48 protein-coding genes (2 of these 48 only partly in view) are annotated in these 57,203 nt (G+C 73.9%); 24 read left to right on the forward strand and 24 right to left on the reverse strand.

Annotated elements, in window-relative coordinates:
• The 4 genes in view from ACIGHB_RS23675 to ACIGHB_RS23690 are tightly spaced (each overlapping or abutting the next) and all read right to left on the reverse strand, a layout consistent with a single transcriptional unit that may run on beyond the window.
• A protein-coding gene (locus tag ACIGHB_RS23675) for a zinc-binding alcohol dehydrogenase (RefSeq protein ID WP_399915714.1) crosses the window boundary here: on the reverse strand, positions 1-309 show its start. The gene continues 759 nt to the left of window position 1, outside the view; the window shows 309 of its 1,068 coding nt (coding positions 1-309); it begins with the start codon at positions 307-309; its stop codon lies off the left edge, out of view.
• Positions 306-1,532 carry a Coenzyme F420 hydrogenase/dehydrogenase, beta subunit C-terminal domain gene (locus tag ACIGHB_RS23680; RefSeq protein ID WP_399915716.1) on the reverse strand — a complete coding sequence of 409 codons (1,227 nt, stop codon included), beginning with the start codon at positions 1,530-1,532 and terminating at the stop codon, positions 306-308. The genes ACIGHB_RS23675 and ACIGHB_RS23680 overlap by 4 nt, the downstream gene beginning before the upstream one ends.
• Entirely contained in the window at positions 1,529-2,797 is a 1,269-nt protein-coding gene (locus ACIGHB_RS23685) for an aspartate aminotransferase family protein (protein ID WP_399915718.1), read from the reverse strand. Before ACIGHB_RS23685 ends, ACIGHB_RS23680 begins: the two co-directional genes overlap by 4 nt.
• A complete protein-coding gene (locus ACIGHB_RS23690) occupies positions 2,794-4,227 on the reverse strand; it encodes a 3-phosphoshikimate 1-carboxyvinyltransferase (RefSeq protein WP_360317917.1) in 1,434 nt (477 codons plus the stop codon). Before ACIGHB_RS23690 ends, ACIGHB_RS23685 begins: the two co-directional genes overlap by 4 nt.
• 375 nt (positions 4,228-4,602) lie before the next feature.
• On the opposite strand from ACIGHB_RS23690, the gene ACIGHB_RS23695 reads away from it, so the two are divergent.
• On the forward strand, positions 4,603-5,175 hold the full coding sequence (locus tag ACIGHB_RS23695; RefSeq protein WP_399915720.1) for a GNAT family N-acetyltransferase: 573 nt from the start codon (positions 4,603-4,605) through the stop codon (positions 5,173-5,175).
• Between the two features lie 35 nt (positions 5,176-5,210).
• On the opposite strand, the gene ACIGHB_RS23700 is transcribed toward ACIGHB_RS23695, so the two are convergent.
• The gene (locus ACIGHB_RS23700) at positions 5,211-5,726 is read right to left on the reverse strand and encodes a GNAT family N-acetyltransferase (protein WP_399915722.1); all 516 of its coding nucleotides are present in this window, start codon (positions 5,724-5,726) and stop codon (positions 5,211-5,213) included.
• Positions 5,727-5,927: 201 nt separating this feature from the next.
• Between ACIGHB_RS23700 and ACIGHB_RS23705 the strand changes: the two genes are divergently transcribed.
• From ACIGHB_RS23705 to ACIGHB_RS23730, 6 genes are all read left to right on the forward strand, one after another.
• A complete protein-coding gene (locus ACIGHB_RS23705) occupies positions 5,928-10,568 on the forward strand; it encodes an amino acid adenylation domain-containing protein (protein WP_399915724.1) in 4,641 nt (1,546 codons plus the stop codon).
• On the forward strand, positions 10,565-11,710 hold the full coding sequence (locus ACIGHB_RS23710; protein WP_399915726.1) for an acyl-CoA dehydrogenase: 1,146 nt from the start codon (positions 10,565-10,567) through the stop codon (positions 11,708-11,710). Before ACIGHB_RS23705 ends, ACIGHB_RS23710 begins: the two co-directional genes overlap by 4 nt.
• A gap of 82 nt (positions 11,711-11,792) precedes the next feature.
• Positions 11,793-13,745 (forward strand): carbamoyltransferase C-terminal domain-containing protein, encoded by a 1,953-nt coding sequence (locus ACIGHB_RS23715; RefSeq protein WP_360317774.1) that lies wholly within the window; start codon positions 11,793-11,795, stop codon positions 13,743-13,745.
• Between the two features lie 23 nt (positions 13,746-13,768).
• A complete protein-coding gene (locus tag ACIGHB_RS23720; protein WP_399915728.1) occupies positions 13,769-15,259 on the forward strand; it encodes a leucyl aminopeptidase family protein in 1,491 nt (496 codons plus the stop codon).
• Between the two features lie 31 nt (positions 15,260-15,290).
• Positions 15,291-15,995: an FMN-binding negative transcriptional regulator gene (locus ACIGHB_RS23725; protein WP_360317779.1), complete on the forward strand. Its 705-nt coding sequence runs from the start codon at positions 15,291-15,293 to the stop codon at positions 15,993-15,995.
• Positions 15,996-15,999: 4 nt separating this feature from the next.
• Positions 16,000-16,299, forward strand: a complete 300-nt coding sequence (locus ACIGHB_RS23730) for a phosphopantetheine-binding protein (RefSeq protein WP_360317781.1) — start codon at positions 16,000-16,002, stop codon at positions 16,297-16,299.
• A gap of 79 nt (positions 16,300-16,378) precedes the next feature.
• On the opposite strand, the gene argJ is transcribed toward ACIGHB_RS23730, so the two are convergent.
• Positions 16,379-17,533, reverse strand: a complete 1,155-nt coding sequence (argJ, locus tag ACIGHB_RS23735; RefSeq protein ID WP_399915732.1) for a bifunctional glutamate N-acetyltransferase/amino-acid acetyltransferase ArgJ — start codon at positions 17,531-17,533, stop codon at positions 16,379-16,381.
• 234 nt (positions 17,534-17,767) lie between these two features.
• Positions 17,768-18,778 (reverse strand): LuxR C-terminal-related transcriptional regulator, encoded by a 1,011-nt coding sequence (locus ACIGHB_RS23740; RefSeq protein ID WP_399915734.1) that lies wholly within the window; start codon positions 18,776-18,778, stop codon positions 17,768-17,770.
• Between the two features lie 406 nt (positions 18,779-19,184).
• Between ACIGHB_RS23740 and ACIGHB_RS23745 the strand changes: the two genes are divergently transcribed.
• Both ACIGHB_RS23745 and ACIGHB_RS23750 read left to right on the forward strand, forming a co-directional pair.
• Positions 19,185-19,391: a hypothetical protein gene (locus ACIGHB_RS23745; RefSeq protein ID WP_360317789.1), complete on the forward strand. Its 207-nt coding sequence runs from the start codon at positions 19,185-19,187 to the stop codon at positions 19,389-19,391.
• 94 nt (positions 19,392-19,485) lie between these two features.
• Entirely contained in the window at positions 19,486-20,265 is a 780-nt protein-coding gene (locus ACIGHB_RS23750; protein ID WP_360317791.1) for an enoyl-CoA hydratase/isomerase family protein, read from the forward strand.
• 306 nt (positions 20,266-20,571) lie between these two features.
• Here ACIGHB_RS23750 and ACIGHB_RS23755 read toward each other — a convergent pair whose 3' ends face one another.
• From ACIGHB_RS23755 to argH, 5 genes are all read right to left on the reverse strand, one after another.
• The gene (locus ACIGHB_RS23755; RefSeq protein WP_399915737.1) at positions 20,572-20,979 is read right to left on the reverse strand and encodes a hypothetical protein; all 408 of its coding nucleotides are present in this window, start codon (positions 20,977-20,979) and stop codon (positions 20,572-20,574) included.
• 145 nt (positions 20,980-21,124) lie between these two features.
• Entirely contained in the window at positions 21,125-21,973 is an 849-nt protein-coding gene (locus ACIGHB_RS23760; RefSeq protein WP_360317795.1) for an EamA family transporter, read from the reverse strand.
• Positions 21,974-22,046: 73 nt separating this feature from the next.
• Complete coding sequence (locus ACIGHB_RS23765) at positions 22,047-22,994, reverse strand: methionyl-tRNA formyltransferase (protein WP_399915739.1); 948 nt, start codon at positions 22,992-22,994, stop codon at positions 22,047-22,049.
• A gap of 17 nt (positions 22,995-23,011) precedes the next feature.
• Positions 23,012-24,184, reverse strand: coding sequence for an argininosuccinate synthase (locus ACIGHB_RS23770; protein ID WP_360317799.1), 1,173 nt, complete (start codon positions 24,182-24,184; stop codon positions 23,012-23,014).
• A gap of 46 nt (positions 24,185-24,230) precedes the next feature.
• On the reverse strand, positions 24,231-25,772 hold the full coding sequence (gene argH, locus ACIGHB_RS23775; protein ID WP_399915741.1) for an argininosuccinate lyase: 1,542 nt from the start codon (positions 25,770-25,772) through the stop codon (positions 24,231-24,233).
• Between the two features lie 532 nt (positions 25,773-26,304).
• Here argH and ACIGHB_RS23780 point away from each other — a divergent pair.
• The 12 genes from ACIGHB_RS23780 (at position 26,305) to ACIGHB_RS23835 (ending at position 42,650) form a co-directional block, all read left to right on the forward strand.
• Positions 26,305-27,849, forward strand: a complete 1,545-nt coding sequence (locus tag ACIGHB_RS23780) for a class I adenylate-forming enzyme family protein (RefSeq protein ID WP_399915743.1) — start codon at positions 26,305-26,307, stop codon at positions 27,847-27,849.
• A complete protein-coding gene (locus ACIGHB_RS23785; protein ID WP_360317805.1) occupies positions 27,846-28,991 on the forward strand; it encodes an acyl-CoA dehydrogenase family protein in 1,146 nt (381 codons plus the stop codon). The genes ACIGHB_RS23780 and ACIGHB_RS23785 overlap by 4 nt, the downstream gene beginning before the upstream one ends.
• Positions 28,992-28,993: 2 nt before the next feature.
• Positions 28,994-29,668, forward strand: a complete 675-nt coding sequence (locus tag ACIGHB_RS23790; protein ID WP_360317807.1) for an FMN-binding negative transcriptional regulator — start codon at positions 28,994-28,996, stop codon at positions 29,666-29,668.
• Positions 29,665-32,730 carry an AMP-binding protein gene (locus ACIGHB_RS23795; protein WP_399915746.1) on the forward strand — a complete coding sequence of 1,022 codons (3,066 nt, stop codon included), beginning with the start codon at positions 29,665-29,667 and terminating at the stop codon, positions 32,728-32,730. The genes ACIGHB_RS23790 and ACIGHB_RS23795 overlap by 4 nt, the downstream gene beginning before the upstream one ends.
• On the forward strand, positions 32,720-33,931 hold the full coding sequence (locus ACIGHB_RS23800) for an alanine racemase (RefSeq protein WP_399915748.1): 1,212 nt from the start codon (positions 32,720-32,722) through the stop codon (positions 33,929-33,931). The genes ACIGHB_RS23795 and ACIGHB_RS23800 overlap by 11 nt, the downstream gene beginning before the upstream one ends.
• Position 33,932: 1 nt before the next feature.
• Entirely contained in the window at positions 33,933-37,931 is a 3,999-nt protein-coding gene (locus ACIGHB_RS23805; protein WP_399915750.1) for an amino acid adenylation domain-containing protein, read from the forward strand.
• Entirely contained in the window at positions 37,918-38,223 is a 306-nt protein-coding gene (locus ACIGHB_RS23810) for a phosphopantetheine-binding protein (RefSeq protein ID WP_391081797.1), read from the forward strand. The genes ACIGHB_RS23805 and ACIGHB_RS23810 overlap by 14 nt, the downstream gene beginning before the upstream one ends.
• Positions 38,207-39,040: a TauD/TfdA family dioxygenase gene (locus ACIGHB_RS23815; protein WP_399915753.1), complete on the forward strand. Its 834-nt coding sequence runs from the start codon at positions 38,207-38,209 to the stop codon at positions 39,038-39,040. Before ACIGHB_RS23810 ends, ACIGHB_RS23815 begins: the two co-directional genes overlap by 17 nt.
• Positions 39,040-39,744: a 4'-phosphopantetheinyl transferase gene (locus ACIGHB_RS23820; RefSeq protein ID WP_399916123.1), complete on the forward strand. Its 705-nt coding sequence runs from the start codon at positions 39,040-39,042 to the stop codon at positions 39,742-39,744. Before ACIGHB_RS23815 ends, ACIGHB_RS23820 begins: the two co-directional genes overlap by 1 nt.
• A 99-nt stretch (positions 39,745-39,843) precedes the next feature.
• Positions 39,844-40,356 carry a peroxiredoxin-like family protein gene (locus ACIGHB_RS23825; protein ID WP_360317818.1) on the forward strand — a complete coding sequence of 171 codons (513 nt, stop codon included), beginning with the start codon at positions 39,844-39,846 and terminating at the stop codon, positions 40,354-40,356.
• Between the two features lie 50 nt (positions 40,357-40,406).
• Entirely contained in the window at positions 40,407-41,813 is a 1,407-nt protein-coding gene (locus ACIGHB_RS23830) for an asparagine synthase-related protein (protein WP_399915755.1), read from the forward strand.
• A gap of 129 nt (positions 41,814-41,942) precedes the next feature.
• On the forward strand, positions 41,943-42,650 hold the full coding sequence (locus ACIGHB_RS23835; RefSeq protein ID WP_360317822.1) for a DUF5995 family protein: 708 nt from the start codon (positions 41,943-41,945) through the stop codon (positions 42,648-42,650).
• A gap of 57 nt (positions 42,651-42,707) precedes the next feature.
• On the opposite strand, the gene ACIGHB_RS23840 is transcribed toward ACIGHB_RS23835, so the two are convergent.
• Together ACIGHB_RS23840 and ACIGHB_RS23845 are read right to left on the reverse strand one after the other, a co-directional pair.
• Entirely contained in the window at positions 42,708-44,408 is a 1,701-nt protein-coding gene (locus ACIGHB_RS23840) for a flavin monoamine oxidase family protein (protein WP_399915758.1), read from the reverse strand.
• A 73-nt stretch (positions 44,409-44,481) separates the two neighbouring features.
• Positions 44,482-45,288, reverse strand: coding sequence for a carbon-nitrogen hydrolase family protein (locus tag ACIGHB_RS23845; protein ID WP_360317826.1), 807 nt, complete (start codon positions 45,286-45,288; stop codon positions 44,482-44,484).
• Positions 45,289-45,574: 286 nt separating this feature from the next.
• Here ACIGHB_RS23845 and ACIGHB_RS23850 point away from each other — a divergent pair, with 286 nt between their 5' ends.
• Positions 45,575-46,123, forward strand: coding sequence for a Repetin (locus ACIGHB_RS23850; RefSeq protein ID WP_399915760.1), 549 nt, complete (start codon positions 45,575-45,577; stop codon positions 46,121-46,123).
• Between the two features lie 2 nt (positions 46,124-46,125).
• Here the strand turns inward: ACIGHB_RS23850 and ACIGHB_RS23855 are convergent, their stop codons facing one another.
• Positions 46,126-46,581, reverse strand: a complete 456-nt coding sequence (locus ACIGHB_RS23855) for an Lrp/AsnC family transcriptional regulator (protein ID WP_015032260.1) — start codon at positions 46,579-46,581, stop codon at positions 46,126-46,128.
• A 10-nt stretch (positions 46,582-46,591) separates the two neighbouring features.
• Entirely contained in the window at positions 46,592-48,058 is a 1,467-nt protein-coding gene (locus ACIGHB_RS23860) for an amino acid permease (protein ID WP_360317830.1), read from the reverse strand.
• 343 nt (positions 48,059-48,401) lie between these two features.
• On the opposite strand from ACIGHB_RS23860, the gene ACIGHB_RS23865 reads away from it, so the two are divergent.
• Positions 48,402-49,397, forward strand: a complete 996-nt coding sequence (locus ACIGHB_RS23865; RefSeq protein ID WP_399915762.1) for a GDSL-type esterase/lipase family protein — start codon at positions 48,402-48,404, stop codon at positions 49,395-49,397.
• Between the two features lie 76 nt (positions 49,398-49,473).
• On the opposite strand, the gene ACIGHB_RS23870 is transcribed toward ACIGHB_RS23865, so the two are convergent.
• The 8 genes from ACIGHB_RS23870 to fmt form a co-directional block, all read right to left on the reverse strand.
• On the reverse strand, positions 49,474-50,916 hold the full coding sequence (locus ACIGHB_RS23870; protein ID WP_360317834.1) for a GuaB1 family IMP dehydrogenase-related protein: 1,443 nt from the start codon (positions 50,914-50,916) through the stop codon (positions 49,474-49,476).
• A gap of 65 nt (positions 50,917-50,981) precedes the next feature.
• A complete protein-coding gene (locus tag ACIGHB_RS23875; protein ID WP_399915764.1) occupies positions 50,982-51,350 on the reverse strand; it encodes a barstar family protein in 369 nt (122 codons plus the stop codon).
• On the reverse strand, positions 51,337-51,789 hold the full coding sequence (locus ACIGHB_RS23880) for a ribonuclease domain-containing protein (protein ID WP_399915766.1): 453 nt from the start codon (positions 51,787-51,789) through the stop codon (positions 51,337-51,339). The genes ACIGHB_RS23875 and ACIGHB_RS23880 overlap by 14 nt, the downstream gene beginning before the upstream one ends.
• A gap of 106 nt (positions 51,790-51,895) precedes the next feature.
• On the reverse strand, positions 51,896-52,954 hold the full coding sequence (locus ACIGHB_RS23885; RefSeq protein WP_360317840.1) for a sugar-binding domain-containing protein: 1,059 nt from the start codon (positions 52,952-52,954) through the stop codon (positions 51,896-51,898).
• A gap of 121 nt (positions 52,955-53,075) precedes the next feature.
• The gene (gene rpe / locus ACIGHB_RS23890) at positions 53,076-53,759 is read right to left on the reverse strand and encodes a ribulose-phosphate 3-epimerase (RefSeq protein WP_399915769.1); all 684 of its coding nucleotides are present in this window, start codon (positions 53,757-53,759) and stop codon (positions 53,076-53,078) included.
• Between the two features lie 96 nt (positions 53,760-53,855).
• Positions 53,856-55,268 carry a transcription antitermination factor NusB gene (locus ACIGHB_RS23895; RefSeq protein ID WP_391081772.1) on the reverse strand — a complete coding sequence of 471 codons (1,413 nt, stop codon included), beginning with the start codon at positions 55,266-55,268 and terminating at the stop codon, positions 53,856-53,858.
• A 59-nt stretch (positions 55,269-55,327) separates the two neighbouring features.
• Positions 55,328-55,666: a hypothetical protein gene (locus tag ACIGHB_RS23900; protein WP_399915770.1), complete on the reverse strand. Its 339-nt coding sequence runs from the start codon at positions 55,664-55,666 to the stop codon at positions 55,328-55,330.
• The gene (gene fmt / locus ACIGHB_RS23905; protein WP_399915772.1) at positions 55,663-56,595 is read right to left on the reverse strand and encodes a methionyl-tRNA formyltransferase; all 933 of its coding nucleotides are present in this window, start codon (positions 56,593-56,595) and stop codon (positions 55,663-55,665) included. The genes ACIGHB_RS23900 and fmt overlap by 4 nt, the downstream gene beginning before the upstream one ends.
• Before the next feature lie 225 nt (positions 56,596-56,820).
• On the opposite strand from fmt, the gene ACIGHB_RS23910 reads away from it, so the two are divergent.
• A protein-coding gene (locus ACIGHB_RS23910; protein WP_360320118.1) for a hypothetical protein crosses the window boundary here: on the forward strand, positions 56,821-57,203 show its 5' portion. The gene runs 133 nt beyond the window's last position; only the first 383 of its 516 coding nucleotides appear in the window; it begins with the start codon at positions 56,821-56,823; the stop codon falls past the right edge of the window.

Consider the following 57,203-nt stretch of genomic DNA (forward strand, 5'->3'; position numbering starts at 1 on the left):
GACGTCCGCGTGCACGGCCTCGCCCCAGCCCATGGCGATGACCTGGTCGCCCGGGGCGAATCCGGGGGTGCCGGGGCCGGTGGACTCGACCGTGCCGGCGGCGCAGTAGCCGAGGGTGAAGCGCTCGCCGGTGCGCGCCGAGCGGTCCAGGTAGTGGAGTTCGGTACCGGGGCTGATCATGGTCCAGCGGGTGCGGAGCCTGAGCTCGCCGGGGCCGGGCGCGGGCCTCGCCGCCTCCTGGACGACGGGGAGCGCCGCTCCGGCCGCGACGAGCTCCCGCGTGGTGAGGACGGCGGGCGGCGGCGTCACGCGTGCTCCCCTTCGGCCGGGGCGGCGATCAGTTGTTCGTCGGGGATGATGTCGAGCTCCTCGCGGTAGTGCGGCAGGGGTCCGAGCGGGACGGGCTTGCCCGACTCCTCGTAGGAGGCCCTGCGGTTGCGTTTGCGTTCGAGGCCGAGGTTGAGGCCGGCCAGGTCGACCGGACGGTGGGTGAGCAGACCGCGCGCGAAGCCTTCGGCCATCGCCTTGCGGCCCGTCTCGGTCCGGATGAAGACCCGCCCGTGCTTGTCCTGGTCGCCGCCCTGCACGCTGGCGGCGAAGATGTTCGGGTCGCCGTCGCTGACGCTCACGTCGGCCAGGCCCGACATCCAGTCGCCGCAGGAGAGGCAGCGGTGGGTCTTGTTGCCCGCGAAGTCCCTGACGGCCTGCCAGAACGCGACGCGGTGGTCCTGGCCGTCGGCCGTGCGGATGCCGATGTCACCGGGGTACTCGCCCTCGCGGTAGCGCAGGCGCACCACCGATTCCAGGGGGACCTCCGCGCGCTGGGTGATGACGGCGGCGGTGCCCTCGGGGCGGGTGCTGGAGGAGCAGGCGGGTTCGACGAGCAGGACCACGTGGTCGCGTGCCCAGCGGCCGGCCTCCGTGTCCATGGCCTGGAGCTTGCGCATGGCCTGGATGTGGCAGGCCACGCCGGACATCGCGACCTTGGCGTCGGGTTCGTGGAGCATGACGGGACGCAGCGCGCCGAGATAGGGGGCGAGCTGGTACGTGGACTGGGCCGTGCCGGCGAGCGCGGCCGGATCGCGGACGAGGGCGGGGGCCGCCCGCCAGGGTTCGTCCGCGTCCCTGCCCATCGACAGGACGACGGTCACGCCGAAGGCGGCCATGGCCGTCTGGAGGAGGGCGGTGAGGCTTCCGCCGCTGGCGGACGCCTCGAAGACGACGGGGTCGAGGGAGTGGCCCGCGACGACCTCGTCGAAGATCCCGGTCCACCGTTCGGCGGGGGTGCGGGTGCGGCGGAAGAGCCGCTCCTCGGTCGCGGGGGTGCCGGGGTCGGCGCCGGGGCAGACCGTGAGGCAGTCCGTGCACTCGCCGCAGTCCGCGGCGGTCCAGGAGTCGGCGGTGAGGACGGGGGTGAGCCCGTCGAAGCCGATCACCCCGGCGGGGCAGGCCAGTTGGCACGCCCCGCACACGGTGCACAGGTCGGGTCGGAGCACGTCCTGCTCGAGTTGCTGGAAGGTCATGGCGGTCATGCCTCCACGGCGGTATCGGCGGCGGACACGGCCGCGGCGAGTCCTTCGATCAGCTGCCGGTAGTCCGCTTCGTCCAGGAGCGCCGGCGGGACGATCTTCACGGTGGCGCCCTCGGGGCCGCCGCCGAAGAGGAGCAGCCGGCCGCGCAGGGCCTGCCCGGTCACGGCGCGGGCGCGGGCCGGGTCGGGGGCTCCGTCGCGTACGCAGTCGAAGGCGGCGAGGGCGCCGGCGGTGCGTACCGACGCCATCCAGGGATGGCGCGCGGCCAGTTCGGCGAGGTCGTGCGCGAGGCGTGCGCCGAGCTCCCGTGCACGGCGCGGGAGGTCCACGTCGGTGACGACGTCGAGCACCGCGGCCGCGGCCGCGCAGGAGACGGGGTGGCCGGAGAAGGTCGAGGTCTGCACGCCGGCGGGCAGCGCGTCGACGACGTGCCGCTCCCCCACGACGGCCCCGACCGGGAAGCCGTTGCCGAGGGTCTTGCCGAGCAGGGTGAGGTCGGGGCGCTCCGTCATGAGCTCGGCGGTGAACAGGCGACCCGCCCGGCCGAGGCCGGTGTAGATCTCGTCGAGGATCAGCAGCGCGCCGCGGGCGTGGGCCTGCCGGGCGATCTCGTCGAGGAGGGCCGGGGCGACGGGGAGGACGCCTTCGGTGACCTGGACGGGTTCCAGGACGACGGCGGCCGTGCCGCCGAGCCGGTCGGCCCGGTCGAGCGCCCGCGAGAGCCCGGCGGCGAACCGTTCGGCGTCGTCCTCGCGCGGTGTGCGCGGATCGGGCAGCTCGGCGGTCACGACGGAGGTGTCCGGCAGGTCGCTGTACGCCTTGAACTCCGGCCTCCAGGTCAGCGCGAGCGCGCCGGCGGTCTTGCCGTGGTAGCCGTGGCGGAAGGTGACGACGGCCCGGTGTCCGGTGGCGGCGCGGGCGATCTTCAGCGCGGACTCGACGGCCTCGCCGCCCGTGGCGGTGGGGAGCACCGCCGCGTCCCGGTAGGGGCTCAGGCGCGCGATCCTGTCGACCATGCGCGTGCGGGCGTCGGAGGAGAGTTTGCATCCGGTGTGGGTCAGCCGCCCCAGCTGGTCGGCGGCGGCGGCCGTGACGGCGGGGTGCTGGTGTCCGAGGGTGGCCGCGCCGCTGCCGGCGGTGCCGTCGAACCAGGGTGTCCCTTCGGCGGTGTACAGCCAGGGGCCCGATCCGGTGGCGAACTCGGGTCCGAGCACGGTCCCGGTGGAGCGCGCCTCGGCCGCCGGGGCGGTCTTCGCTTGGGTCATCGCTCTGCGTCCTCGTGGATCGTGGCGCCGACGGCACGCTGCACGCCGGCGAAGTCGGGGAAGGAGGTGCGGTGGCAGCCGCCGCCCAGGACCGTGGTCCGGCCGGGCAGGCTCATCGCGAGCGTGGCGGCGGCCATGGCCAGCCGGTGGTCCTCGAAGGCGGGGACCCGGCCGGCGGAGAGGGGGGCTCCGCCCGTGACGATCAGGCCGTCGTCGACGACGTCGACGCGTGCGCCGAAGGCGGCGCCCAGGCGGGCCGTGGTGGCGAGCCGGTCGGTCTCCTTGAAGCGGAGTTCCCCGGCGCAGCCGATCCGGGAGATGCCCGGCAGGGCGGCCGCGACCAGGGCGAGCAGGGGGACCTCGTCGATCAGGGCGTGGAGGAGGGCGGGTTCGTCCACGTGGAGGGCGGTGACGCCGTCGAGGCCGCCGCGGGCGACGAGGGTGCCGACGGGTTCGCCGCCGGAGGTGAGGCGGCGGTCCGCGTACACGATGTCGGCTCCGGCGGTGCGCAGGACGTCGAAGAAGCCCAGCCGGGTGGGGTTGAGGCCGACGTCCGGCAGGCGCAGTTCGCTGCCGTCGCCCCAGAGCAGGTGGGCGGCGAGGGGGTAGGCGGCGAGCGAGGGGTCGCCGGGGACGTCGATGACCGGCGGCACTGTGTAGCCGCCGCCGTCGCAGACGACGGCCCGCTCCTGTTCGGTCAGGCCCGCGCCGAAGGCGGCGAGCATGCGCTCGGTGTGGTCGCGGGAGCGGACCGGGTGCCGGACCGTCACCGGCAGGCGGGCGGCCACCGCGGCGAGCACCACGGCGGAACGGGCCTGCGCGCTGCCGACCACGAGGTCGACCGTGCCGGGCCGGTGGACGGGGCGCTCGACCAGGACCGGCAGGCGGCCGGGGTCGCCCAGGTAGCGGATGTCCGCGCCGAGCGCGACGAGGGGTTCGACGAGCCACTCCATGGGCCGGTGCCGCAGTACCTCGTCGCCGTCGACGACGGCTCGGGTGCCGGTGCCCGCGAGGAGGCCGACGAGCAGCCGGGCGGCCGCGCTCGACCCCTCCGTCTGGAGGTAGGGGACGTCCCCGGGCCACGCGGTGACGCCGTGGTGGGGGCGCCGGGGCTGAGGGACGGGAGCCGCCCCCCGCCGCACCGTGAGGGCGCTGCCGCCGGTGCCCGTGCCGTCGGTCTCGACGGACAGGCCCAGGGCCCGCATGGCGGGGAGGAGCGCGCGTACGGCACCGCCGAGGTTGGCGTTGCGGATCGTGACGGTGGCGGGGGCTCCGGGGAGCATCGCGGCGAGCAGCGCGCGATGGGTCACCGACTTGTCCCCGGGGACGCGCGCTTCGAGCGACGCGCCGCCCCGTACGACCCGGCCGCCGTCCACTTCGAGGTTCGCCGATGTCGTGGCCGGCATGGCGAACTCCTGGGTGTCTGGCACGGGCGACTCCTTGGCGGCCGGAGGGTTTCTGGGGGGCGGCGATCAAGCTGCCACGCCGGAACCGGTCCGCCACAGGGCAATCGGATGGCCGTCTGGTGCCGTGTCCCCTTACGGACAACCCCGACGGTCGTCTCACGATGCGATACGTGAATGTCTCAGGCGCCGGACCGTCCGCCCGGCACCCTGTCCGGCTCCGGCTATGGCCCCGGGCGGACAGCCCTCCGGCATGGACAGGGCGCGGGACGGCGCACTGGAATGGCCGTTCCCGGCCGCGGGACGGCGCCACTTCCGGAACGGTGCGCCCGTGACGGCCTTTCCCGGAACGACCACTCCCGGAACGACCTCTCCCGGTCTGCACGACGCCTTGGGGGCCTCATGACCATCGACTCCGTACCGCCGCCGGTCCGGCTTCCGGCCGTCGCGCCGCCGCTCACCGACGGCGTCGTCCACCTGCGGCCGATCCGGGTCACCGACGCCCCGGCCGTCGCCCGCGCGGGCGACGATCCGGAGGTGGCCCGCTGGACACCGTTCCCCTCCCCGTTCACGGAGCGGGACGCCGAGGAGTGGATCGGCTCACGCTCGGCCCGGGAGACGGTGGACTGGGTCGTGACGGACCGGGAGGACGGCACGGAGGTGCTGGGCTGGGTCGGGCTCCACGACCTCGACGCCGGGCAGCGGAGGGCCGAGCTCGGGATCTGGCTCGCCGCCGGAGCCCGCGGGTCGGGGACCGGGCGCCGGGCGATCGCCCTGCTCACCGAGTGGGGGTTCCGCGAGCTCGGCCTGCTGCGCATCGCGGCGCTCTGTCTCAGCGGCAACGCGAACGGCCGCCGCGCGATGGCGGCGGCCGGCTTCGTGCCCGAGGGGGTGCTGCGCGCGTACGAGGACGTCAAGGGCGTCAGGTACGACACCGCCGTCCTCGGCATGGTCCACCCGGACCTGCGGGACTGACGTACGGGCCCGCGCCGGGTGGCGTTCCGGATCCCTCAGAGGGCGCGGACGAACGAGACGCGGTCGAGGCCGGGCCCGTCGTAGTCGGGCTGGAGGGGGCGCCCGTCGAGTTCCTTCGGGCCCGGCTCCGCCGTGAAACCCATCCGCGTGTGGAACCCGTAGGAGCCGGAATTCGCCGCGGACGTGATCGCGCGCACCACGGAACTGCCCCGGTCACGGCTCAGTTCGAAGAATTTCCCGTAGAGATGCCGGCCCAATCCACGGCCCTGCCACTCGGGGGCGACCCCCACGAAATGGATGTAACTCTCGTCCGCCCTCGACTGGGAGTGGAATCCGATGAGGAATCCCACCATCTCCCCGTTCTCCTCCGCCACGAAACTGCTCGACGTGAAGTGCTGGAAGTAGAGCCGGGGCAGCAGGAGGGCGCGCTGCACACTCCCCGTACTCCCCTCGAACTCGCCCCACCAGCGGTCGAGAACCCGAAGGACCCGCGGGTGGTCCTCGGCGACCGGATGCCTCAACGTGATTCCGCTCAGCGTCATTTGGGACATGCCCGGAAGCTACCACAGGGAAGACGGACGCCTCCGGGACCGCATTCCGGTTGCGGACATGTCCACTGGCGGACAAGGAAGGCGCTGTACAGCCCCGACCCCTCACGGAAATATCGGGGCGGCCGGGGAACCACGACGCCCCCCTGTCCCCTGATCCCTTTCCCGCATTCATTCGCCCTCGACGGTCTCTGGAGATTCACTATGCCGGGCTCACCGCTGTCCGCGGCAGCCGAGATCCACGACAGACTGTGCGCCGCAGGGGTCGTCCTCAGCCTGGACGGCGGAGCGCTGCGCTACTCGGCTCCGCCCGGGGCGCTCACGGAGGACCTCCGCGCCGCGGCCCGGGGCTGCCGCGACGACCTCGTGGAGCTGCTGCGCTCCTGGGAGGACAGGCCGGAGAACGGGCCGCAGGAACGGGGCGGGCCGCAGGGCGGTCCGGAGGACGGGCCGGACGACGTCTGGCGGTTCACCGCCGATCCGGAGGCGGCCGGCGAACCCTTCCCCCTGACCGCCCTCCAGCAGGCGTACCTCGTCGGGGAACAGGACTTCTACGACCACCCGGCCCCCGCCGTCTTCGTCCACGAGTACGCCTTCCCCGCCGGATCCGCGCCCGACGCCGACACCCTCGACCGGGCACTCGACCTCCTGTCGCGGGCCCACGGCTCCCTACGGCTCGCCGTGTCCCCGGACGGGACCCAGCGCATCCTGCCCGCCCCGGACGGGCCCGCCGCCCCCGTCGTCGACCGCAGGGACCTGTCCGCCCTCTCCGCCGGGGCCGCCGAGAGCGAGCTGGCGGCCCTCCGCTCGCGGCTCGCCGCGGACCTGCCGGACCACCGGGCGGGCCGTCCGTTCCTGATCCGCCACGTGACGCTGCCCGACGGCACGGTCAGGCTCCAGGTCGCGCTGCGCCTCATCGCCTTCGACGGTGTGACGACCCAGCTCTTCTTCACCGAACTCGCCCGGTGCTGCGCCGACCCCGGCCACGTGCCGCGGGCCGTGGCGCTCTCGTTCCGGGACTACGTCAACGGCCTGGAGGAGCGGCGGACCGGGAAGGCCCATCGCGTGGCCCGGCGCTACTGGGAACACCGCTCCCGCGAGCTGCCGCCGGCTCCCGCGCTGCCCACCCGCCCGCACGGCGCCGGCCGGGCCGGGGACACCCGGGCCGGTGACACCGGGCCCGGGGGCGCCCCGCTCCGGCGGATCGCCACGCGGCTCGACGCGGCGGCCTGGGGTCGCTTCCGCGCCCACGCGACCGCCGCCGGGCTGCCCGCCGGGACCGCGCTCTTCTCGCTCTTCGCCGAGTCCCTCCACCGCTGGTCGGACGGGGCCGCCGGCACGCTCACCGTGCTCGCCTCGCACCGGCCGGGCAACGATCCCGGTCTCCAGCGGGTCTGGGGCAACGCCAGCACCACCGTGCTGGCCGGTTACGGCGCGGCGGAGCCCGGGACCTCGTTCGTCGAGCGCTGCCGGGGATCCCGGGGCGCCCTGTACGCCGACCTGGCCGCCCTGGAGGTCTCCGGGGTCGAGGTGGGCCGCGCCCTCGCCGGCGGTGCCGGGGGAGGGAGCCCCTTCCCGGTCGTGTTCACCAGCGGCCTCGACCTGGTCGACGGCGCCCCCGGCGGCTTCCTGCTGCCGCTGCCCGGGGCGCGCCTCGCGCACAGCTCCATCAGCACGCCGCAGGTGCTGCTCGACCACCAGGTGTACGAGGAGGCGGGCGAGCTGGTCTGCAACTTCGACTACGCCGAGCACGCGTACCCGCCCGGCATGATCGAGGAGCTGACCGCCTATCACCGCGCCCGTCTCCAGGCGCTCGCGGACACGGACGCGGCCTGGCACGCCACGGCGCCCGTACCGCTCCCCTCCGGGCAGCTGCGGGAGCGGCGGCTCGCCAACGCCACCTCCGCGGACCTGCCCGCGGGGACCCTCCACTCGTTCGTCCTGGAGCGCTGCCGCTCGACCCCGGACACCCCCGCCGTGCACGACGCGGAGGGGACGCTCAGCGGTGCCGGGCTCGACCTGGCGTCGGCGCGGCTCGCCCGCCGGCTGACCGCCGCCCGGGCCGCCGCCGGCCGGGCCGACGAGCCGGTGCTCGTGGGCGTCCGCGTGCCGCGCGGGCGGGCGCAGTCGATCGCCGTGCTTGCGGTGCTGCGGGCCGGGGGCGCGTACGTTCCGATCGACCCCTCCTGGCCGGCGGCGCGGGTCCGCACCGTACTGGGTCACAGCGGCGCGCGGGCGCTGATCACCGCCCCGTGGCCGGACACGGCGGAGGCCGTGCCGGAGGGGGTGGAGGTGGTCCCCTGGGACGGGACGGACCCCCTGGCCGACGAGCCGGCCGGGGACCCGGCGGACACACCCGCCAAGACGCTCCCGGAGGGCCCGGCGGACATCCCCGCCGACGCGCTGTCCGCAGGCGCGGCGGACGAGGACGCCGACCGCACCGGCGGCCCGCTCGACCGGACCGCCTACGTCATCTACACCTCGGGATCGACCGGAACCCCCAAGGGTGTCGTCATCCCGCACGCCGCCGCCGTCAACACGCTCCGCGACCTCACCGACCGGTTCGGCCTGACCGCGCGCGACAAGGTGCTGGCCGTCTCCTCGCTCGCGTTCGACCTCTCCGTCTTCGACCAGTTCGGGCTGCTCGGCTGCGGCGGCGCCGTCGTGTGTCCGCCGGAGAGCCCCGTCCCCGACCCGGAGGCATGGGCCGCGAGCGTGCGCCGGCACGGCGTGACCGTGTGGAACTCCGTTCCCGCCCTGATGGCGCTCACCCTGGAGTACCTCGGGGAGCGGGCGCGCGACCTGCTCGCGTCCCTGCGTCTGGTGATGCTCAGCGGGGACTGGGTGCCCCTCTCCCTCGTCGAGCGGCTGGCCGAGGTCTGCCCGGACGCCGAGGTGATCGCGATGGGCGGCGCCACCGAGGCGTCCATCTGGTCGAACTGGTTCCGGACCTCGGAGCAGCCCGAGGACTGGCAGAGCGTCCCCTACGGGACCCCCCTCGCCAACCAGACCATGCACGTCCTGGACGGCGAACTCGCGGACACGCCGACCTGGGTCCCCGGGGACCTCCACATCGGCGGCGCGGGCGTGGCCTCGGGCTACCGGCACGACCCCGAGCGCACCGCCGCGTCGTTCTTCCCGCACCCCGTCACGGGTGAGCCGCTCTACCGGACGGGCGACCGGGCCCGGTACCGCGCGGACGGCGTCCTGGAGTTCCTCGGGCGCGCCGACCATCAGGTCAAGATCAACGGATACCGCGTCGAACTCGGGGAGATCGAGACCCAGTTGGTGCGCGCTGCGGCGGTGGAGACCGCCGTCGCCCTGGTCGACACCTCGCGCGGCGAGCCGTTCCTCGCCGCCTTCGTCGTCCGGCCGGGAGCGGGGGCGGCGGGCCAGGGCGATCGCCCCGGCCCCGCCGTCGCCGTCGCCGCCGACCAGGCGGAACTGCGGGACCGGCTCGGCGAGGTCCTTCCCCCGTACATGGTCCCGGCCGCCGTGCTTGAGCTCCCCGAACTGCCGCTCAGCGGCAACGGGAAGGTGGACCGCAAGGCCCTCCTCGCCGTCCTCGACGAGAAGGTGTTCGACGAGAGGGCCCTCGCCGACGGGCCCGCGCCGGGCGCGGGCTCCCCGGCCCCGGCCGAGGCGCCGGCCACGCCGCTGGAGGAGCGGCTCCTCGCCCTGTGGCAGGAGCTGCTCGGACCGGCCGCCCGCGGGGTGGAGGACGACTTCTTCGCGCGCGGCGGCAACTCCCTGACGGCGGTGCGGCTGTTCCGCGCCGTCGAGGCCGCCTTCGGCCGCCGGCTGCCGCTGGCCTCCCTCTTCCGTCACCGGACGGTACGGGCGCAGGCGGCGCTGCTCGCGGACACGGCCTCCCGGGCCGGGGGGACCGGTCTGCTCACCGTGCTCGGCGGCACCGGCGCCTGCCAGGTCGTGTTCGTCCACCCGGTCGGCGGTGACGTGCTCTGCTACCAGCAGATCGTGGACGCGGTGACGGCCGGTGAGGGAGCCGGCCGCGCCACCCTGTACGGCCTGCGGGCCTCCGGGCTGCACCCGGGCGAGCCGCTCGCGGACAGCGTCGACGCCATGGCCGGGCAGTACGCGCGCACGCTCCTGGAGGAGCTGCCGGACGGCCCGCTGCATCTCGTGGGCTGGTCGATGGGCGGCACGATCGCCCTGCACATGGCCGGGCTGCTCGAACGGCAGGGCCGTGCCGTCGCCTCGCTGACCACGGTCGATTCGTTCACCGGACGCGGCGACGGCTCCGTTCCCGGCCTCACGGCCCGCCTCGGCGGCTTCTTCGGCGACCTGACCGGGCGCCCCGACCCGCTGCGACGGCTCGACCTCCCGGAGGGCGGGTCCGAGGCCCGGCGGCTCGCGGACGCCCATGACGCGCTGGTGACGGCGGGCCTCCTGCGACGCCCGCTGGAGAGCGAGGAGTTGTCGCGTCTCTTCGCGGTGTACCGCAACAACTCCGCACTCCTCGAACGGCACACGCCCGCCGTCTGGCCGCCCGCCGACGCGCCCCGCACGGGCACGTCCGCCCCCGGCGAGTCCGCCCCCGGCACGTCCTCCCCCGGCGAGTCCGACCCGGGCGCGAACGACCCCGCCCGGCCGGCCCCCGCCTGGCTGCTGATCCGCGCCGAGCGCACGCCGCACGACGCGTTCCCCTCGCTGCTTCCCCTGGACGGAGCACTGCCCGGCGCCGGGCGGCTCGCCGTCCTGCCGGAGGACCACTTCTCCGTCGTACGGGGAGCGGGGGCGGCGTACGTCGCCCGTCGTATCGCCGCGGTGACCGGGGCCGCCCACGGCCCGTCCGACCCGATTCCCGACCAGGACCACGCATGAGACTTCTCTCGACCGAGCGAGCACTGCTCGACCAGGTGCTGCCGGGCTTCGACGCGCGGCTCGCGGAGTGGGGCACGGCTGCCGCCGAGGACCCGCGCACGGGGGCGGTCGACGCCTTCCGGGCCGCCGGGGGCGGCAATCTGCTGATCCCCGCCGCCCTGGGAGGTGCCGGGCTCGGCTGCCGTGACGGCGTCCGCCTTCAGCGGGCCGTCGGCAGCAGGGCGCCCTCCCTCGCCGTCGCCTCGACGATGCACCACTACAAGGTGGCGTGGCTGGCCCGCTGCGGCGGCCCGGCGGCCGGGGCCGTCCTGCGGCGCATCGCGGCGGAGCGGCACCTCGTCGCCTCCTGCGGCGCGGAGGGCACCGTCGGCAAGAACGTGTTCACGCCCGGCATCGACGTGGTGGCGGCGCCGGGCGGGCTCCTGGTCTCCGGGACCAAGCAGCCCTGCTCCCTGACCCGTTCGCTGGGGCTGATGTCGCTGTCGGCCGCCGGCCCGGCCGGCGGCCCGTACGCGGGACAGCTGCTGATGCTGATGCTCCCCGTCACCGAGGGGGTCGAGCGGCGCCCCTTCTGGGGCAACCGCGTCCTGCGGGCCACGGAGACCGACGCCCTCGTCCTCGACCGGGCGTTCGTCCCCGAGGAGATGATCGTCCCGCTCGGCGATCCCGCCGCCTCCCCCTGGCTGTTCACCTCCAACCTGCTCTGGTTCCAGCTGCTGATCACCGCCGCCTACCTCGGCATCGCCACCGGGCACGTGGAGCGCCTCTTCACCGGGGAGCGCGGCGCACCGGGCGACCGCGTCGCGGCCCTGGCCCCGCTGGAGACGGTCGCGGCGGCCCTCGACGCGCTGGCCGCGGACCTCGACGCCGCCGGCGACGAGGGCGCGGCCCCCGCCGGAGACCCCGGCGGCGACGACGCGCTGGGCCGCGCGCTGCTGGTCCGGTACACGGCGCAGCGCGCGATCGCGGAGGCCACCGACCGGGCGCTGGAGATCGAGGGCGGCATGCCGTTCGTGTCGGGCGGGCCGGGGTCCGAACTGCTGCTGGCCAGCCGCGCGCTGACCTTCCATCCGCCGGCCGAGACGGCCGTGCGCGACCGTCTCGACCAGTGGCTCCGCGGCGGCGGTCTCACCCTCGTGTGACCGCCCGCCCGGACCCCCGCCCCTCCCCCTTTCCTTCCCGCCCCCGCGAGGCGCCTCGGCAGGCGCCGCATGAGGAGACCCGATGATCGTCCTCGGCCTTCACTTCGGCCACGACGCCGCCGTCAGCGTTCTGCGCGACGGGGCGATCGCCTCGTACGTGCTGCGCGAGCGGCACACCCGCGTCAAGCACGCGGCGACGCTCGACGTGGCCACGGTCCGCCGCGCCCTCGGCACCGCGGGAATCGGCGCCGCCGACGTGGACGCGGTGGCCGTCTGCTCCACCCAGGGCGTCGAGCTGATCGCCGACGACCCGGCGGCGCTGTCGGTGGAGTACGCGGCGACGGACCCGTTCGGCCGGCCCTGCACCCTCCTGGAGGAGGAGCCGGACGCCGCCGCCGGGCGCGGCGGCGGGGAGTTCCTCGACTTCCTGTACGACGCGGATCTGGCCGCGACCTGGCTGGGCCGCTCGTACGCCAAGCTGTTTCCCGAGCACACCGGCCTGGAGCGGTCCGCGATCCGCGCGACGCCGTGGATCGACGACTACGTCTCGGACCCGTCCTGGGCCGACGGCCGGGGCCTCGCCGAGATCGCGGCGGCGCCCTCCGCCCCGCAGGAGCGCCTGCGGTACGGCTTCCACCTGCCCGTGCGGGTGCGCCTCGACGGCGTCACCGTCCCCGGGTACGCCGTCCACCACCACCTGGCGCACGCCGGGTCCGTGTACTACGCCTCCGGTTTCCGGGAGGCCGCCGTCCTCACCCACGACGGCTACGCGGAGGGCGAGAGCTACCACAGCGGCATGTACTACCTGGGCCGGGACGAGGCCCTGTACCCGCTCGCCCCGCACCACCTGGGTCTGGGCGGTCTGTACGACCGGGTCGGCGCCGCGCTGGGCCTGGGGGTCGTCGGCCCGGCCGGCAAGCTCATGGGGCTCGCCGCCTACGGCCGTCCGCGGTTCTACTCCTCGCGCTTCCTCGGCAACCACCACGACCTGCGGGGACGGTTCCGCACGGACGTGGCCACGGCGTGGCTGCGCCACTGCCGCCGCGAGGCGGAGCGGCTCGGCTACGACCTGGCCCCGTACGGCGACCCCGGGCAGGCCACGGCGCCGGTCAACGCGGACATCGCCGCGAGCACCCAGAAGCTGTTCGAGGAGGTGCGGATGGAGGCCGTCCGCACCCTGCACGCCTCCCTCGGCGCGGCGGGCGTGACCGTCCCCGACCTGTGCATGTCCGGGGGCACGGCGCTCAACTGCCCGTCCAACAGCCAGGTGGCGCAGGAGGGGCCGTTCCGCCGCGTCTTCGTCGAGCCCGCCTGCGACGACGGCGGCATCGCCGTCGGCGCGGCCCTCGCCGTCCACCACTCGATCCTCGGCCGTCCGCGCGCGCAGGAGACGGGTCCGGGGCCGGAGTTCCCCTCGCCCTACCTGGGCGCGCCCGCGTCGCGGGACGAGGTGGCGGCGGCCGTGCGGGCGGTCGGGGACGCCGTCGTGGTGGAGCGGCTCGACGGGGCCGGGGAGGTCGCGGAGCGGGCGGCGGAGGATCTCGCCGCCAACCGGGTGGTGGCCTGGTTCGAGGGCGGCAGCGAGGCGGGGCCGCGCGCGCTGGGCCACCGTTCGATCATGGCCGACCCCCGGGACGCCGGGAACTGGGAGCGGGTGAACAGGATCAAGGACCGTGAGGCGTGGCGTCCGTTCGCGCCGGCCGTTCTGGCCGAGCACGCCGCCGACTGGTTCCGTGACGTGCCGCTGCCCTCCCCGTACATGCTCTTCAACGCGACCGTGCGGCGGGCGGAGATCCCCGCCGTCACGCACGTGGACGGCACGGCGCGCATCCAGACGGTCGACGCCTCCGCCGGGCTGTACCACGCGGTGATCACGGCCTTCCACGCCCGTACCGGGGTGCCGGTGGTGATGAACACCTCCTTCAACGGGCCGGGGGAGCCGATCGTCGAACTGCCGGAGGAGGCGCTCGCCCTCTTTCTCAAGACCGAGCTCGACGTCCTGTACCTGGACGGCCTGCGCGTCACCCGAGCCTGATCCGACGGGCCGAGAGGAAACCCATGGACATCACGGACTCCCCCACGACCGCCGCCGAGTGGAGCGGCGACGTCCTGGCGGTGGGCGTCTTCGCCGAGGACGCCCCCCTGCTCGACCGGCCGTGGCCGCGCGAGCTCGACGCGGCCCTCGGCGGGGCGCTGCGACGGCTGACCTCGTACGACTCCTTCGGCGGGGGCAGGGACGAGCTGGTCGTCGGGCCCGGTGCGCCGGGGCGGTGCGAGCGGCTCGTGCTGTTCGGCCTGGGACGCCCCGGGGAGGCGACGCCCCATACCGCGCGGCGGGCCGGCGCGGCCGTGGCCCGGACCCTGACGACCGGCCCCAACCGGCGGGTCGCCCTCGCGCTGCCGTCGTGGCGCTCCGGTGAGCTGGACGTGACCGAGCATCTGGCGGAGGGGCTGAGCCTCGCCGTGCACTGCGGCCGGTGGAACGTCCTCAAGGACCGGTTCCGCGCTGACTACGGCTCCGACCTGCCCCGGGAGCCGGAGACGGTCGAGCTGCTCGGCAGCGGGGTCACCGGTGCGGTGCTCCGCGCCTCGGACGCGTTCACCGACGCCGTCGTCCGGGCGCGCGAGTACGTCGCCGCGCCCGCCAACATCATCACCCCGGACCGGCTCGCGCGGGAGGCGTCGGAGCTGGCCGCGCACGAGGGCTTCGAGGTCGAGGTGTGGGACGCCGCCGAGGCGCACGCGCGGGGCCTGACCGGCTTCGCCGCCGCCGTCGCCGGCAGTGCCGACCCGGCCCGCCTCGTCCGGCTCACCTACCGGCCCGAGGCCCCCGAGCTGCCCCCGGTCGCCGTGATCGGCCTCGGGCTCACCCACGACGACCGGGGGGTGGCACGCTCCGGCGGCGCCGTCGAGGGCGCCAAGAAGTACATGGCGGGGGCCGGGGCCGTGCTCGGTGCCGCGGCGGCGCTCGCCTCGCTGGGCGGGCGCCGGGAGACGCACCTGATCCTGCCCGCCGCGGCCAAGGCGGAGGGGCCCGGGGCCCTGCGTACCGGGGATCTCGTCACGACGGCGTCCGGTGCGACGGTGGAGGTGAACCACGAGGACGGGCACGGACGGCTGATGCTGGCCGACGCCCTGTACCTGGCGGAGCGGCTGGGCGCCCGGTCCACGGTCAGCGTCTCCGCGCTCGGGCTGCCGGTCGCCGCCGCGCTCGGCCCGAAGGCGGCGGGGCTGTGGAGCACGGACGAGGCGCTCACCGCGCGGCTGACCGAGGCGGGCCGGACGGCGGGCGAGCTGCTGTGGCCGCTGCCCCTGGTGGAGGAGTACGGGGACGAGCTGTGGGCCCCGTTCGCCAACAGCAGGGTCGCGGGGCCGCGCAGCGGGGACGGCGCCACGGCCGCGGCCTTCCTCCACCGGTTCGCGCCCGCCTCCTGGGCGCACCTGGAGATCACCGAGCCCGCCTGGTCCCCGCGGATCGACGGCTACTACAACGCCGGCGCCACGGGTTTCGGCACCGGAACCCTCGCCCGCTGGCTGTGCGGGCGCTGACCGCCGCCCGTTCCCCTCGCAAGGAGCCCCCGTGTACGTACCCGATCTGTACCGCGCCCAGGAACTGGCGCTCCATCACGAGGTGATCGAGGCCCATCCGTTCGGGATGCTGGCGGCCGTGGTGGACGGCCGCATCCACGGCACGCACATCCCGTTCGTCCTCGACAAGGGGCCCGGGCACGGCCCGTACGGGACGCTGCGCGGCCACCTCTCCCGGGCGAACCCGGTGGTGCCGGTGCTCCACGCCGGCGAGGAGCTGATGGTCGCCTTCGTCGGCCCGCACTCCTACATCCGCCCGGACGACTACGCCTCCGAGCCGCACTTCCCCACCTGGAACTACGCGGCCGTGCACGCCTACGGCCGGCCGCGGGTGATGGAGGGGGCGGAGGAGCTGCGGCAGCTGGAGGACCTGATCGCCCACGAGGAGGCGCGGTTCCTGCCGAAGGAGCCGTGGACCCTGGACCGGGCTCCGGGGGAGCTCGTCGAGAGCTTCCGGAGCGGGATCGTCGCCTTCGAGCTGCCCCTGGACCGGCTGGACGGGATCGTCAAGTTCGGTCAGAACAAGCAGCCCGAGGACGTCCGGGCCCAGATTTCCTCGTTCCGTGCCCGCGCGGCCGAGGCGGCGGCCTCGGCGTCCGCCGTCGCGGACCGCATGGAATCCCACAACGCCGGAAGACTGGCGCCCCAGCCCCCGATTCAGGACACGACGCAGCCCCCGATCCGAAAGGCGCGGTGAAGCCATGCCCGGAGCAATTGATTCCGCTCTCTCCCCCTCCCCCGAGGACATCCAGGAGAGATTGTCGGCCATTTGGCGGGATCTTTTCGGAGAAAGCGATATGCGCATTCGTGAGGACGACGACTTCTTCGCGCTGGGCGCCTCTTCGCTGCTGGCCATGAGAATGGCCGTGGCCGCGTCCGAGGAGTTCCAGGTGGCGGTCGGCATCGTCGCCGTGGCCGAGAACCCCACCCTGTCCGGACTGGCCGGACACATCGCGGGCCTGGCCGGAGCGCGCGGTGAGCGTGAGGAAGGCGAGCTGTGAGCGGGTGAGCCTCGCCCGCGTCCGGCCCCTCCGCGGTGTCCCGGGAGGGGCCGGACGCGGTGGCCCGCGGCCCGATCCGTCAGGTGGTGTAGCCGGAGTTGAGCTCGACGTAGCCCTCGGTCAGGTCGCAGCCGTAGACGGTGAACTCGCCGTCGGCGATGCCGAGGTCGACCCGGATGACGACCTCGTCCCCCATGAGGTACGCGCGGGCGCGCTCCAGCATGGCGTCGTCCGGCTCCTCGGGGAACAGCTCCAGGTCGCCGTAGTGGATCCGTACCCGGGACGGCTCGATGTCGAGGTCGTCGTCGAGCTTGCCGATGGCCATCGCCACCCGCCCCCAGTTCGGGTCCGCGCCGTGCACGGAGGTCTTGACCAGCGGGGAGTTCACCACCGCCTTGCCCGCCCGCTTGGCCTGGGCGGTGTCCCGGGCGCCGGTGACCCGCACTTCGAGCAGCTTGCCGGCGCCCTCGCCGTCCGAGGCGATGTCCCGGACCAGCGTCAGCGCGGCCTGGTACAGCACCTCCTCGAACTCGGCCTCGTCCACCGGACCCGCCAGACCGTTGGCGAACACGGCCGCGGTGTCGCTGGTCGAGGTGTCGGTGTCGATGCTGAGCGCGTTGAACGTCCGGTCGGTCACCCGCCGGAAGACGGCGTCGAGCCGGTCCGCGTCGAGCTGCGCGTCGGTGAAGAAGAAGGTCAGCAGCGTCGCCATGTTGGGCTCGATCATGCCCACGCCCTTGGCGATGCCGACGACCACCGCGTCGCCGCAGCGCAGGTGGACGGACTTGGCACGGGTGTCGGTGGTCATGATCGCGGCGGCCGCGGCCTCGAAGTCGGCGGCGGGCAGGGGCGACGGCATCTTGGCGATGCCCTCCCGGATGCTCTCGATCGGGTACGGACGCCCGATCACGCCGGTCGAGCCGATCACCAGCTCCTCGGGCAGGACACCGGCCTTCTCGGCGGCGAGCCTGCGCACCTCCTCCGCGTGCGCGGCGCCGACCTTGCCGGTCGCCACATTGGCGTTGCGGGAGACGACGACCATGCCGCGGCTCCGGTGCCGGTCGGTGTCCTCGCGGCTGAGCACCACGCTGGGGCCGGCGAAGCGCGACTTGGTGAAGACCGCCGCGGACACGGCCGGCACCTCCGACACCACCACCGCGAAGTCGTGCGCGACGTCCTTCAGTCCCATGTTGGCGGTGTACGAGCGGAAGCCCTGCGGTACTGCCAGTTCCATGATCGATTGCCTTCTCTCATCTGTTCGACACGCGCCGACGGCCGCATCAACATTCTGGAAGCAGAATATTTACTTGCCCCAGGGTGCCATGGAACCACACGCGGAGCGTACGGATCCGCCGCCAAGTTCCTTACGGGGGCGCCGAGGAGGGTGGCGGCAGCACGCACGCTCCGCACGGCAGCGGAGGGAGGGCCGCCCCCGGTGCATAAAACCTATGCCTGTCCGCGCTCCGGCTCAGGGGTGGTCGAGCCAGCCGCGGGCCATGGCCCTGGCGCCCGCCTGGAAGCGGCTCTCGGCTTCGAGCCGCTCCATCACGTCGGTCATCAGCCGCCGCAGGGTGCGGGAGGACACGCCGAGGCAGCGCGCGATCGCCTCGTCCTTGTGTCCCTCGGCCAGCATCCGCACCAGGGCCCGCTCGCGCTCGTCGAGTTCGGCGCCGGCCTCCTCGGCACCCTCCCGGGACGCCCGGTTCACCGGTTCCCCGCGCGGCGGCACGACCGCCCCGTGCACCCAGCAGTGCTCGAAGATCCGGACGAGGACGTGGACGAGCTCCGGCCCCTTGAACTCCAGCGCGGCGAACCGGCCCTCGCGCGGCAGGGTCGAGGCGAATCCGAGCACGCCGTCCACCACGATCAGCCGGAGCGGCAGGACGGAGGCCACCCGCACCTCACCCCCCGCTTCCTGCAGGTTCATCAGATGCGCCCGCCCGTAGGGGATGCGCAGCATGCAGTCGAGGTGGATCGAGCGCATCACCACACCGCGCTCCAGGACCTGCTGGTTCCGCTCCATGCTGTCCGCCAGCATGGCGGCCGAGAGCGGAGTGCCCGGGTGCATGCTGAGGACCTCCTTGCGGGCCCGGGCGGCCGCGCCCTCCAGGGCGGACACCACCTCGGCCTCGTTCTCCAGGAGGGTCACGCCGAAGGCGCCCCGGTGGGTCGCCTGGATGGCCATCAGGTTCTCGCTCAGCGCCGCGAGCGCGACGCGTCCCTGGTGCAGCTCGTCCAGCCGCCGCCGGAGCGACACCTCCTCGCGTTCGAGCACCCGGGCGAGGGCGGCCTCGGGCGACGCCGGCGTCGGCTGTGCCGCGTTCGACCGGACCAGTCCGCTGTCGGCGAGGAAGTCCATCGCGGAGCTGAGCGCCTGCGGCTCCGCCCTGAGGTGCTCCTGGGCGTCCCTCAGGGTCGACCCGGGTGCGGTAACAAGAAATCGGAACAGTTCGTGAACAGCATCGGTCCCCACGTTCATCAGTCAACAACTCCCCCACGTACGCCGCGCCTGACAGAGGGATCCTGCGCGAGGCATAGATATGCACGCAAGCTCGCGTTTCACGATGCCTCGTTCACTCGGATCGAGGAGAATTCCGCATTCGCCCGCATACGGCGCGCCTCAGGCGATATGCGTTCCGAGGATCTTCGGCCGACGGCGCCCCCGCCTCCGATTCTTGAAGGGCTGAAGGCCGAATCCCGCCTGTTCCTTCAGCGTCTCGCCATCTGAGAAGAACGCGTCCATGTCCGCTTTCTGTCATGTCCTCAGACGGACACCGGGCGCCCCTGTACCGACGTCCGCCCCCTGACCATGCTGGGGGACGACGGCCGGACAGCACGAGGACGATCCGGCCGGATGTCATCCTTCCTGGGGAGATTCGATTCACGTGAGTGCACGTCATATGTCCGTGGGTGTCTGTTCGGGCTGGACCCGCATGTGCCGCGGCTCGGCCACGTTCGCCGCCGCGATCGTCGCCGCGGCAGGGCTGGCGGCGGCGGTGCCGACCGCGCTCCCGCCGGGCGAGGCCCGCCCCGCGCTGGGCCTCCAGAGCGGTGAACTCGGCGCGACGGAGCAGGACTTCGCCTGGGGCTGACCGGCGCCCGCCCGCTCCTCGGCGTGACGGTCCGCGTCACGCCGCCTCGCTGTCCGAGGCCACGACGTTCCGATCCGCCCGGGAGGGCTGCCGCGTGTCACCCACCAGCACGACGACGGCGAGCATGAAGTGCGAGGTGCTGCCCGCCGGGGTCGCCCTCGTCGAGTTCTCGCACGCACACGAACAGAACCCGTTCAGCAGGGCGCGGATGCGTGAACTCACGCAGCTCATGCTGGACCTGGACGCCGACGACGCCGTGGCCTGCGTGGTCCTGTACGGCGGTCGCGACCGCTCCTTCGGCGCCGGAGGCGACTTCCACGAGGTGTCGGAGTTCCACGGCGGCGACGAGGTCGACGCCTGGATCGACGACATCACCACGCTGTACAGCACCGTCGCCGGCATCTCCAAGCCCGTCGTGGCCGCCATCGACGGCTACGCGATCGGTGTCGGTCTGCAGATCGCCCTCTGCTGCGACCTGCGGATCGGCAGCCGCTCGGCGAAGCTCGTGATGCCCGAGTTCCGGGTCGGCATCGCCTGCAACTTCGGCGGCTACATGCTGGAGACGGTGGTCGGCCGCGGCGTCATGCAGGACATGCTCTACACCTGCGACGAGTGGCCGGCCGAGCGGGCGCTCGCCGACCGGCTGCTCCACGAGGTGACCGCTCCCGAGGATCTGCTGGACCGGGCGCTCGACCGGGCGCGCCGCATCGCCGGCTACACCACGGCCGCGGTCCAGTCGACCCGGTCCCGGGTGAACGGCCCCTTCGTACGGGGTCTGCAGCGGGTGCGCGAGGAGGGCAAGCGGTCCCACCGCACGGCCTTCTCCGCCGGCGAGGCGCAGCAGCGGATGCGGCGGATCATCGGAAAGTCCTGACCCCGCGCCCCGGGGTGGACTCTGTACCCGCCGCTCCCGGGGTCACGTCTGTGCCCGCCGCTCCCGAGGAGCGGCGGGCACAGGCGCGCGCGGCCGGACGTCACCCACCCGGTCCTGACGAGCCAGGGTGCCGTTCCCCCGCGCGGTCCCGGGTCATCGCCACACCGTCGGGACCCGGCAGATACGCGAGCCGGTCGCGCGCCCCGGTGACCCGGCGCCCCTCGCCGCCGGACCCCCGGCCCTCCCCCGCGGCCCGCCGGCGCCCCAGCCGTCCGAGGACGAACTCCTTCCACGCGCGCAGCCGGGTCACCGGGGACCTCCGGCGCGAACGGCGGCCGGGAGGAGCGGGGCGGTACCGGCGGCCAGACCGTTGCGGCGGCGCCAGTCCTCGCAGATGAGCTCGAAGTCCCCGAGGGTGAAGCCGGCGGCGGCCATCTCGCCGATGACGTCCTCGCCCAGGACCCGCCGCAGCAGCTCCGCCGTGTCCCCCGCCGCGGCGCTCCCGGCCAGGTCGACGGGGAGGGCCCGTACGGGAGGCAGCGTGAAGGCCACGCCCTTCAGTTCGTAGCGGACGCCGGGCGGGAGGGCGCGGGCACGACGGGCGGCGAGCACGTCGAGGGACACCGTCCCGGTGTCGCCGACGGTGTCGGCGGTGGATCCGCTCCTCCTGATCACTCCGTTCGTCGGGGGCAGGATGGGGTCGGTGGCGGGCACGGGGACCTCCGGTCGAGGGAGACGGGACGGACGAACGGACGGGGTACGGGCCGGCTCCGGGCGGCGGGCCGGTTCCCGCGCATCGGGCGGCGGCCGGTTCCGGCGCATCGGGCGGCGGGCCGGCTCCGGGCGGTCGGGGCGCGGGTCAGTTCCAGGCGAGGAGCACGACGCTGCCCACCGCCAGCGCGACGCCGACGTGCTGGATCCCCCGGATGCGCTCCTTGAGGACGAGCCGCGCCAGCAGCACGGTGCTGATCGGGTACAGCGACGACAGCAGCCCGATGACGGCGAGGCTGCCGTCCCGGACCGCGACGAGGAAGAGCGCGCTCGACCCCATGTCGAGCACGCCGGAGAGCAGGGCGAGCCGGGCGGGCCGGGCGGAAAGGGCCGGTGAGGTCCGCCGTACCAGGATGAACAGCAGGATCGCGGTGAGCGAGGCGCAGCGGGCCCACACCAGCGGCCACAGGCTGGTGTCGCTCGACGTGTGGGCCAGGAAGACGAAGAAGGCGCCGAATCCGGCACCGGCGAGCAGCGCCAGGGCCAGGCTGCGCAGCATCGCCCGCCGGTCGGCGGACTCCCCCGTACCGTCGCCGCTGAGGGAGACGAGGAGCACGGCGGCGAGGGCGCACACGACGCCGATGACGGCCAGGGCGGAGAGCCGGTCGCCCGTCAGGACGCCGGCGACGACGGGCAGCGCCGCGGCCGCGGCGGCGGTGGTCGGGGCGACCAGGCTCATGACGCCGCTGGCCAGGGCGCGGTAGAGCAGGACGGCGCCCGCGCTTCCGCACAGCCCGGCGAGCGCGCCCCAGAAGACCTCGTTCCAGCTGCTCCCCGAGCGGGAGAGCAGGCCGACGAGGGTGAGCGCGGTGGCGAGCCCGGCGGCGTTCGACCAGACGACCACGACGACGGCGCGGGCCTTCTTGGCCGCGAGCCCTCCGACGAAGTCGCCGGCGCCGAGCACCATCGCCGAGGCGAGCGCCAGGAACAGGTTCACCAGTTACTCCTTGTACGAAGAGAAGCCGGGGGCGGCCACGTGAGGGCCGCCCCCGGTGTGGTTCGGGGACGCGTTACGGACGGCTGGTCAGGTAGCCGCCCATGGTCCGGAAGAAGTCGACGCCGCGGTGCTCGACGCCGTCGTCCGTGCGCACCCGCTCCACGACCAGGCCGTACTCGGAGCCGCGGCGCGCGTCCGGGCCGCAGACGATGGCGACGCCCTCGCCGACCGGGCGGAACACCCGGCCGACGGTCCCGCCGAGCCGCATGGGCGAGACCGAGGCGGCCAGGATGCGGACGCGCTCGCCCTTGTAGTAGGCGAAGGCGTTGGGGTACGGGTCGACCTGGGCCCGGACCAGGTTGGCGAGGTCCTTGGCCGGCCAGTTCCAGTCGATCCTGCTGTCCTCGACGGACCGCTTGTGGAAGAAGGTCGCCTGCGCCGGGTCCTGCGGGATCCAGTCCGTGCGGCCGGATCCGATCAGCTCCAGCGACTCCAGCACGGCGGGCGCGAAGAGGTCGATGGTCTTGTGGAAGAGGTCGGTGACGGTGTCCTTGTCCTCGACCGCCACGCGCTTCTGGACCACGATGTCGCCGAGGTCGAAGTTCTCGTCCATGAAGTGCACGGTGACGCCGACCTCGGGCTCGCCGTTGATCAGCGCCCAGTTGAGCGGGGCGAAGCCGCCGTAGCGGGGCAGCAGGGCGTCGTGGATGTTGATGGCGCCGTGGGTGGCGAGGGCGTAGATCTCCGGGGCGACCCAGCTGCGCCAGTCGGAGGAGACCAGGAGGTCGGGCTCCAGCTCCCGCAGCCGCTCGGCCACTTCCTCGTCGTTGGCGTACTTGCGGGTGAGCACGGGGATGCCGTGGCGTTCCGCGAGCGCGGCGACGGAGTCGTTCCAGATGGTTTCGTAGGCGTGGTTGCTCGACGGGTGGGTGATGACGAGCGGAACCTCGTGCTCGGACTCCAGGAGTGCTTCCAGGACCCGGTGGCCCCAGGTCTGGTAGCCCATGAAGACGACGCGCATGGGTGTGGTCCTTCCGGTCACGGCCGCGTGAGCGGCAGCGACCATACGTAGGCGAAGCCGGCGCCCGCCTTGTGGTCGAAGGTGTCGCCGGCCTCGTACGTGGCGAGCGCACCGCTGTATCGCGAGTTCGGGGACTTCCTGCTGACCACCGTGCAGGAGCCCTTGTAGAGCTCCATGGTGATCTCGCCGTTCACCTGCGGCTGCAGCGTGGCGACGAAGCCGTCGAGGGCGCGGCGCAGGTCGGAGAACCAGTAGCCGTAGTAGGCGAGTTCGGCGTAGCGCAGGGCGAGGCCCTGCTTGTGGTGGAGCGTCTCGCGGTCCAGGACGATCGCCTCGAGCTCCTCGTGCGCGGCCATGAGGACGGTCGCGGCGGGCGCCTCGTAGATGCCCCGGGTCTTGAAGCCGACGACGCGGCTCTCGACGATGTCGACGCGGCCGACGCCGTGGCGGGCCGCGACCGTGTTCAGCCGGTCGACCAGCGCGGTGAGTTCCAGCTTCTCGCCGTCGAGGGTGACCGGCACGCCGGCGGCGAAGCCGATGGTGACCCGCTCGGCCTGCTCCGGCGCCGACTTCGGGTCGGCGGTGAGCTGCCAGGCGCGGGCCGGCGGGGGCTGCTCGACGTCGTCCAGTTCACCGCACTCGATGCTGGTGCCCCAGATGTTGGTGTCGATGCTGTACGGGTTCTCCTTGGTCACCGACACCTCGATGCCGTGCTCCCGGGCGTAGGCGAGCTCCGACTCGCGGGTGGTCAGCTCCCAGTCGATGACGGGGGCCAGCACCTTCAGCTTCGGGTCGAGCGCGGTGACGCTGGTGTGGAAGCGCACCTGGTCGTTGCCCTTGCCGGTGGCGCCGTGGGCGACCGCGTCGGCGCCCTCGGCGTGCGCGATCTCGACCATCCGCTGGGCGATCAGCGGCCGGGAGAGCGGCGCCGCCACCAGGTACTTGTTCTCGTAGCGGGCGTGCGCCTGGAGGGCCGGGAGGGCGAAGTCCTTCAGGAAGCGCTCGGAGAGCGGCTCCATGTAGACCTTCGACGCGCCGGTGCGCAGGGCCCGCTCCTTGACGACCTCCAGCGACTCCATCTGGCCGATGTCCGCGCAGAAGGCGATGACCTCGGCGTCGTACCGCTCCTTCAGCCAGTGCAGGGCGACGGAGGTGTCGAGTCCTCCGGAGTACGCGAGCACGATCTTCATGGGTTCTCCAGGGTTCTGTGGCGGACGGGGGACGGTGCCTTCGGGGTCACCGCGGCGCCGGGGCGGGCAGCTCGGCGAGCACGGCGTCGAGGGCCTCGGCGGTCTTCGCGCCGCCGGCGACCTCGCGGGCGGCCCGCAGGGTGGCCTCGTGCGCGGTCGTGAGCGTCCGCCGGGTCGCGTCGAGCCAGGCGGCGTGGCCCTCCACGGCGGCGCGAAGCTCGGCGCGGACGGCCTCGACGCTCTGCGGGGAGGTGCCGCCGGGGCTGGTGTAGCTGGTCACGGCGGTGCGCGGGGCGAAGATGTGCGCCAGCACCGACTCCTCGACGGGGTGGCCGAGTTCGGCGAGGATCCGGGCGCCGGCGGCGGTGTCGCGCAGCGTCGCGCCGCCCTTGATCAGGGTCGAGACGAGGGTGCCGGTGATGTGGTGGGCCTCGCGGAACGGGATGCCGTGGTCCGAGACCAGGTAGTTGGCGAGCTCGGTGGCGGTGGAGAAGTTGTCCCAGCACAGGTTCTCGCCGCGCTCGCTGTCGAAGCGCAGGCCCCGGGTCTGGCCGGCGACGATGCGCAGGGTCGACAGGTAGGTGTCGATGGCGTTCCACAGGTACGGCTTGTCGTCCTGGAGGTCGCAGCTGTAGCCGAGCGTCACGCCCTTGGCCATGGTGAGCAGCTGGACGAGGGTGCCGACGGTCCGGCCCGACCGGCCGCGGGTCAGCTCGGCGACGACCGGGTTCTTCTTCTGCGGCATGATCGAGCTGCCGGTGGCGTACGCGTCGGAGACCTCGACCAGGCTGTACTCGTGCCCGCTCCACATGACGATCTCCTCGGCCATGCGGGAGAGGTTGTTCCCTCCGAGCGCGAGGGCCGAGGCGGTCTCGATGAGGTAGTCGCGGGCGCTGGTGGCGTCGAGGGCGTGGCTCAGGACGCTGCCGAACCCCAGCAGACGGGCGGTGAGTTCGCGGTCCAGCGGGAAGGACGTGCCGGCCAGGGCGCAGGCGCCGAGGGGCGCCTCGTCGGTCCGCTCGAACGCGCCGCGCAGACGGCGGACGTCGCGCAGCAGCATGCTGGCGTGGGCGGTCTTCCAGAATCCGACGGAGACCGGCTGCGCGGCCTGGCTGTGCGTGTAGCCCGGGAGGATCGAGAGCAGGTCCTCCTCCGGGAAGGAGAGCAGCTCCTCGACCAGGGCGAGGTTGGCGGCGACGGCGTCGAGCTGGACGCGGCGCAGGTACATCCGGGCGTCCGTGGACACCTGGTCGTTGCGGGACCGCGCGGTGTGCATGTGGCCGCCGACCTCGCGGCCGAGGTCCTCGATGACCATCTGCTCGATGTTGAAGTGGACGTCCTCCAGCTCCGGACGCAGCGTCAGCTCGCCGCGCTCGTGCCGCTCCCACAGCTTCAGCAGGGAGCCGAGGATCGCGCTCGCGGTCTCCTCCGGGATGACGCCCTGCCGGCCGAGCATCAGCACATGCGCCATGTCCTGCCAGAGATCGGCGAAGACGAGACGGACGTCGACATCCGTCGTGAGCGTGTATTCGAGGACATCGGGCGTGATGTCCTCGTCGAAACGGCCGCCCCACAACTTATCGGTCATTGCACGTTCTTCCTTAGCTCCGGACCTGCTTCAGTCGCACTTCTCGTCCGCCGACGGCGAATTCGATCATCAGACGCGGCCCGAAGGGCTGTCCATGGGCATCCCCTGGCCGCGTCGGGTCGTGACCGGAAATGGACAGCCCACCCTGCGGGTACCGGCGGGCGAAAGAGCCCGGCCTACGGGCCGATTTCCGCCTTCCGCAAGGGTGTTGACCCCTCGTCACCTGCGCGTCTCGCCATGTGGAACAGCCTTGTCCGGCCGAGTTCTCTGTGATTTCGTCACATCGCCCGCCGATCCGGCACCGCGGTTCACGAGGGTCGGCCAGGACGGCGTCCGCGAATGACACCGCGCGTCCTCTCCTTCGCATTCCCTCCGCGCGATAAACCCCTTCTCCCGCGCCGAGTAATTTCCGCGGACCAGCGGACGATCCGTCATGTCCGTCCTTTCGCCGGAATGGCGGACCGGAGAGGAAGGCCCGCAGAGGAAAGCCCCGTACACGCGCCCCGCGCGTCCGATCCCGAAGGAAGCCACCGTGCCCCAGCGAGCCCCGGCCGCCGGCGTCGAGAACGCCCCGGAAGACCACGGCCCGCTGTACACCGCCTTCCTGGCGGCGGCGCTCGCCGCACCGGACGCGCCCGCCGTCGTCGGTCTCGACGGGGCGGTGTCGTCGTACGCGACCCTGCTCGACGCGGTGGAGAGCGCCGCCGGACGGCTGGCGGCGGAACTCGACGAGGGCGACGTCCTGGGCCTCGCCGTCGGCGACCCGGTCGCCTTCGTGGCGCTCTATCTCGCCGCGGCGAAGCTCCACGTCGTCACGGTGCTCCTCGACAGCCGGCTCTCCGAGCGGGAACGGGAGCGCGGCTGCGCCAGGTTCGACCTGACCGTGCTGGCCGTGGACGGCCCCGGACCGGACGGCGGACCCGGCGCCTTCCGCCTGGACCCCGTGCCCGGTGCCGCACGGCATCGCGAGCGGGCCGCGGAGGGCTACGTACCCGGGGACTTCGTCGTGCACTGCACCTCCGGCTCGACGGGCGAGCCGAAGGGCATCGTCATGAGCCAGGCGGCCGTCGCGGCCCGGGTCCGGCTGTGGAGCGGCGAGCTGGCGCTCACCGCCTCGGACGTGGTGCTGTGCGCGCTGCCGCTGTCGCACTGCCACGGCATCGACATCCTGGCGCTGCCGGGCCTCCTGAACGGTGCGACGGTGGTGTTCGCCCGCGGCGACCGGCTGACGGGGCGGGGGCTCGCCCGGCTCGTCGAGACACACGCCGTCACGGTGGTCAGCGGACTGCCCGTCATGTACCGGATGCTCACCTCGGCGCGCGGGGTGCCCGCGACGGCGCTCCGCACCCTCCGCCTCGCCGTCTCCGGCAGCGCGCCGCTCGGGACGAGCACCCAGGAGGCGTTCCTGGAGCGGTACGGCCTGCCGCTGCGGCAGGTGTACGGGCTCTCCGAGATCGGCGCCATCTGCTTCGACAAGGCGTACGTCGGCAGGAACTCCATCGGCACGCCCATCGCCGGGGTCGAACACCGGCTCCAGCCGGTGGACGGCGAGGACACCGAAGGCGCCGACAGCACCGACAGCACCGACAGCACCGACAGCGCGGACGTGCGCGAGCTCTGGGTGCGCGGTCCCGCGCTCGCCCGGGGCTACTACCGGGACCCCGCCCAGACCGCCGAGATGTTCGAGGACGGCTGGCTGCGGACCCACGACCTCGTCCGGGCCGACGAGGACGGCTGGTACGTCCTCGGCCGCCGGTCGGGCTTCGTCAACGTCGCCGGGCACAAGGTCGGCCCGCTGGAGATCGAGGCCGCGCTGCGCGAGTGCCCCGGGGTGCTGGAGAGCGCGGTCGTCGGCGTCCCGGACCCCCGGACCACCGAGCGGGTCGCGGCCCTGCTCGTCGTCGAGCGCGACGCCGACCTGGGCGCGGTGCGGCGGCGGCTCGCCGAGCGGCTGCTCCCCCACCAGCTGCCGCAGCGGTACGAACTGGCCGCCGCGCTGCCGCGCACACCGCTCGGCAAGACCGACTACGCCGCCGTGAGGGAACTCATGCGCACCGAGGAGAGGAACGCCGAATGACCACCGGCCTGATCGAGGACGACGTCCTCCCGGACGCGCGGGAACGGCTCGACGGTGTGGCGGACGGACTCCACGCCGCGCTCACGGCCGGCACACCGGAGGAGTACGAGCGGGACGCGGGCCCGGTGTTCGCGCTCCTCAAGCGGACCCGCGCCACGACGATGCTCGTCCCGGCGGAGTGCGGCGGCAAGGGGATGACGGCCGAGGCCGCGGTGCGCTTCCAGGTCGCGCTCGGCCGGTCGGCCCCCTCCGCGGCCATCGCGACGACCATGCACCACTACAAGATCGCCGCGCTCGGCCAGGTGGCGGCAGGCGGCGACGAGGGCGCCCGGACCATCCTGCGGGGCATCGCCCGCGACGCCCGGCTCATCGCCTCCGGAGGCGCCGAGTCGACACCCGGCCGGGACCTGCGGAACCTCGGCAGCCAGGCGGTGCGCGACGCCTCCGGCTACCGCGTCAGCGGTCTCAAGCGGCCCTGCTCCCTGTCCGGCAGCATGGACGTGCTGTCGCTGATGGTCGAGCTGCGCGCGCCGGACGGCTCGCCCGAGGGCTTCGCCCAGGCGTTCGTGGACGCCGCCGCCGAGGGAGTGGAGCGCGAGCCGTTCTGGCGCAGCCCCCTGTTCCTCGCCGCGGAGAGCCACGCGGTCCGCCTCTCGGACGTCCGCGTGCCGCCGGACCAGGTCTTCCCCCTGCGGGGCGAGACGGGCCGGCTCTTCGCCTCCGACTGCTACAGCTGGTTCCAGCTGCTGATCAGCGCCTCCTACCTCGGGGTCGCCCACTGTCTGGCCGAGGCCACGCCCCCGGGGCGGCGGCTCGGCTCGCGCGGCTGGACCGGCGCCACGGCGGGGCTCCGCGCCCTGGAGGCCGGTCTCCTCGAAGCGGCCCGCGCCACCGACGCCGGCGCCCCCGCCGGGGACCGGCTCAACCTGGCGGTGGCGGCCCGGGACCGGGTCGAGGATGCGATCGGCGGCATCGGCGCCCGGCTGCTGCGGGCCGCGGGCGGCGCCGCCTTCGCCCGCACCTCCTTCCACACCCTCCTCGCCGGCGGCCTGAACGCCCTCGCGTTCCACCCGCCGCAGCGGGGCGCCCGTGACGGCATCGGCCTGGAGTCCCTGCACCCCGACGTGAAGGACCGCGACTGATCGTGTACACCAAAGAGCAGTTCAGCCTGCCCCTGCCGGCCATGCGCGACTTCGTCCGGGCCAAGTCGTTCGGAGTGCTGGCCACCCACCACGCCGGAGAGGTCTTCACCTCGCCGCTCCCCATCGACCTGCGCGAGACCGCGGACGGCGAACTCTTCGTCGCGGGGCACGTGGCCCGCGCCAACGGCATGTCGGCCGTCTTCGAGACCGGGGCCCCCGCCACGATCACCGTGCTCGGCCCCGACACGTACGTCCCCGCCGAGTGGTTCGGCACCCGCAGCCGCATCCCCACCTGGCTCTACTGCGCGGTGGAGATCTCCGGCCGGCTCGAACTCAGCGACGACACCCGCAAGCGCGCCGACGTCGAGGTGCTGATCGACCGGCTCCAGGGGGACGCCGTCCCCGGGTCCACCTGGACCCTGGACGAGATCCCCGCGCACCTCTCCGAGGAGTATCTGAAGCACATCGTCGGCTACCGCCTGCTCGACCTGCGCCTCACCTCGTGCTTCCGGCTGAACCAGGGCAAGGACGGCATGGAGAGCCTGGCCGACGCCCTGCGGTCCGCCGGCGACAGCGCCCGCCGCGAGCTGGCGGACCTCACCCTCGCCCCGCCCACCGCGGATGCGGACCCCACTCCCGCCCCGCCCACCGCGGGTCCGGACCGCTCCGCCTCATGAGCGTGGAGGACCGGCTCGGCCGGCTGCTCGCCCTCCCGCCGAGCGACCGGATCGCCGTCGAATGGTGCGGGGAGCGGCTGACGTACGCCGGACTCGCCTCCGCCGTCGACACGCTGGCGCGCGCCCTCGGGGAGCGCGGCGCGGCGGGCACCCACGTGCTCGTGCTCGGCCCGCTGAGCCCGGCCTACGTCGTCGGGCTCCTGGCGGCGCTGCGCAGCGGCGCCGTCCCCGTCCCGGTCGACTCCGGCATGGAGGCCGGCCAGTACGCGTGGGCCGAGCGGATCGCCGCCCCCTCGGCCGTCCTGAGCAGCGACGTGTCCCCGGCGGCCCACTACCGGGGCGTCGGCGCCCCGGACGAGTGGGTGCTGGAGTCCTCCACCGGCCGTGTCCTCCTCGACCTCCCCGCCCGGCACCGCACCCGGCCCGTCCGGCGCCACGCGGCCCCCGACGCCGGCTATCTCATCCCCACGTCCGGTTCGACGGGCGTCCCGAAGGCGGTGGTGGGCAGCCGCGCCGGGCTCGGCGCGTTCCTGTCGTGGTTCGTCACCGAGTTCGGCCTCCGGAGCACGGACGTCTGCGCCGCCGTCACCCGGGTCAACTTCGACCCCTCGCTGCGCGAACTCCTGGCCGTCCTGGCCGTGGGCGGCCGGCTCGCGCTGCCCGAGGTCGACGCCCAGCTGGACCTGAGGGCCCTCGCGGACCATCTGGTGCGCAGCGGGGCGACCCTCGCCTTCCTCGTCCCCTCGCTCGCGCGGCGGGTCGCCGGCGTCCTGGGCGCGGAGTCGGCCCGCCTCGACCACCTGCGCCTGGGCTTCTTCGCCGGCGAGGTCCTTCCGGCACGGGTGGCCGAGGAGTGGCGCGCGCTCGCGCCCGGCGCCGAGTTCGTGAACCTGTACGGGATGACCGAGGGCACCCTCGCGCAGCTGTTCCGGCGGGGTGTCCGGGGCACCGGGGACGCTCCCGAGGAGGGCGTGCCCGTCGGCTCCGCCCGTCCGGGCGTCCGCGTCACCATCGACCGGCCCGACGCCGAGGGACGCGGCGAGGTGCTCATCACCTCGACCGCGCCGGCGCTCGGCACCCTGGCCGAGGGCGACGGCGAGGAACCGGGGACGTTCCGCGTCGCTCCCATGGAGCCCGTGCTGCGCACCGGCGACAGCGGATACCTCACCACCCGGGGCGAGCTGGTGGTGACCGGCCGCCTCGGGAACGACCTGAAGGTCTCCGGCCGGCGGGTCTCGTACCACCGTTTCGTCGACGAGGTCGAGGAACTGCCCGGCGTCCGGCAGTGCGTCGTCGTCGACCGGCAGGGCCCGCACGTCTTCCTGGCCGTGGACGACCCCACCGGCGCCGGGACGGAGCCGCTGCGCGCCCTGGTGGAGGAGACGGCCCGACGGCTGCGGCTGCCCCGGCCCGCCGTTCATCTGCGCGGCGCGTTCCCGCTGCTGCGCAGCGGAAAGGTCGACCGGATGGCGCTGGCCGCGTCGGCCCCGGACGCGTCGCCCCGCGAGTCTCAGGGCGCCGGCAGCGCCATGGACGTCGCCGGGACACTGCGCGGACTCCTCGGCCTCGCCGCCGCCCCCGCTTCCCCGGTCTCCTTCGTCGACGCGGGGCTGACCTCGCTGGACATGATGGAGTTCGTTCTGGAGGTGAACCGGCGGTACGGCGTGGACCTCTCGGTGCGGGACTGCTTCGCCCACCGGGACGTCGACGCCCTGAGCCGGGCGATCGAGCGTGCCCGCGGCCCCGTCGCGTCCGCCGTCGCGGCCCCCGAGCCCCGCCCGGGCACCTCCGACGGCTCCGGCGTCCTTCCCCTGTCGGCCCGTCAGCGGGCGTACATGGCCCTCTGCATGGCGGACGGGAACGCCGACTGGTGCAACATCTCCCGCGAGATCCGGGTCGCGGCGACCGTGTCCCGAGCCGACGTGGAGAAGGCGGTCGACGCCCTCGTCGCCCGCCACGACGTCCTCAGGCTCTCCCTGACGGCGGACCGGCGCCACCAGCTCCACCGCGAGGCCGCCGAAGTGCGCTGCCCGGTCGCGGTCCACGAGCGCACCGGCGCCGGCGACCCGGCGGGGGGCGGGCACCGCGCACGGGTCCAGGAGGCCCGCGTCCGGGCGGTGTCGGAGCTGATCGACCCCACCGACCCTCCTCCGCTCAGGGTGGTCGTCGTCCCCGGTGACGACACGACCTCCGTCCTCGTCGTCGCCCACCACCTGTTCGTCGACGGGCTGAGCCTGGACCTGATCACCGGCGAGCTCCGGTCCCTGCTGGCGGCGAAGCCCGTCGGCCCCGCCCCGCCGCCGCACGGCTTCCGGGACTACTGCCGGGCGACCGCGCGGGTCGCGGACGGGCGGGGTCCGGAGGCCGCGTACTGGCGGGAACTCCTCCAGGGCGCCGGCCAGATCGAGCTGCCGGAGGCCGCCGGCGAGGAGGCGCGCGCCGGCGAGCTGGTCTCGCGCCCCTTCGGCGTCACCGGCACCCGGGCCGCCCACCGGATCGCGGGGGCACACGGGGTCTCGGTCTTCGCCGTGGTGCTGGCCGCCTTCGAGCGGGCCGTCGCCCGGACCTTCGGGCTCGGCCCGCTGACCCTCGTCGTTCCCGTCCAGGTGCGGGAGGGCGTGCGGCCCGGCACCGCCGGCATGTTCACGAGCCAGCTCGTCGTCCGCGCCCGGGACGCGGGGGACCTCACCGAGCGCGCGGGCGAGTTCGCCCGGCAGCTGGAGGCCGGCGCGGACCACAGCGCCTGGGAGTTCGACCAGCGGGCCGAGGACCTGGGCCTCGCCGGCGCGGAGTGCTTCCCCCTGTCGACGGTGCTCTTCAACCAGCACCCGGGACCGCGCGGCCTGCGCGCCCGCGACCTCGGGTCCTGGCGGCCCCGGTCGCTCGGCAGGTCGCTGCGCTACCAGCTCCAGGGCGAACTCCAGATGTCGGCGGGCGAGCTGGCGCTGACCTACTACTACCGGCGGGGGATCGCCGTGGCCCGGCCCGATGTGATCGACCGGGTCCACGCGGCCGTCCTCGCGGCACTGTGCGACGCAGGGGGAGATCCGCATGAACGATGAGACGACGGCCGTACCCACCGACGCCGAGGCACGGCTCCTCGTCCACCGGGCGGGCCGGACACCGGTGTACGCCTACAGCCGGTCGGCGCTGGGCGACGCCGTGGCGCGGGTCCGCGCGGCCTCGCCCCGGGGGGCCGGCCTCTACTACTCGCTGAAGGCCAATCCGTACCCCGGGGTCGTCAACGCGCTGGCGCCGCTGGTGGACGGCTTCGACGTCTGCTCGCTCGCCGAGATGGAGACGGCGCTGAACGCCGGGACGCCGCCGGACAGGGTGCTGTTCACCGGTCCGGCGAAGTCCCGGACGGAGGCGGCGGCGGCCCTGGCCGCCGGCGTCGCGGTGACGGTCGAATCGCCGCGCCAGGCCGACCTGTTCGCCGAGACGGCCCGCGAACTCGGGGTGGCCGGGCACGGCGTGATCCGGCTCAACGTCCCCTACCCGGGCCGGACTCCGGACGCCGACCCCTCGCCGAACCAGTTCGGGGTGGCCGAGGAGGATCTGGCCGAGGTGGTCGGCACGCTGCGCGCCTCGCCCGTGACGATCCGGGGCCTCCAGCTGTTCTGGGGCTCCCAGTACAGCGACCCCGAGGTCGTCCTCGCCGCCCGGAAGGCGGTGACGGAGCGCGCGCGGGCGGTCGTCGAACGGTTCGGCCTCACCCTCGACCTCGTCTCCATCGGCGGCGGCATCGCGATGCGGTGGCGCGACCGCGACCCCGCCGTCGACTGGTCCCGGCTGTCGGAGACGGAGGACGCCCACCGGACTCCGGAGACGGAGGACGCCCACCGGGCTCCGGAGGCGGACGGCGGACGGCTGCCGCTCGTCTGCGAGTACGGGCGGTCCCTCGCGGGCCCGGCCGGCAGCCTGCTGACCACCGTCCTCGACACCAAGACGATCGGCGACCGCAGGTACGTCCTCGTCGACGCCGGGATGAACGACCTCCTCCTCGCGAGCCGCCTGCTGTCCGGCGGCGACCGGGGCGAGCTCCGCGTCCGCGTGGTGGGCGGGGAGGGGCGGCCGACGGTCCGCCACGTCCATGTGACGGGCCCGCTCTGCTCCCAGCTCGACGTGCTGGCCGAGGACATCGAGCTGCCCGAGGTGGAGCCCGGCGACCTGCTCCTGTTCCCCGGCGTGGGCGCGTACGGACCGAGCTTCAGCCCCGGCGGATTCCTGAGCCGCGACAAGGTGAGAGAGATCGTCTTCTGACATGAGTGACACCACTCCGCGGGGAACCGGCGGCGCCCGCGCGCGGGAGCGGCTGAGCCCGATCCAGCGCGCCTACCTGGTCGGCGGCCAGGACGGCCTCGAACTCAGCGGGCCGGCCCGCTACTACCTGAGCTGCGACCTCGACCCGGACAAGGCGGCCGGGATCGGGGACCGGCTGCGCCGGCTCGTCCGGGACAACACCGTCCTGCGTCTGCGCAAGGCCGCCGACCTCTCCCTCACGGAGCTGGCCGAGGACGTCGCACGGGACGTCGACGCCCGCCTCCGCTGGGTCGACGACGCCGACTTCGACGCGGCCGACGACAAGGTCCGCCGGGCCTGTACCTCCGACGCGTTCGCCTTCGGCGACTGGCCGCAGTTCGAGGTGTCCGTCGTACGCTCGGCCCACCGGGCCAGGCTCCATCTGGTGTACGCCCTGTGGCTGATGGACGCGGCGTCGCTCGGCGTGTTCCTCACGGAGCTGGTGACGGCCGGGGACGAACCGGGCGACCGGGCCTCCACGGACGCCGCCCCGATCACCGTACCGGCCTCCATGGACCCCGCTCCGATCACCGTACCGGCCTCCCCGCACGCCGCCCCGAGCGCCGTACCGGCCTCCGGCCACCCCACCCCGAGCACCATACCGACCTCCCCGCACCCCGCCCCCGCCGGCGGCGTGCGGCCCGCGCCCCGCCGTGACCGTTCCGCACGCGACGAGCGGTTCTGGCGCGCGCGGGCGGCGGAACTCCCCGACGCCGCCGAGCTGCCGCTGCGGCCCGCGTGGCGTTCCGCGGGGCCGGCGGTCTCCCATCGCGTGATCACCCTCGCCCCGGCCACGGCGGCGCGGATCGACGCGCTCGCCGGCCACCACGCGCTCACCCCCTCCATGGTCTACCTCGCGGCCTACGGCGCCGTCCTCGGCAGGCTCGGCGGCGGGTCGCCCCACACCGTCACCGTCCTGCACTCGCGTCACACGGGCCCCGTGGTCGCCTCCTCCCTCGGGAACCGGGGCAGCACGATGCCGCTGGAGATACCCGGGACGACCGGGCAGAGCTTCCTGGACCTCGCCAGGACCGTCCAGAGCCGGTATCTCGGCCAGGCCATGCACGGCTCGCTGAGCGGCGCCGAGATCGCCCGGCTCGCGGACCCCGCCGCCGATCTGCGACGGCTCGCCCACCCCTTCGCGTTCACGGCGCTCGACGTCGACAGCGCGCGCGAGGCCGCCCTCGGTCTGCGCCGCCGCTGGGACGACGTCCAGCTGCGGGTGCCCCAGGTACTGATCGACCACCAGGTCGTCAGGGAGTCCGACGGCACCGTACGGCTGGGCTTCGACTGGCGGACGGACTGCTTCGACGACGGCTTCGCCGAGGACTTCGTGGCGCGGTGCGAGGAGTTCGTCCACGAGCTCGCCGCGTCCGGCGAGCACTGGACGCGGCTCCCGGCCCGCTCCCCGGAGCCCCGGTCACAGCGGACGCCCACCAAGGCCGCGCCCCCCGCCGACACCCTCCACCAGCGCGTCCTGCGGTGTGCGGCCGACCGGCCCGACGCGCCCGCCGTCCACGACGAGCGGGGCACCCTCAGCTACGCCGAGCTGACCGGACAGGCCCACGCGCTCGCCCAGTCGCTCCTGGACGCCGGGGCGCGCCCCGGCGACCGGGTCGCCGTCCACCTGCCCCGGGGACGCGGCCAGGTCGTCGCGATGCTCGGCAGCCTGCTCGCCGGCTGTACGTACGTCCCGCTGGACCACGCCACGCCCGACGGGCGCCTCGACGGCATCGCCCGCCGCGGAGCCGTACGCTTCGCCGTCACCGCCGGCGGCCCCGCGGAGGACGCGCGCTGGGCGGAGCGCGGGGTGCGCCCGCTGGCGCTCCCCGCGCGCGGGACCGCGTCGGGCACCCCGCGACCGGCCGCCGCGCCCCACCCCACCGCCTACGTCATCTTCACGTCGGGCTCGACGGGCGAGCCCAAGGGCGTGGTGATCTCCCACACGGCGGTCCTGAACACCATCGACGCGGTGAACGCGGAGTTCGGCGTCACCGAGGCGGACCGGGTGCTCTCCGTCTCCTCGGCCGGCTTCGACCTCTCCGTGTACGACGTCTTCGGCCCCCTGGTGCGCGGCGGCTCCGTGGTGATGCTCTCGGAGGAGAGCGCCAAGAACCCCGCGCGGTGGGCGGGGCTGATCGAGCGCCACGGGGTGACCCTGTGGAACTCCGCCCCCGCGCTGGCGTCCCTGCTGGCGGAGGAGCGGGCCGCCGTCCCGACCGTGCGGGCCTTCCTGCTGAGCGGCGACTGGATTCCCCTGACGCTGCCGGCGGCGCTGCGGCGCCTGGCGCCGGAGGCCGAGGTCTGCTCCCTCGGCGGTGCGACCGAGGGCTCCATCTGGTCCGTCTTCCACCGCGTCGAGGAGGCGGACGCCGACGGGCGGTCGATCCCCTATGGCAGGGCCCTGCCGGGCCAGGAGATCCTCGTCCTCGACGCCGAGCGCGGTGAGTGCCCGGACTGGCAGATCGGCGAGATCCACATCGCCGGAGCGGGCGTGGCCGACGGCTACGCGAACGATCCCGTGAAGACCGCCGCCGCGTTCGGCGACGACCCGGTGTACGGGCGGCTCTACCGCACCGGGGACCGTGGCCGCCGTCACCCGGGCGGCGTCGTGGAGTTCCTGGGGCGCACCGACAGCCAGGTGAAGCTGAACGGGCACCGGGTGGAGCTGGGCGAGATCGAGCACCTGATCGAGAAGGTGCCCGGGGTCGGCCGGTGCGCCGTCGCCGTCCGGGACGGCGGCCGGCGCAGGCGGCTCGTCGCCTGCGTCACCCTCGACGGGGACGCGCCGGCCGGCTGGCGGCAGGACGTGCTCACGGCGCTCGGGAACGCCGTGCCCTCCTACATGATCCCCGAGGCGCTGCTCGCCCTGGACGAGCTGCCGCTGAACGGCAACGGGAAACTGGACCGTCGCCGGCTCGAAGAACTCCCCTGGGACGACAGCGACACGGCCGAGGCGCCCGACACGGCCGGGACGACCGAGGCGCCCGTGGCGGAGCGGGACGTGCTGAGCCACGAGGTCGCGGCCTGCTGGCAGGAGGTGCTGGGCGAGGCCCCGCGCGGAGAGTCCTTCTTCGCCGCGGGCGGGAGCTCGTACGACGCGATCCGGCTCCTCTCGGTGCTGCGGAGCCGGTACGGGCACGACGTGCCGTTCGGCGCGTTCATGACCGCCCCGACGGTCGCGGGCCTGGCCGCCCTCTGCCGCCGGCCCCGCGCCTCGGGCGGCTCCGGGATCTGGACGTACCAGCCGCGCTCCAGTGCCGCTCCCCGTCTGCGGCTCGTCCTCTTCCCGCCGGTGGGCGGCGGGGTGTCCTGCTACGCGGGCCTGGTCGGGGAACTCGCCGACGACATCGACGTGCACCTGGTGGGCCTCGACGCGCCGCTGGCGGAGGGCACCGGCGGCGGGCTGTCCGGGCTCGCCCGGCGCTGCCTCGCGGAGCTGGCCGGCCGGGTGCCGTCCGACGCGGTGCCCCTGGTGTTCGCGGGGTGGTCGTTCGGCGGCGCGCTGGCCCACGAGGCCGCGCGGGTCTCCGAGGCGCCGGTGGCGCGCGTGGTCGTCATCGACACCCCCGTCTCCCCGGCGTCGCGCGGCGGCGGGACCGCCGCCGGGGGCGAGGAGTCGCTGCTCGCCGGGTTCCTCAGGGACATCCGGGAGACCGGCGGCGTACGGCTCGACGCCGGGGAGCTGTCCCGGGACCCGGTGCTCGCCACCCGGTTCGCCGTCTACCGCCAGAACATGACCCTGCTGCGCGACTGGACCCCGGCCGCCCTCACCGTCCCCCTGGTGGAGTTCCGCGCCGGGGACGGCCCCGCCGAGGGCGACCCCGGCGCCTGGGGCCGGTACGCCCGCCGCGAGGAGAGCCCGGTGCTGGCCGGCGGGCACTTCGCCGTCCTCACGGGCGCCAACACGGGGCGGGTCAGGGACGCGATCGAAGGAGTGAAGAGCGATGACCTTGCCTGACGTACGCGCGGCCGTGCTCGCGGAGCTGGACGCCCATGGATACCCCCCGCTCGCCGGTCCCGGCGCGGATCTGGTCGGCCACGGCGTCAATTCGGCCGCCCTGATCCAGATCCTGTCCGCGCTGGAGGACCGCTTCGACGTCGACCTGGACCTGGAGGCGCTGTTCGCGGCCCCGGTCACGGTGTCCCGCCTGGAGGCGGAGATCGTACGCGGCGCGGGAACCGCCGGCCCCACCGGCCGAGCGGACGACGCACCACCCACGGAAGGAACCGACGATGTCCGCGACCGATGAGTACCAGCGGCTGACCCCCTCGGGAATGGGCGCGCTCGTCCCCTGGACCTCCGGCGACACCGTCGGGGACCTGGCCGCACGCGCCAAGGAGGCCGCGCTCGCGAGCGGCTGCGTCCTGGTCCGGGGCCTCGACCTCGACGAGGACGCCTTCAAGCTCCTCGTCCGCTCCCTCGGCGACACGGTCGACCACAAGTTCGGCGAGGGGCAGGCCGACCTCCTCAAGCTCGACGCCTCCCGCGACAAGGGGAAGGTCGTGACGGGCCGCGGCCCGCTGCCGCTGCACACCGACGGCCTCCTCGTCGGCGAGCAGGTCGACCTGATCGTCCTCTACGCGGCGGAGTTCTCGGACGCCCCCGGTTCCGGCGAGACGTACGTCAGCGACCAGCTGACGGCCTGGCGGGAGATGCCCGGGCACCTCCGCCGCGTCCTCGACGCGCACGAGTTCGAGTACCTGGTGAGGGAGCGGGGCTACTTCCCGACCGTCCCCGACGACTGGTACACGATCCCGACCACCCGTGACTACGGGCGGGTGAAGTCCCTGAACCTCACCACCGCCTTCCCCCAGGACGTGGACCAGCGGTCCTGGGAGATCCGGGTGAAGGGGATGGACCCCGCCGGCTCCGACCGGTTCTTCGCGGAGCTCGACGCCTTCCTGCGCTCCGAGCGCTACGCCTACACCCACCGCTGGCAGGTCGGCGACCTGCTGGTCATCGACAACCAGCGGACGCTGCACGGCCGTACCGCCATCGGGGAGGGAGGCACCCGGGTGCTCTTCCGCGGCCAGCTCACCCTGTCCGAGGCGGCCCCGGCACGGTGATGGAGGACCTGCTGCCCGCCCCGCACGTGGTCGCCGAGGTCTTCGGCGACCCGGCCGGCCCGGTGCCGCTCTTCGAGGAGGAGGAGCGGTACGTGGCCGGGGCCGTGCCCGGAAGGCGCCGCGAGTTCGCCACGACCCGCGCCTGCGCGCGGGCCGCCCTGGCACGGCTCGGCGAGGCTCCGGGACCGATTCCGCGCGGCCCCCGGGGCGCCCCGGTGTGGCCGGCGTCGACGGTCGGCAGCATGACGCACTGCGCCGGGTACCGGGCCGCCGTGGTGGCCCGGTCCGACGCGGTGCTGAGCGTCGGCCTGGACGCGGAGCCGAACCAGCCGATCGGCGGCGGGCCGCTGGAAAGGGTGACGAGCCGCCAGGAACGCCTGCATCTCGCCGAGTTGATGGATACCGAGCCCGACGTGTGCTGGGACCGGCTGGTGTTCAGCGCGAAGGAGAGCGTCTACAAGGCATGGCATCCGCTCACCGGCGGCTGGCTCGGTTTCGAGGACGTGACGGTGACCTTCGACGGGCCCGCCCGGTCCTTCACGGCGGCCCTGAACCGGCCCGCTGCCCCGGCGGGCCCTCCCTCGCCGACCCTCTTCCGGGGGGTGTGGGCCGTGCGGCGCGGCCTGCTGCTCACGGCCGTCTCGGTGCCGGCGGACTCCCCCGCCGCCTCCCGGACCCGGCCCCCGGGCCCGACCGCGCCCTGACCCGGCCTCCCCCACCGGTGCGCGCTCCCGCGCGACGCGCCGGATCCCCCTTCCCCCACTTCCCGCCCCGCCCCGTCCCGTCCCGTACAGGAGTCCACGATGCTCAAGCCCCGACAGCCCGCGCCCGCCCTCGACGTCCCCCTGGTCGGCGGCGGCCGCTGGGTCCTCGCCGACCAGCGGCCCGAGAGCTTCACCCTCGTGGTCTTCTACCGGGGCGTGCACTGCCCCCTGTGCCGCGCCCACATCACGGAACTCGACGCCCTCGTGCCCGCGCTGGCCGAGGTCGGGGTGACCTCGGTCGTCGCGGTGAGCGGCGACGGGATCGACCGCGCCGAGCGGGCCGTCGCGGAGTGGGACCTCACCCGCGTGCCCCTCGGGTACGGGCTGAGCGCGGAGGCCATGCGGGAGTGGGGCCTGTACCGGTCGAAGGCGATCAACGAGGGCAATCCGGACGAGTTCAGTGAGCCGGGCCTGTTCCTGGTCCGTCCCGACGGCACCCTGTACGCGGCGGTGCGGACGTCGATGCCCTTCCTGCGCCCTCACCTGGACGAGGTCGTCGAGACCGTCCGGTGGATCAACGAGAACGACTACCCGGCCCGGGGCGAGGTGTGAGCACCTCCGCCGCTTCCCCGTCCGCGCCACCTCACCCCGAAGGCCAGAACATGACTCCCGTCAGCAAGTGGTGCGTCGTCACCAACGTCTCCCTCCCCGACCTCGGACACCTCGCGCAGACCGCCGACCTCGGCGACCTGACCGTGTACCACCGCGGTCCCGAGGGAGTACGCCTGCCCGAGAACCCGCCGTTCACCGTCGACGTCGCCACGCTGGACCCCGACTCCCGCGGCGCCGCCTCGACCCTGCGCGTCGAGCCGGACGCCGTCACCGTCCGCGTCTCGGCGCTCAACGAGAACCCCGTCTACTACGCGGCCAACCGTTCGAGGGGCCTCTTCGCCTACTTCACGGACCTGTTCCTCGCCCCGCTGGTGCTGCCCTCGCTCGGCCTGCCCGTCCGCTTCCTCGGCGCCGGCCCCGTCCACGAGAGCGGCACGCTGCTGGACGGCGTGCTCCGGCTGCGGCACGCCACCGTGCAGCGGACGCGCCGCACCGGCGGGCACTGGCTCACGGAGGCGGGCGACGAGCACGACGTCCTGGCGGACTTCCGCACCCCGCACCGGGACGACCCGCTGGCCGCGGGCGAGGCGCAGCTGGAGGCGCTGGCGGCGGAGATCGCGCGCGTCGACGCGGCCGCTCCGGAGGGCACCGGGTACGCCACGCTGCTGTCCGGGGGCATCGACTCCGGGACGGTGACCTATCTGGCGGCCCGCGCGGGGCTCCCCGTCACCCCGTACAGCGTGGCGAGCCCGTGGGGCGACGAGCTGGAGGACGCGGCCGAGCTGTGCGCGGAGCTCGGCATCGGTCTCGAACCCGTCCACCTGACCGAGGACCAGATCATCGCCTCGATACCGGAGACCGTCCGCTGGCTGGGACTGGCCGACGCCGAGGTGGTCGAGGTCGCGCTGACCGCCACGACGGTGCAGCGGCTCGGCGCGGTCCCGGCGGACAGGGTCCTGCTGACCGGCTACGGCAGCGACCTCGTCAACGCCGGCCTCTACCGCCCCTTCGACCATCGCGACGACCTGATCGAGCAGGTCCTGTCGGCGGTCGACCGCACCCGCCGCAGCAACGAGCTGTCCAACCGGATGCCGCTCGCGTACGGCACGACCACCCGGCATCCCTTCTGGGCGTGGCCGGTGATGCGGGTCGCGCTGGAGACCACCCCCGAGTGCAAGGTCCGTGAGGGCCGGGAGAAGTACCACCTGCGCACGGCGATGGGCCGCCGCGTCCCCGAGCCGATCGCGTGGCGCAAGAAGATCGCCGTCCACCACGGCGGCGGTCTCCAGGACGGTGTGGCGCGGCGCCTGGAGAAGGAGACCGGCACCCAGGACCGGCAGGCCGTCTACCTGGCCTGTTTCGCCGGGCTCCTGGACCGGGCGGCGCGGGGCGAGCTCGATCCCGCGGACCCCTGGGAGCTCTTCGAGGGCGCCCTCCGCGCGGTCCGCTCCCGCTGAGGGGGCAGACCACCGCTCGTACGAGAAGAGCCGCGGCGACACGGCGAAGAGCCGGGACCGTTCGCCCGTTCCGGCGAAGCCCGGCCCGGGAGACTCCCTCCCGGGCCCCGCGCCTGGAAGTCTGCCCCCATGGCGCAGACCCAGTGGACGGAAGAACGCATCGGGCAGTTCGTGGCGGTCGACCCCGTGGTGGACCGGATGCGGTCGCTGCGGGCGGCCTGGCACCCGGCCGACGGGGTCGCCGTCTTCAACCGGGTGTACCTGACCGTCACCGAGGAGATCGGCCACGCCATCGAGGCGGGCGCCTTCGAGGACCGGCGGGCGGCCGCCACCCTGGACGTGCGGTTCGCCGAGCGGTACCTCGCCGCCGTCGACGCCCACACCTCCGGCGTCCCGGGCCCGGCCTGCTGGCGGCCCCTCTTCCACTACCGCCGCCACCCCGGGGTGACCCCGCTCCAGTTCGCGCTCGCCGGGATCAACGCCCACATCGGGCACGACCTGGCCCTCGCCGTGGTCGACACCTGCGCCACCCTGGAGTGCGGTCCCGCCGACCTGGAGGACGAGTTCGACCGGGTCGGTGACGTCCTCGTCCTCCTTGAGGAGCGGATCCGCGAGGAACTGATGCCGGGCCCGGACCTCCTGGAGATCGCGGACCCGCTGACGCATCTGCTCGGCTGCTGGAGCCTGGACCGGGCCCGCGACGGGGCCTGGCTGGCCGCCCGCTCCCTGTGGCAGCTGCGGGCGCTGCCCGGTCTCGCGGGCGAGTTCACCGAGCGGCTCGACCGCTCGGTGGGCCTGGTGGGGCGGATGCTGCTCACGCCCCTGTCCAGGCCCTGAGCCCCGTACGGGCCCCCGGCCCGAACCCGTACGGATCCGGCCCCGGCCCGGACGGACTCAGTCCTCCGGCAGCTCGACCGGGGCGATCTCCTCGTAGACGTCGCCCGGGCCCGGGTTCGTGCCGTCGGTCGCGCCGCCGAAGTGGTGCATCACGCCCCACACCGCGTTGAGCGCCGTCTGGACCGCGCCCTCGGCCCAGCCGGCCGTCCACGAGATGTCGTCGCCGGCGAGGAAGATGCCCCGCTTGTCCTCGGGCAGGCGGTCCTGCATGAAGTGGGTGAAGAGGCGCCGCTGGTAGCGGTAGTGGCCCGGCAGGTTGGCCTTGAAGGCGCCCATGAAGTAGGGCTCGTTCTCCCAGGAGACCGTCACCGGGTTGCCGATGATGTGCTTCCGGATGTCGACCTTCGGGTAGATCTCGCCGAGCGACTTCAGCATGACCTCCATCCGCTCGTTGGCGGAGAGCGGCAGCCACTTGAGGCTGTCGTCGCACCACGTGTACGAGAGGCAGATGACGGCCGGCTTGTCCGGGCCGTCGTCCAGCAGGTACGTGCCGCGGGTCATCCGGTCGGTGAGCGTCATCGACATGACGTCCCGGCCCGTCTCCTCGTCCTTGTCCAGCCAGAACGGCCGGTCCACCGGCACGAAGAGCTTCGAGGACTCCATGTAGTGCGTGCGCTCGATCGCCGTCCAGTGGTCGATCGGGAAGAGCGAGTCGTCGCAGGCGATCTTGGACAGCAGCATCCACGACTGGGCGGTGAAGATCGCCGCCTGGTAGGTGCGGATGTCGCCGGAGGAGTCGGTGACGGTGATCCGGTTGCCGGCCGCGCGGGTCAGCCGGGTCACGGCCGGCTTCGGGAGCCCGCCGTCGTGCAGGGAGGCCAGCGAGGTGCCCTGCGCCCAGTGGACGATCTTCTCCGGCTCGCGCTCCCACAGGCGCAGCGGCAGCTGCTGCGAGCCGCCGACGATGCCGCGGTGGTGGTCGTCCGCCTCGGTGTAGACGACCCGGAGGATCTCCAGGATGGAGTTGGGGAAGTCGGTGTCCCAGCCGCCGGTGCCGAAGCCGACCTGGCCGAAGATCTCGCGGTGCCGGAAGGACTTGAACGCCTCGGAGTCGCAGAGGAAGCCGTAGAAGGTCTGGTTGTCGAGCTTCTCGACGAGCCGCGACCAGATCTCGCGGATCCGGGGGACGTCGCGCTCGCGCATCGCCCGGTTCATGTCGGAGAAGTCGGCGCCCTCGTCGAGGCACTTGTTCCAGGCGGCGGCGACGTCGCGGTAGACCTGCGGCAGGTCGTCGACGGTCTCGGCGTAGTGCGACTCGCCCTTGAGGTCGACCACGGTCGAGGGGGTGGCCTCGGCCAGCGGGTTCGGGAACGGCGAGGTCGTCAGGCCGACGAGGTCGATGTAGTGCTGGAGCGCGGTGGAGGAGGGCGGGAAGCGCATGGCGCCCATCTCCGCCGTCAGCCCCTCGGTCTCCGGGCCCTCGAAGCCCACCGTGCGGAGCCGGCCGCCGATCTGGTCGGCCTCGTAGACGACGGGCTTGAGGCCCATCTTCATCAGCTCGTACGCGGCGATGATGCCGGACAGGCCGCCGCCGACGACCGCGACCTCGGCGCCGTGCTCGGTCGCGGGTATCTGGCCGAGGCCGGCCGGGTGCGCCAGGAAGTCGTCGTACGCGTACGGGAAGTCCGGGCCGAACATGGTGATCGGCGGCTGCTGCTCGTCGGCGTGCTCGACGGCGTTGGGCACGGTGGACGTCATGGGGTACGGACTCCTAGCACGGGGGTGGGGCGGGAAGTGAAGGGGCGGGCCGGGGCGGGGCTGCGGGGACGGCTCACACGAGGGAGCCGTACAGGCCCGGCCTGCGGTCGCGGAGGTACGGGTTCTCCGCGCGGGAGGCCGCCAGGGCCTCGGGGTCGACGTCGCCGATGACGAGGTCCTCGCCCCGGCCCGCGCGGGTCCTCGCGGTGCCGTCGGGGCCCGCGAGCACCGAGAGGCCGACGAACTCGAAGTCGCCCTCGGCGCCGGCCCGGTTGGCGTACGCGATGTACAGCTGGTTCTCGAAGGCGCGCACCGGGACCACGGACAGCGGCACGATCTCGGCGGGGTGCATCAGCGCGGTCGGCACGAGGAGGAGGTCGGTGCCGGCCAGCGCCTGCGCCCGGACGTTCTCGGGGAACTCGACGTCGTAGCAGATCATCAGGCCTACGGTGAGGTCGCCGACGCGGGCCTGGACCAGCGGCTGGTCGCCTGGGGTGAACCACTTCAGCTCGAAGTCGCCGAAGAGGTGGGTCTTGCGGTAGTGCGCGAGCGGGGCGCCGTCGGCGCCGAAGAGGGCGGCCGCGTTGTAGATCACGCCGTGCCGCTCGGTGTCGCGCTCCGGGTAGCCGTAGCCGATGGCCAGGCCGTGGCGGGCGGCGATGGCGGCGACCTCGCGGGCGGAGGGGCCGTCGGCCGGCTCGGCCAGGCGGGCGATGTCGGCGCCGATCGCGTAGCCGGTGAGGAAGAGCTCGGGGGCGAGGAGCACGCCCGCCCCGGCGGCCGCGGCGCGGCCGGCCGCCTCGTCGAGGATCCGCAGGTTGGCGGTCACGTCACCGAGCCGGCCGGAGCTCTGGAGCAGGGCGGTGCGCAGCGCGGGCATGGTGAGTCCTCGTGGGGGCGGAGGGGAGGGAGGGGGGTCTCGGGGAGACGTTCAAAACGGTACGGTTCCGGGCGCGGCACGGACAAGACGGGACCGTTGCGGACCGACCGTCGAACCATTGCGCGATGTGCGACCTGAGCGGTGATTCGTTGCGCCGCGATCAGACCGGGGTCGTACGCGCCGCGCGACCGGCGGCGTACCCCCGGATCGTCCGCCGGCGCGACGACCGGACGGGGCCCGGGCGGAAGAGTGGGACGCGTCCGATCGACCTGCCGGAAGGACCGCCATGAACCGCCGTACGAAGATCGCCGCCGTCGCCTTCGCCCTGCTGATCGGGGCCGGGGCGGCGGGCGCCGCCACCGCCTCGTCGCCCGCGCCGGCGGCGGGTGTGCGGGAGGCCGCCGCGCTGACCGGGACGGCCAAGCTGTTCCGGCCCGCGCCGGCCGACGACGACATCACCTTCAGCTTCGACGCCCATCTGGCGAGCGAGGACCGCGCCGACCCGCAGGCCGCGACCGGCACGTTCCGCTGGAGCCACTACACGCGGGGGACCGGCGGCTACGCGGTGGCGAAGGTGGACTGCCTGGTCACCGGCGGGAAGGTGGCCGTGGTGACGGGGGTCGTCTTCGACACCGACGTGAAGGAGCTGCGGAAGAAGCGGGTCGGCATCACGGTGCACGACCTGGGCGGGCAGGACCGCCTGGGCTACAGCTGGGTCGGCCGGGACACGCGCGCGAAGGTCCCGCCGTGCCTGGGCTCGGCCCCGTTCGAGACGGTGAAGGCCGGCACGGGCGACTTCGACGTGGTGCCGTGGGAGCCCCCGTACCGCCAGTAGGGTCAGGCGGGTGAGCCCGAGGAGAAGCGCCGCAGCAGCGGCGAGAGCACCAGGACGGACTTGGTGCGCTCGACGAAGGGCTCGCCCGCGATCCGCTCCAGGACGCGCTCGAAGTGGCGCATGTCGGAGGCGAAGACCTGGACGACGGCGTCCGCGTCACCGGTGACGGTCGACGCGGACACCACCTCCGGATACCGCTCGAGACCTCGCCGGATGTCGTCCGGCGAGGTGTTGTGGCGGCAGTAGATCTCGACGAACCCCTCCGTCTCCCAGCCGAGCGCCGCCGGGTCCACCCGTACGGTGAAGCCGGTGATGGCGCCCTCGGCCCGGAGCCGGTCCACGCGCCGCTTCACGGCGGGCGCGGAGAGGCCGACCAGCGAGCCGATGTCGGCGTAGCTGCGGCGGGCGTCCTCCGCGAGGGCGTGGACGATGCGTTCGTCGAGGTCGTTGAGTCGCACTACGGGTGGATCACTTCTCTGCGTCGGTGGCCAGTCGGGAGCGGCGCATGCCGTACAGGAAGTAGAACACGAGGCCCGCGGCCATCCAGGCACCGAAGTACGCCCAGGTCTTCCCGCTGAGGCTGTACATGCTGTATCCGCAGCAGATGAAGCCGAGGACGGCGAAGACCGGGCCGAAGGGGACCTTGAAGGAGCGCTCCATGTCGGGGCGGCTGAAGCGGAGCACCACGACGGCGACGTTGACCAGGGCGAACGCGAAGAGCGTGCCGATGCTGGTGGCGTTGACCAGCTCGCCGAGCGGGACCACGGCCGCGAGGCCGCCGCAGAGCAGCGAGACGATGAGGGTGTTGGTGCGCGGGGTGCCGGTCTTCGCGTCGACCTTGCCGAAGACCTTGGGGACGAGGCCGTCGCGGGACATCGCGAAGAGGATGCGGGTCTGGCCGTAGAGGACGGTGAGGACCACGCTGGCGATGGAGATCACGGCGCCCGCGGCGAGCAGGGTGCCCCAGAAGTTCTGGCCGGTGACGTCGTTCATGATCGCGGCGAGGGTGGCGTCGGTGCCCGCGAACTTCTTCCAGTCCCAGGCGCCGACGGCGACGGCCGCGACGAGGACGTACAGCGCGGTCACGATGACGAGCGAGAGCATGATCGCCCGGGGCAGGTCGCGCTTGGGGTTCTTGGCCTCCTCGCCGGCCGTGGAGGCGGCGTCGAAGCCGATGTACGAGAAGAAGAGGATCGCCCCGGCGGCGCCGACGCTCCCGATGCCGAGCGGCATGAAGTCGGAGTAGTTGCCGGACTTGAAGCCCATGAAGCCGACGGCGCAGAAGAGCACCAGGGCGGCGATCTTCACCACGACCATGATCGTGTTGGCGCGGGCGGACTCCTTGGCGCCACCGAGCAGGAACAGCATCGCGAGGACGACGACTATCAGCGCCGGCAGGTTGAAGACACCGCCCTCACCGGGCGGCGCGGAGAGCGCGTCCGGGAGCGTGACGCCGATCGTGCCGTCGAGCAGTTCGTTCAGGTACTCGCCCCAGCCGACGGCCACGGCGGCCACCGAGACGCCGTACTCCAGCATCAGACACCAGCCGCACACCCAGGCGACGAGCTCGCCCATCGTTGCGTACGCATACGAGTAGGAGGAGCCGGCGACGGGGATCGTGCCCGCCAGCTCGGCGTACGAGAGGGCCGAGAAGAGCGCGGTGAGGCCGGCGAAGACGAAGGCGAGCGTCACGGCCGGGCCGGCCTCGGGGACGGCCTCGCCGAGGACGACGAAGATGCCGGTGCCGAGGGTGGCACCGATGCTGATCATGGTCAGCTGCCACATGGAGAGCGAGCGGCGGAGAGAGCCGCCCTCACCCTGTCCACCCTCCGCGACCAGGCGTTCCACCGGCTTGCGGCGGGTGAGGGAGGTGAGGACGGTGGTCTTGCGGGCGGTCGCGGACTCGACCGGTGGGGCTGCGCCGTGATCCAGCACTGCGGAGGCTCCTTATCGCTGCCTGTCGGTACGACGGGGATCGCGACGGCCGCGTGCCGGGTCCGCGGGCATGCCGAAGCAGCCCACGGGGGCAGGAAGTCCGCCGAGCAGGCGGTCCCCGCCACTCCTGGTACGAGGGATGAGCCTAGCGCCCAGATTCGCAACCGTGATGCAGTGTTGTTGCGCAGTGGCGGATGATCATTGCGCACTTGGGGCGCGGACGGGGAAACATTGCGCGCCCCCGCATGAATCGACACATCCGGGACGGGAAGGCTCCGGTGCGCGTGCCTTGACTCCTCGTCCCCCGTGGACCACCCTGCACGCGGCCGACCGGAGGTGCCGAGTGAGCTGGCTGGAACCCGAACCCTTTCTGCGCGGCACGGCCTGGCGGCAGGGCGACCGGCCGGTCCGGGCCGACCCCGCCGACCTGGAGCGGCTGCCGTGGGACATCGCGGAGCGGGCCGCGCTGCCGATCGGGGTGCGGGTGGAGTTCCGGGCCGCGCCGGGCACGACGGCGGTGGAGCTGCGCTACCGGGCGGCCGTCCCGCCGGCCGGCGACGACCTGCGGGCGCTGCGGCACGCGTTCGCGCTCTGGCACGACGGGAGCTGTGTGGCGGAGGTCTTCGCGGAGCCCGCCGCCCGGGCCACGGTACGGCTCCGGCTCCCGCCGGGCGGCGGGGACTTCACGGTCCACCTCCCGGAGGCCCAGGCGCCCGTCGTACAGGCCCTGCGCGCCGTGGACGGCACGCTCTCCCCCGCCCCGCCACGGCCCCGCTGGCTGGTCCAGGGCGACTCGATCACCGAGGGCTGGTGGTCCACCCGGCCCGCCCACTCCTGGCCCGCCGTCGCGGGCCGCGCCCTGGGCCTCGATCCGGTCAACCTCGGCTACGCGGGCGGCGCGCGCGGCGAGCTGCCCCTGGCGGAACAGCTGTCCCGGCTCCCCGGCGAGCTGATCACCCTCGCGTTCGGCACGAACTGCTGGGACCGGGCCCCCGCGACCCCGGAGTGGCTGCACGCGACGGTACGGGCCTATGTGGGCCTGATCCGGCGGGGCCACCCCCGTACGCCGCTGCTCCTGGTCTCCCCGGTGCTCCGCCCCGCCGCCGAGCACACCCGCAACGCCCTCGGCGCCACCCTCACGGAGCTGCGGCGGGCCATGGAACGAGCGGTCCGCGACCTCGCGGCGGGCGACCCCCGCCTCCTGCTGCTCCCCGGGCGTCCGCTGCTCGGCCCGGAGCACCTGGCCGACGGACTCCACCCGAACGACGAGGGGCACGCCCGGCTGGCGCGGGCCGTGGCGGCGGCGCTGCGGGCCGCGGACGCCGTCCCGCCGGACTGACCCGCCCTCCCCGCCCGCGGACGCCGAGAGCCCCCGGGAGCGGCGCTCCCGGGGGCTCTCACGCGTGCGGCGGAGGTCAGCTCCAGCTGGCGTGCAGCGGCTTGCCCTCCGCGTAACCGGCGGCGGACTGGATGCCCACGACGGCCTTCTCCTCGAACTCGGCGAGCGAGCCCGCACCGGCGTAGGTGCAGGAGGAGCGGACACCGGCGATGATCGAGTCGATCAGGTCCTCGACGCCGGGGCGCTGCGGGTCGAGGAACATCCGCGAGGTCGAGATGCCCTCCTCGAAGAGCGCCTTGCGGGCCCGGTCGTAGGAGGACTCGTCGGAGGTGCGGTTGCGCACGGCGCGGGCGGACGCCATGCCGAAGGACTCCTTGTAGGCACGACCCTGGGCGTCCTCGTGGAGGTCGCCGGGGGACTCGTACGTCCCGGCGAACCAGGAGCCGATCATCACGTTGGACGCGCCGGCGGCGAGCGCCATGGCGACGTCGCGCGGGTGCCGGACGCCACCGTCGGCCCAGACGTGCTTGCCGTACTTCTTCGCCTCGGCGGCGCACTCCATGACGGCCGAGAACTGCGGGCGGCCGACGCCGGTCATCATGCGGGTGGTGCACATGGCGCCGGGGCCCACACCGACCTTGATGATGTCGGCGCCGGCCTCGATGAGGTCCTTGACGCCCTCGGCGGCGACGATGTTGCCGGCGACGATCGGGACCTGCGGGTCGAGCGCCCGGACGGTCCTGATGGCGGAGATCATCGACTCCTGGTGCCCGTGGGCGGTGTCGATGACGAGGGTGTCGACGCCCGCGTCGAGCAGCTGCTTGGCCTTGCCGGCCACGTCGCCGTTGATGCCGACGGCGGCGGCGATGCGCAGCCGGCCCTTCGCGTCCACGGCCGGGGTGTACAGGGTGGCGCGCAGGGCGCCCTTGCGGGTGAGGATGCCGGCCAGCTTGCCGTCCGCGTCCACGGCGGGGGCGTAGCGGCGGTTGGCGCCGTCGAGGACGTTGAACGCCTCGCGGGGGTCGATGTCCGCGTCCAGCAGGAGGAGGTCCTTGGACATGACCTCGGAGAGCTGGGTGAAGCGGTCGACGCCGCTGAGGTCGGCGTCGGTGACGACACCGACGGGGCGGCGGTGCTCGTCGACGACGACGCCGGCCTCGTGGGCCCGCTTGGGCAGCAGGGCGAGGGCGTCGGCGACGGTCTGGTGCGGCTCCAGCACGATGGGGGTGTCCAGGACCAGGTGGCGGCCCTTCACCCAGGAGATGACCTCGGTGACGACCTCGATCGGGATGTCCTGGGGGATGACGACGAGGCCGCCCCGGCGGGCGACGGTCTCGGCCATGCGGCGGCCGGCGATCGCGGTCATGTTGGCGACGACCAGCGGGATCGTCGTGCCGGTGCCGTCCGGCGCGGAGAGGTCCACGGCCTGTCGGGAGCCGACGGCCGACCGGCTCGGCACCATGAACACATCGTCGTACGTGAGGTCGTACGGCGGCTTGACGTCATTGAGGAAACGCACGTGCTGACATCCCAGTCGTTCGGATCGGCCCCTAGGCATTTCAGCCAGGGGAAAAAGCACGTAGTTCATTCTCCCACGTCGGGGGCGTGGGAGGGTGCGGGCGGATCGTCCGAGCCTTGCGCGGTGTCGTTCGTGCGATCCTCCCAAGCACCGAGCGCGAGGAGGACCGCGAGGCCCTGACGGCTGGTGCGCACCGCCGCGGAGAGCACCTCCTGCGCGATGGCCCAGTCGTCGGGTTCGGCCTCGGCATAAGCGTGCCAGCCGGTCACCACGATCGCCATGGGTTCGCGCAGATCGGCGAGGCTGTCGGCGAGGGCGTCCCAGTTGCGCCCGAACCGGACGGGCAGCGGGAGGGCCCGGACGCAGCGGTCCATGAAGGCGGCCTTGTCGGTCACGCCGTACAGGTCGAGGACGACGGGGTCATCGAGCCTCATCGCCGACCACCTCCCGGAAGCTCGCGTAGTGGTCGTCCGTGTAGTACCGCTCCCCCGCGTTCCCGGTGACGATGCGGCGGGCCCCGCGGTCGCGTTCGCCGGGGGTGCGGACGGTGTACTCGTGGTAGTAGCCGCGCTTCCTGCGCGGCAGGATCCGCTCGAAGTTGGAGAAGACGGCCCCGTCCCTGGCGTACGGGAACGGCCCGCCGGCCCGGATCAGCGCGAGGGTCTCCCGCGCCTCGGGCGGCAGCTCCGCCTCGCGGACCGTGGGCAGTGAGGAGGCGCGCGAGGCGGTGACGGCAGAGGGGGCGGGGGCGGCGGTGGTACGGGAGGGGGCGGCGGTGGCGGTGGGCGTGCCCGTCCCGGCGGCGCAGCCGGTCAGGAGCAGGGAGAGACCGGCCAGGAGGGCGAGACCCAGCCGGACACAGCGAGCGATCATGCCCCGATGCTGTCACCGCCCGCCGGCGTCCGCCCCGGGACGCGCCCGGACGGCCGGAGGGCGCCGACCTGTGCTCGTACACACGGTCGGCGCCCTCCGGGCGGGCTCAGCGGCCGTCGGTGCCCGTGTCCGGGTCCTTGCGGTCCAGGGCCGGGCGCGGGCCCGGGCTGAACTCGGTGAGCAGGTAGTCGGCGGCCGAGCGGTCGGTGACCAGGCTGGTGACGAGGCCGGAGCGGAGCACCGCGCCGATCGCCGCCGCCTTGCGCTGGCCGCCCGCGATCGCGACGACCTCGGGGATCCGGCGCAGCCGGTCCGCCTCGACGGTGATGCACCGCTCGCCCAGGTCGCGCCCGACCCGGCGCCCCTCGGAGTCGAAGAGGTGCGCGGACATCTCGGCGGCCACGCCCAGGGAGGCGTAGTGGGCGCGCTCCTCCTCGGAGAGCATGTCGTGGACGGTGGAGATGCCCGGCTCCCAGGAGCCGATGGAGACACAGGCGACGGTGACCTTGTCGAAGTACTCGAAGGCCCGGGCGATGCCGGTCTGGCTGCGCAGCGCGGCGGCGGTGGCCGGGTCGGGCAGCAGCATGGGCGCGTAGATGGGGTGGGCCTCGCCGCCGGAGACCTGGGCGGCGCGCCGGACCGCCTCGACCGAGCCGCGCTCGGCGGTGCCCGCGTCGTACACGCCGGTGAGCTGGACGACCGTGCACGGGGGCAGCCGGTCGAGCGCGGCCGCCATGTGGATGGTCGACCGGCCCCAGGCCAGGCCGAGCACGTCGCCCTCGGCGACCAGCTCGCCGAGCAGGTCGGCCGCCACCTCGCCGAGGTTCTCCGGGTCGGGCGACTCGTCGTCCTCCGCCGGGGACTCGACGACGACCGCGTGCCGCAGCCCGTAGCGGGCGCGCAGCGCGTCGGAGCGTTCGGCGTCCAGCTCGGCCGGTACCCGGATCTCGATGCGTACGAGATCCCGCTCCAGAGCGGTCTCCAGGACCCGGGCCACCTTGAAGCGGCTCACGCCGAACTCCTCGGCGATCTGGATCTTGGACTTCCCCTCCAGGTAGAAGCGGCGCGCCATGGCCGCCGCCTGCACCAGCTCCGCGGGGCCCATCCGCAGGGCTGATCGTCCCGCCGACATTCCCGCCACCGCGATCTCCTCACTGCTGTACACGCACCGCTGTCCACGATCCGTGTTCGTTCACACTCTGGACCCGCTGTTCATCCTGTCAGAAACGGCGGGCCTTGATCAGTCCTGTCGGCGGCCCGTCGGACCGCGTTCACCGGCCGGAGGCTCAGTGGCCACATGCCCAGGCGGCACCGGCCGTGGCGGCGTCCGCACGGGCCCGCAGCGCGGCGACGGCGGCGGCCGGGTCGGCCGCCCCGTAGACCGCGGAGCCGGCCACGAAGACGTCGGCGCCCGCCTCGGCGCAGCGTTCGATGGTCGACTCGGAGACGCCGCCGTCGACCTGGAGCCACAGCTCCAGGCCGTGCTTGGAGATCAGCTCGCGGGTGCGGCGGATCTTGGGAAGCATGATGTCGAGGAACGCCTGGCCGCCGAAGCCGGGCTCCACGGTCATGATGAGCAACATGTCGAGCTCGGGGAGCAGGTCCTCGAAGGGCTCGATGGGGGTGGCCGGCTTGAGCGCCATGGACGCCCTGGCGCCCTTGGCGCGGATCTCCCGGGCGAGCCGGACCGGCGCGGCGGCGGCCTCGACGTGGAAGGTGACCGAGCCCGCGCCGGCCTCGACGTACTGCGGCGCCCAGCGGTCCGGGTCCTCGATCATCAGGTGGCAGTCGAGGGGGATGTCCGTGGCCCGGCTCAGGGACTCGACGATCGGCACGCCCAGCGTCAGGTTGGGCACGAAGTGGTTGTCCATGACGTCGACGTGCAGCCAGTCGGCGCCGTCGACGGCCTTGGCCTCGTCCGCGAGGCGGGCGAAGTCTGCGGAGAGGATGCTGGGATTGATCTGCGCCATGAGCCAAGCCTGCCACGTTCTCGGGTACTTCTTCGCCGCGATCCGGTGCGCGGTCGATCCGGCACCGGACGTACTGGTACGTACCAGCGGAAACCGTCAGGCGGTCCGGCGGATCAGCGCCAGATACATGGCGTCGGTGCCGTGCAGATGCGGCCACAGCTGGACGTCGGGACCGTCCCCGAGGCGGTCGACGCCGGGGAAGAGCGGCCGGGCGTCGACCAGTTCCGCGCCACCGGTCCTCTTCAGGACGTCGTCCACCACGACCCGGGTCTCGGCGAGGTGCGGCGAGCAGGTCGCGTAGCCGACGACGCCGCCGACGCGGACGGCCCGGAGCGCCTCGGTGAGCAGCCCGCGCTGGAGCGGGGCGAAGCCGTCGAGGTCCTCGGGGCGGCGGCGCCAGCGGGCCTCGGGGCGGCGGCGCAGGGCGCCGAGCCCGGAGCAGGGCACGTCGACCAGGACCCGGTCGAAGGAGCCCTCGCGCCACGGCGGGCGGGTGCCGTCGGCGGCGATGACCTGGTACGGGCCGGGGTTGCCGGCCAGCGCGCGCTCGACCAGCCGGGCGCGGTGCGGCTGCTTCTCGGAGGCGAGCAGGGCGGCGCCGCGCTCGGCGGCGAGCGCGCCGAGGAGGGCCGCCTTGCCGCCGGGCCCGGCGCAGCCGTCGAGCCAGCGGGTGTCGGGGCCTTCGAGGGGCGCGTTCGCCAGGGCGATCGCGACGAGCTGGCTGCCCTCGTCCTGGACGCCGGCCCGGCCGTCCCGCACCGCCTCGATGGCGCCGGGCTCGCCGCCGTCGGTCAGCCGCAGGGCGTACGGGGACCAGCGCCCCGGCTCGGTCTCCGCGGCGTCCGCGAGTTCCTCGACGGTGGTCCGGCCGGGGCGGGCGACGAGGGTGACCTCGGGCCGCTCGTTGTCGGCCGCGAGGAGCGCCTCGATGCCGGCCCGGCCGCCGCCGAGCGCGTCCCACAGCGCGGAGACCACCCAGCGGGGGTGGGAGTGCACGACGGCGAGGTGGTCCTCGGCGTCGTCCTCGTACGGCGGGGCGACCTCGGCCACCCAGGCGTCGAGGTCCTGCCGCGTGATCTTCCGCAGCACCGCGTTGACGAACTTGGCGCGCCCTTCGCCGAGCACCGCGCGGGCCAGCTCGACGGTGGCGGAGACGGCGGCGTGCGGCGGGATCCGCGTCCCGAGCAGCTGGTGCGCGCCGAGCGACAGCACGTCGAGGACCGGCGGGTCGACCTCGCGCAGCGGCCGGTCGACACAGGCGGCGATGATCGCGTCGTACGTGCCCTGGCGCCGCAGCGTCCCGTACACGAGCTCGGTCGCGAGGGCCGCGTCCCGCGCCTCGAAACCCTCCTTCTCCCGCGCCTTGCGCAGCAGCGGAGGCAGCACCAGGTTGGCGTACGCGTCCCGCTCGTCGACCGCCCGCAGCACCTCGAAGGCGAGCATCCGCACGGGGTCCTTCTGGGGCCGGCGGTGGGGCTTGGGGGGACGGCGACGTGCCTGCTCGCTCAAAGGTGCTCCGCGTGAGAAAAGAAGAGGGTCGAACCCTCCCAGCCTACGTCCGCCACCACCTACCGGGGAAAACACCCCTGCCGCACCGCCCAGGTCTCGGCGGCGATCAGGCAGGCGACGGGCGCGGTGCCGCCGCCGTCCGCGTCGAAGGCGAGGAGCACGGGCGGCTCCTCCCCGGTGATCCGGACGGCCTCGGCCCGTTCCGCCGTCGTGGGCTCCCGGAAGACGGGGTCCATGAAGGCCGTCGGACACCGGAGGTAGCGCACGTCCGTCAGCTCCACCTCGAGGCCGTGGTGGTACGTGAGGTCGTAGCCGGCGACCAGGGTGAGCCGGCTGCCGTCAAAGCGCCGGAGCTCCCAGTTCCACCACGAGCCCTCGGGGAGGGGCAGAAGGCTCACGCGCCCAGCCGCTCCCCGGGGGCGATGCGGACGCCGCGGGCCCAGTCGGCGGCCTTCATGGGCTTCTTGCCCTGGGGCTGGACCCAGAGGAGCTCGACGCCGTGCGAGCCGGTGCCCGCGTACACGTTGTTCTTGCCGGCCGCCAGCTCGCCGGGGGCGAGGTCGGTGCGGTCGGGGACGGGGGCGACCTGGATGAGCTTCAGGCGCTCGCCGCGGAAGAGGGTCCAGGCGCCGGGCGCCGGAGTGCAGCCGCGGACGACCCGGTCGACGCGGAGGGCCGGGGCGGCGAAGTCGACGTGGGCGTCCTCGACCTCGATCTTCGGGGCCATGGTGATGCCGTCCGCGGGCTGCGGGACGGCCTTGAGGGCGCCGTCCTCGATGCCGTCCATGGTCGCCGCGAGCAGGCCGGCGCCCGCGAAGGCGAGCCGGGTGAGGAGGTCGCCGCTGGTGTCGGTGGGGCGGATCTCCTCCGTGATCACGCCGTAGACCGGGCCCGAGTCGAGCCCCCGCTCGATCTGGAAGGTGCTGGCCCCGGTCACCTCGTCGCCCGCCATCAGCGCGTGCTGCACGGGCGCCGCGCCGCGCCAGGCGGGGAGCAGCGAGAAGTGCAGGTTGACCCAGCCGTGCGCCGGGATGTCGAGGGCCTTCTGCGGCAGCAGCGCGCCGTAGGCGACGACCGGGCAGCAGTCCGGGGCGATCTCGCGGAGCCGGGCGAGGAAGTCCTCGTCGCGCGGGTGCGCCGGCCGCAGGATCTCGATGCCCTCCTCCTCGGCCCGCTGCGCGACCGGGCTGGCCACGAGGCGGCGGCCGCGGCCCGCGGGCGCGTCCGGGCGGGTGACCACGGCGGCGACCTCGTGACGGCCGGAGGCGAGCAGGGCGTCCAGGGCGGGGACGGCGACCTCGGGGGTGCCTGCGAAGACGAGCTTCATGGGTGGCGACTGCCTGTCTGTCCGGGGGCGTTACGGGCGACGCACCAGTCTAGGCGGGAGTGACGGAGGGGGGCGTACGCGACGGCGAGCGCCCCGCGCATATGCGTGTACGCCCCCGCAGCGTGACCCAACTCCCGGTGGCGCGTTGGTCAAGAGAGATTGACCGAATCGGGCCGCCGTCCCCCTGCGGCCCGCCCTTCCATCGCCGGTTCGAGAGGCTCATCCATGGCCGACCACGCAACCCACGACGCCCAAGCCCGGGCGAGTCTGCACCTGTTGGTGCGGGACATCGAGCGGGTACGGCGGCAGGTGGACGCACTGCGCACGCTCACGGCCCAGCTGGGCAATGTCTACCGCCCTCGCCGCTCCGGCCCGTCCACGGGCTTCGTCGTCTACGGCCGCGCGCCCGCCCCCACCGTCCGGCTCGCCCAGGAGCTCCGCGACAGCGTCGAGACGCTGGTGACCGCGGCCGTCGAGTTCGACCGCTCCCTCGGCTTCTCCTGGGACGCCGTGGGCTCCGCGCTCGGAGTGACCAAGCAGGCGGTCCACCGCCGCTACGGCGCCCGCAGGGCGCCCGCGCCGCCCGCCGTGGAGCCGGAGCGCGGCCC

Source organism: Streptomyces sp. NPDC085460 (assembly GCF_044541975.1).
Classification (GTDB): domain Bacteria; phylum Actinomycetota; class Actinomycetes; order Streptomycetales; family Streptomycetaceae; genus Streptomyces.

Coding starts and splice junctions, on each gene's coding strand:
- ACIGHB_RS23680 (WP_399915716.1), bottom strand. CDS start 1,532: ATGACCGCCATGACCTTCCAGCAACTCGAGCAGGACGTGCTCCGACCC.
- ACIGHB_RS23685 (WP_399915718.1), bottom strand. CDS start 2,797: ATGACCCAAGCGAAGACCGCCCCGGCGGCCGAGGCGCGCTCCACCGGG.
- ACIGHB_RS23695 (WP_399915720.1), top strand. CDS start 4,603: ATGACCATCGACTCCGTACCGCCGCCGGTCCGGCTTCCGGCCGTCGCG.
- ACIGHB_RS23700 (WP_399915722.1), bottom strand. CDS start 5,726: ATGTCCCAAATGACGCTGAGCGGAATCACGTTGAGGCATCCGGTCGCC.
- ACIGHB_RS23705 (WP_399915724.1), top strand. CDS start 5,928: ATGCCGGGCTCACCGCTGTCCGCGGCAGCCGAGATCCACGACAGACTG.
- ACIGHB_RS23710 (WP_399915726.1), top strand. CDS start 10,565: ATGAGACTTCTCTCGACCGAGCGAGCACTGCTCGACCAGGTGCTGCCG.
- ACIGHB_RS23715 (WP_360317774.1), top strand. CDS start 11,793: ATGATCGTCCTCGGCCTTCACTTCGGCCACGACGCCGCCGTCAGCGTT.
- ACIGHB_RS23720 (WP_399915728.1), top strand. CDS start 13,769: ATGGACATCACGGACTCCCCCACGACCGCCGCCGAGTGGAGCGGCGAC.
- ACIGHB_RS23730 (WP_360317781.1), top strand. CDS start 16,000: ATGCCCGGAGCAATTGATTCCGCTCTCTCCCCCTCCCCCGAGGACATC.
- argJ (WP_399915732.1), bottom strand. CDS start 17,533: ATGGAACTGGCAGTACCGCAGGGCTTCCGCTCGTACACCGCCAACATG.
- ACIGHB_RS23740 (WP_399915734.1), bottom strand. CDS start 18,778: ATGAACGTGGGGACCGATGCTGTTCACGAACTGTTCCGATTTCTTGTT.
- ACIGHB_RS23765 (WP_399915739.1), bottom strand. CDS start 22,994: ATGCGCGTCGTCTTCATGGGCTACCAGACCTGGGGCCACCGGGTCCTG.
- ACIGHB_RS23770 (WP_360317799.1), bottom strand. CDS start 24,184: ATGAAGATCGTGCTCGCGTACTCCGGAGGACTCGACACCTCCGTCGCC.
- argH (WP_399915741.1), bottom strand. CDS start 25,772: ATGACCGATAAGTTGTGGGGCGGCCGTTTCGACGAGGACATCACGCCC.
- ACIGHB_RS23785 (WP_360317805.1), top strand. CDS start 27,846: ATGACCACCGGCCTGATCGAGGACGACGTCCTCCCGGACGCGCGGGAA.
- ACIGHB_RS23795 (WP_399915746.1), top strand. CDS start 29,665: ATGAGCGTGGAGGACCGGCTCGGCCGGCTGCTCGCCCTCCCGCCGAGC.
- ACIGHB_RS23800 (WP_399915748.1), top strand. CDS start 32,720: ATGAACGATGAGACGACGGCCGTACCCACCGACGCCGAGGCACGGCTC.
- ACIGHB_RS23805 (WP_399915750.1), top strand. CDS start 33,933: ATGAGTGACACCACTCCGCGGGGAACCGGCGGCGCCCGCGCGCGGGAG.
- ACIGHB_RS23810 (WP_391081797.1), top strand. CDS start 37,918: ATGACCTTGCCTGACGTACGCGCGGCCGTGCTCGCGGAGCTGGACGCC.
- ACIGHB_RS23815 (WP_399915753.1), top strand. CDS start 38,207: ATGTCCGCGACCGATGAGTACCAGCGGCTGACCCCCTCGGGAATGGGC.
- ACIGHB_RS23820 (WP_399916123.1), top strand. CDS start 39,040: ATGGAGGACCTGCTGCCCGCCCCGCACGTGGTCGCCGAGGTCTTCGGC.
- ACIGHB_RS23825 (WP_360317818.1), top strand. CDS start 39,844: ATGCTCAAGCCCCGACAGCCCGCGCCCGCCCTCGACGTCCCCCTGGTC.
- ACIGHB_RS23830 (WP_399915755.1), top strand. CDS start 40,407: ATGACTCCCGTCAGCAAGTGGTGCGTCGTCACCAACGTCTCCCTCCCC.
- ACIGHB_RS23835 (WP_360317822.1), top strand. CDS start 41,943: ATGGCGCAGACCCAGTGGACGGAAGAACGCATCGGGCAGTTCGTGGCG.
- ACIGHB_RS23840 (WP_399915758.1), bottom strand. CDS start 44,408: ATGACGTCCACCGTGCCCAACGCCGTCGAGCACGCCGACGAGCAGCAG.
- ACIGHB_RS23845 (WP_360317826.1), bottom strand. CDS start 45,288: ATGCCCGCGCTGCGCACCGCCCTGCTCCAGAGCTCCGGCCGGCTCGGT.
- ACIGHB_RS23850 (WP_399915760.1), top strand. CDS start 45,575: ATGAACCGCCGTACGAAGATCGCCGCCGTCGCCTTCGCCCTGCTGATC.
- ACIGHB_RS23875 (WP_399915764.1), bottom strand. CDS start 51,350: ATGAGGCTCGATGACCCCGTCGTCCTCGACCTGTACGGCGTGACCGAC.
- ACIGHB_RS23880 (WP_399915766.1), bottom strand. CDS start 51,789: ATGATCGCTCGCTGTGTCCGGCTGGGTCTCGCCCTCCTGGCCGGTCTC.
- rpe (WP_399915769.1), bottom strand. CDS start 53,759: ATGGCGCAGATCAATCCCAGCATCCTCTCCGCAGACTTCGCCCGCCTC.
- fmt (WP_399915772.1), bottom strand. CDS start 56,595: ATGAAGCTCGTCTTCGCAGGCACCCCCGAGGTCGCCGTCCCCGCCCTG.